This is a genomic window from Streptomyces sp. NPDC127190, assembly GCF_042672505.1.
Taxonomy (GTDB): domain Bacteria; phylum Actinomycetota; class Actinomycetes; order Streptomycetales; family Streptomycetaceae; genus Streptomyces.
Genome location: NZ_JBHXVE010000019.1, coordinates 53,557 through 102,782 on the forward strand (window position 1 = coordinate 53,557; position 49,226 = coordinate 102,782).

At 71.9% G+C, this 49,226-nt stretch carries 57 protein-coding genes (1 of these 57 running past the window's edge); 38 read left to right on the forward strand and 19 right to left on the reverse strand.

Annotation, left to right across the window (positions count from 1 at the left end; translation table 11 throughout):
• A protein-coding gene (locus ACFVIU_RS26580) for a MoaD/ThiS family protein (protein ID WP_385845530.1) crosses the window boundary here: on the forward strand, window positions 1–207 show its 3' portion. Its footprint begins 48 nt before the window's first position; the window shows 207 of its 255 coding nt (coding positions 49–255); its start codon lies off the left edge, out of view; its stop codon occupies window positions 205–207.
• A 4-nt stretch (window positions 208–211) separates the two neighbouring features.
• Entirely contained in the window at window positions 212–1,393 is a 1,182-nt protein-coding gene (locus ACFVIU_RS26585; RefSeq protein WP_385845531.1) for a hypothetical protein, read from the forward strand.
• A gap of 8 nt (window positions 1,394–1,401) precedes the next feature.
• On the opposite strand, the gene ACFVIU_RS26590 is transcribed toward ACFVIU_RS26585, so the two are convergent.
• The gene (locus ACFVIU_RS26590) at window positions 1,402–1,893 is read right to left on the reverse strand and encodes a DUF3515 family protein (protein ID WP_385845532.1); all 492 of its coding nucleotides are present in this window, start codon (window positions 1,891–1,893) and stop codon (window positions 1,402–1,404) included.
• 158 nt (window positions 1,894–2,051) lie between these two features.
• Between ACFVIU_RS26590 and ACFVIU_RS26595 the strand changes: the two genes are divergently transcribed.
• Window positions 2,052–2,624: a TlpA family protein disulfide reductase gene (locus tag ACFVIU_RS26595; RefSeq protein WP_385845533.1), complete on the forward strand. Its 573-nt coding sequence runs from the start codon at window positions 2,052–2,054 to the stop codon at window positions 2,622–2,624.
• A 6-nt stretch (window positions 2,625–2,630) separates the two neighbouring features.
• Here the strand turns inward: ACFVIU_RS26595 and ACFVIU_RS26600 are convergent, their stop codons facing one another.
• The gene (locus tag ACFVIU_RS26600; RefSeq protein WP_385845534.1) at window positions 2,631–3,602 is read right to left on the reverse strand and encodes an ArsR family transcriptional regulator; all 972 of its coding nucleotides are present in this window, start codon (window positions 3,600–3,602) and stop codon (window positions 2,631–2,633) included.
• A 117-nt stretch (window positions 3,603–3,719) separates the two neighbouring features.
• Between ACFVIU_RS26600 and ACFVIU_RS26605 the strand changes: the two genes are divergently transcribed.
• The gene (locus tag ACFVIU_RS26605) at window positions 3,720–4,115 is read left to right on the forward strand and encodes a hypothetical protein (RefSeq protein WP_385845535.1); all 396 of its coding nucleotides are present in this window, start codon (window positions 3,720–3,722) and stop codon (window positions 4,113–4,115) included.
• An 82-nt stretch (window positions 4,116–4,197) separates the two neighbouring features.
• Here ACFVIU_RS26605 and ACFVIU_RS26610 read toward each other — a convergent pair whose 3' ends face one another.
• From ACFVIU_RS26610 to ACFVIU_RS26625, 4 genes are all read right to left on the reverse strand, one after another.
• The gene (locus ACFVIU_RS26610; protein ID WP_385845536.1) at window positions 4,198–4,488 is read right to left on the reverse strand and encodes a DUF1416 domain-containing protein; all 291 of its coding nucleotides are present in this window, start codon (window positions 4,486–4,488) and stop codon (window positions 4,198–4,200) included.
• Window positions 4,489–4,524: 36 nt separating this feature from the next.
• Window positions 4,525–5,370, reverse strand: a complete 846-nt coding sequence (locus tag ACFVIU_RS26615; protein WP_385845537.1) for a sulfurtransferase — start codon at window positions 5,368–5,370, stop codon at window positions 4,525–4,527.
• 145 nt (window positions 5,371–5,515) lie between these two features.
• Window positions 5,516–5,596 carry an Ms5788A family Cys-rich leader peptide gene (locus tag ACFVIU_RS26620; protein WP_350751515.1) on the reverse strand — a complete coding sequence of 27 codons (81 nt, stop codon included), beginning with the start codon at window positions 5,594–5,596 and terminating at the stop codon, window positions 5,516–5,518.
• 202 nt (window positions 5,597–5,798) lie between these two features.
• Complete coding sequence (locus tag ACFVIU_RS26625) at window positions 5,799–6,542, reverse strand: DUF2993 domain-containing protein (protein WP_385845538.1); 744 nt, start codon at window positions 6,540–6,542, stop codon at window positions 5,799–5,801.
• A 132-nt stretch (window positions 6,543–6,674) separates the two neighbouring features.
• Between ACFVIU_RS26625 and ACFVIU_RS26630 the strand changes: the two genes are divergently transcribed.
• A complete protein-coding gene (locus ACFVIU_RS26630) occupies window positions 6,675–6,938 on the forward strand; it encodes a DUF3099 domain-containing protein (protein ID WP_385845539.1) in 264 nt (87 codons plus the stop codon).
• Window positions 6,939–6,942: 4 nt separating this feature from the next.
• Here the strand turns inward: ACFVIU_RS26630 and ACFVIU_RS26635 are convergent, their stop codons facing one another.
• Window positions 6,943–7,305 carry a DsrE family protein gene (locus ACFVIU_RS26635; RefSeq protein ID WP_385845540.1) on the reverse strand — a complete coding sequence of 121 codons (363 nt, stop codon included), beginning with the start codon at window positions 7,303–7,305 and terminating at the stop codon, window positions 6,943–6,945.
• A gap of 220 nt (window positions 7,306–7,525) precedes the next feature.
• Between ACFVIU_RS26635 and ACFVIU_RS26640 the strand changes: the two genes are divergently transcribed.
• Together ACFVIU_RS26640 and ACFVIU_RS26645 are read left to right on the forward strand one after the other, a co-directional pair.
• A complete protein-coding gene (locus ACFVIU_RS26640; protein ID WP_385845541.1) occupies window positions 7,526–8,365 on the forward strand; it encodes a helix-turn-helix domain-containing protein in 840 nt (279 codons plus the stop codon).
• Window positions 8,347–8,607: a DUF397 domain-containing protein gene (locus ACFVIU_RS26645; RefSeq protein WP_385845542.1), complete on the forward strand. Its 261-nt coding sequence runs from the start codon at window positions 8,347–8,349 to the stop codon at window positions 8,605–8,607. The genes ACFVIU_RS26640 and ACFVIU_RS26645 overlap by 19 nt, the downstream gene beginning before the upstream one ends.
• 14 nt (window positions 8,608–8,621) lie before the next feature.
• Here the strand turns inward: ACFVIU_RS26645 and ACFVIU_RS26650 are convergent, their stop codons facing one another.
• Window positions 8,622–9,026 carry a hypothetical protein gene (locus ACFVIU_RS26650; protein ID WP_385845543.1) on the reverse strand — a complete coding sequence of 135 codons (405 nt, stop codon included), beginning with the start codon at window positions 9,024–9,026 and terminating at the stop codon, window positions 8,622–8,624.
• Window positions 9,027–9,374: 348 nt separating this feature from the next.
• On the opposite strand from ACFVIU_RS26650, the gene ACFVIU_RS26655 reads away from it, so the two are divergent.
• The 3 genes from ACFVIU_RS26655 to ACFVIU_RS26665 are packed head-to-tail and all read left to right on the forward strand — an operon-like array spanning window position 9,375 to window position 11,380.
• The gene (locus tag ACFVIU_RS26655) at window positions 9,375–9,950 is read left to right on the forward strand and encodes an FABP family protein (RefSeq protein ID WP_385845544.1); all 576 of its coding nucleotides are present in this window, start codon (window positions 9,375–9,377) and stop codon (window positions 9,948–9,950) included.
• A 16-nt stretch (window positions 9,951–9,966) separates the two neighbouring features.
• Window positions 9,967–10,404, forward strand: a complete 438-nt coding sequence (locus ACFVIU_RS26660) for a Fur family transcriptional regulator (protein WP_385845545.1) — start codon at window positions 9,967–9,969, stop codon at window positions 10,402–10,404.
• 10 nt (window positions 10,405–10,414) lie between these two features.
• Window positions 10,415–11,380 (forward strand): YgfZ/GcvT domain-containing protein, encoded by a 966-nt coding sequence (locus tag ACFVIU_RS26665; protein WP_385845546.1) that lies wholly within the window; start codon window positions 10,415–10,417, stop codon window positions 11,378–11,380.
• 114 nt (window positions 11,381–11,494) lie between these two features.
• On the opposite strand, the gene dtd is transcribed toward ACFVIU_RS26665, so the two are convergent.
• Window positions 11,495–11,920 (reverse strand): D-aminoacyl-tRNA deacylase, encoded by a 426-nt coding sequence (gene dtd / locus ACFVIU_RS26670; protein WP_385845547.1) that lies wholly within the window; start codon window positions 11,918–11,920, stop codon window positions 11,495–11,497.
• Window positions 11,921–12,077: 157 nt separating this feature from the next.
• On the opposite strand from dtd, the gene ACFVIU_RS26675 reads away from it, so the two are divergent.
• From ACFVIU_RS26675 to ACFVIU_RS26705, 7 genes are all read left to right on the forward strand, one after another.
• Window positions 12,078–12,674, forward strand: coding sequence for an aerial mycelium formation protein (locus tag ACFVIU_RS26675; RefSeq protein ID WP_385845548.1), 597 nt, complete (start codon window positions 12,078–12,080; stop codon window positions 12,672–12,674).
• A 394-nt stretch (window positions 12,675–13,068) separates the two neighbouring features.
• On the forward strand, window positions 13,069–13,908 hold the full coding sequence (locus tag ACFVIU_RS26680; RefSeq protein ID WP_385845690.1) for a GntR family transcriptional regulator: 840 nt from the start codon (window positions 13,069–13,071) through the stop codon (window positions 13,906–13,908).
• A gap of 95 nt (window positions 13,909–14,003) precedes the next feature.
• Window positions 14,004–14,888 carry a winged helix-turn-helix domain-containing protein gene (locus ACFVIU_RS26685; protein WP_385845549.1) on the forward strand — a complete coding sequence of 295 codons (885 nt, stop codon included), beginning with the start codon at window positions 14,004–14,006 and terminating at the stop codon, window positions 14,886–14,888.
• Complete coding sequence (locus tag ACFVIU_RS26690) at window positions 14,885–15,610, forward strand: HAD family hydrolase (RefSeq protein WP_385845550.1); 726 nt, start codon at window positions 14,885–14,887, stop codon at window positions 15,608–15,610. The genes ACFVIU_RS26685 and ACFVIU_RS26690 overlap by 4 nt, the downstream gene beginning before the upstream one ends.
• Window positions 15,611–15,747: 137 nt before the next feature.
• A complete protein-coding gene (locus tag ACFVIU_RS26695) occupies window positions 15,748–17,997 on the forward strand; it encodes a phosphotransferase family protein (protein WP_385845551.1) in 2,250 nt (749 codons plus the stop codon).
• Window positions 17,998–18,006: 9 nt separating this feature from the next.
• Window positions 18,007–18,621: a TetR family transcriptional regulator gene (locus ACFVIU_RS26700; protein ID WP_385845552.1), complete on the forward strand. Its 615-nt coding sequence runs from the start codon at window positions 18,007–18,009 to the stop codon at window positions 18,619–18,621.
• 66 nt (window positions 18,622–18,687) lie between these two features.
• Window positions 18,688–20,736 carry a HelD family protein gene (locus ACFVIU_RS26705; protein WP_385845553.1) on the forward strand — a complete coding sequence of 683 codons (2,049 nt, stop codon included), beginning with the start codon at window positions 18,688–18,690 and terminating at the stop codon, window positions 20,734–20,736.
• A gap of 28 nt (window positions 20,737–20,764) precedes the next feature.
• Here the strand turns inward: ACFVIU_RS26705 and ACFVIU_RS26710 are convergent, their stop codons facing one another.
• Window positions 20,765–23,128 carry an ATP-binding cassette domain-containing protein gene (locus ACFVIU_RS26710; protein WP_385845554.1) on the reverse strand — a complete coding sequence of 788 codons (2,364 nt, stop codon included), beginning with the start codon at window positions 23,126–23,128 and terminating at the stop codon, window positions 20,765–20,767.
• Window positions 23,129–23,305: 177 nt separating this feature from the next.
• Here ACFVIU_RS26710 and ACFVIU_RS26715 point away from each other — a divergent pair, with 177 nt between their 5' ends.
• The 3 genes from ACFVIU_RS26715 to ACFVIU_RS26725 all read left to right on the forward strand — a co-directional run bounded on the left by ACFVIU_RS26715 (window position 23,306) and on the right by ACFVIU_RS26725 (window position 24,926).
• On the forward strand, window positions 23,306–23,779 hold the full coding sequence (locus ACFVIU_RS26715; RefSeq protein ID WP_385845555.1) for a helix-turn-helix domain-containing protein: 474 nt from the start codon (window positions 23,306–23,308) through the stop codon (window positions 23,777–23,779).
• Between the two features lie 81 nt (window positions 23,780–23,860).
• The gene (locus tag ACFVIU_RS26720; RefSeq protein ID WP_385845556.1) at window positions 23,861–24,454 is read left to right on the forward strand and encodes a hypothetical protein; all 594 of its coding nucleotides are present in this window, start codon (window positions 23,861–23,863) and stop codon (window positions 24,452–24,454) included.
• A gap of 124 nt (window positions 24,455–24,578) precedes the next feature.
• Complete coding sequence (locus ACFVIU_RS26725) at window positions 24,579–24,926, forward strand: DUF2516 family protein (RefSeq protein WP_385845692.1); 348 nt, start codon at window positions 24,579–24,581, stop codon at window positions 24,924–24,926.
• Window positions 24,927–24,960: 34 nt separating this feature from the next.
• On the opposite strand, the gene ACFVIU_RS26730 is transcribed toward ACFVIU_RS26725, so the two are convergent.
• From ACFVIU_RS26730 to ACFVIU_RS26740, 3 genes are all read right to left on the reverse strand, one after another.
• Window positions 24,961–26,262, reverse strand: a complete 1,302-nt coding sequence (locus ACFVIU_RS26730) for a PP2C family protein-serine/threonine phosphatase (protein WP_385845557.1) — start codon at window positions 26,260–26,262, stop codon at window positions 24,961–24,963.
• Window positions 26,263–26,543: 281 nt separating this feature from the next.
• Window positions 26,544–27,623 carry an NlpC/P60 family protein gene (locus ACFVIU_RS26735; protein WP_385845558.1) on the reverse strand — a complete coding sequence of 360 codons (1,080 nt, stop codon included), beginning with the start codon at window positions 27,621–27,623 and terminating at the stop codon, window positions 26,544–26,546.
• Between the two features lie 208 nt (window positions 27,624–27,831).
• A complete protein-coding gene (locus tag ACFVIU_RS26740) occupies window positions 27,832–28,650 on the reverse strand; it encodes a class I SAM-dependent methyltransferase (protein WP_385845559.1) in 819 nt (272 codons plus the stop codon).
• Between the two features lie 161 nt (window positions 28,651–28,811).
• On the opposite strand from ACFVIU_RS26740, the gene mshA reads away from it, so the two are divergent.
• On the forward strand, window positions 28,812–30,149 hold the full coding sequence (mshA, locus tag ACFVIU_RS26745; RefSeq protein ID WP_385845560.1) for a D-inositol-3-phosphate glycosyltransferase: 1,338 nt from the start codon (window positions 28,812–28,814) through the stop codon (window positions 30,147–30,149).
• Window positions 30,142–30,645 (forward strand): YbjN domain-containing protein, encoded by a 504-nt coding sequence (locus ACFVIU_RS26750; protein WP_385845561.1) that lies wholly within the window; start codon window positions 30,142–30,144, stop codon window positions 30,643–30,645. The genes mshA and ACFVIU_RS26750 overlap by 8 nt, the downstream gene beginning before the upstream one ends.
• Here the strand turns inward: ACFVIU_RS26750 and ACFVIU_RS26755 are convergent.
• Window positions 30,614–31,438 carry an AraC family transcriptional regulator gene (locus ACFVIU_RS26755; RefSeq protein ID WP_385845562.1) on the reverse strand — a complete coding sequence of 275 codons (825 nt, stop codon included), beginning with the start codon at window positions 31,436–31,438 and terminating at the stop codon, window positions 30,614–30,616. The two genes, ACFVIU_RS26750 and ACFVIU_RS26755, sit on opposite strands and share 32 nt — an antisense overlap.
• Before the next feature lie 49 nt (window positions 31,439–31,487).
• On the opposite strand from ACFVIU_RS26755, the gene ACFVIU_RS26760 reads away from it, so the two are divergent.
• Entirely contained in the window at window positions 31,488–31,913 is a 426-nt protein-coding gene (locus tag ACFVIU_RS26760; RefSeq protein ID WP_385845563.1) for a DUF2000 family protein, read from the forward strand.
• A 21-nt stretch (window positions 31,914–31,934) separates the two neighbouring features.
• On the opposite strand, the gene ACFVIU_RS26765 is transcribed toward ACFVIU_RS26760, so the two are convergent.
• Complete coding sequence (locus ACFVIU_RS26765; RefSeq protein WP_385845564.1) at window positions 31,935–32,408, reverse strand: carboxymuconolactone decarboxylase family protein; 474 nt, start codon at window positions 32,406–32,408, stop codon at window positions 31,935–31,937.
• Window positions 32,409–32,549: 141 nt separating this feature from the next.
• Window positions 32,550–33,311 carry a phosphoglyceromutase gene (locus tag ACFVIU_RS26770; RefSeq protein WP_385845565.1) on the reverse strand — a complete coding sequence of 254 codons (762 nt, stop codon included), beginning with the start codon at window positions 33,309–33,311 and terminating at the stop codon, window positions 32,550–32,552.
• A gap of 189 nt (window positions 33,312–33,500) precedes the next feature.
• On the opposite strand from ACFVIU_RS26770, the gene ACFVIU_RS26775 reads away from it, so the two are divergent.
• The 3 genes from ACFVIU_RS26775 to ACFVIU_RS26785 all read left to right on the forward strand — a co-directional run bounded on the left by ACFVIU_RS26775 (window position 33,501) and on the right by ACFVIU_RS26785 (window position 36,599).
• Window positions 33,501–34,757 (forward strand): MDR family MFS transporter, encoded by a 1,257-nt coding sequence (locus tag ACFVIU_RS26775; protein WP_385845566.1) that lies wholly within the window; start codon window positions 33,501–33,503, stop codon window positions 34,755–34,757.
• 88 nt (window positions 34,758–34,845) lie between these two features.
• Complete coding sequence (locus tag ACFVIU_RS26780) at window positions 34,846–35,739, forward strand: AAA family ATPase (RefSeq protein WP_385845568.1); 894 nt, start codon at window positions 34,846–34,848, stop codon at window positions 35,737–35,739.
• 122 nt (window positions 35,740–35,861) lie between these two features.
• Window positions 35,862–36,599, forward strand: a complete 738-nt coding sequence (locus ACFVIU_RS26785; RefSeq protein ID WP_385845569.1) for a VOC family protein — start codon at window positions 35,862–35,864, stop codon at window positions 36,597–36,599.
• Window positions 36,600–36,953: 354 nt separating this feature from the next.
• On the opposite strand, the gene ACFVIU_RS26790 is transcribed toward ACFVIU_RS26785, so the two are convergent.
• Window positions 36,954–37,406: an ATP-binding protein gene (locus ACFVIU_RS26790; protein WP_385845570.1), complete on the reverse strand. Its 453-nt coding sequence runs from the start codon at window positions 37,404–37,406 to the stop codon at window positions 36,954–36,956.
• A gap of 257 nt (window positions 37,407–37,663) precedes the next feature.
• On the opposite strand from ACFVIU_RS26790, the gene ACFVIU_RS26795 reads away from it, so the two are divergent.
• The 10 genes from ACFVIU_RS26795 (at window position 37,664) to ACFVIU_RS26840 (ending at window position 45,641) form a co-directional block, all read left to right on the forward strand.
• Window positions 37,664–38,515 (forward strand): Scr1 family TA system antitoxin-like transcriptional regulator, encoded by an 852-nt coding sequence (locus ACFVIU_RS26795; RefSeq protein ID WP_385845571.1) that lies wholly within the window; start codon window positions 37,664–37,666, stop codon window positions 38,513–38,515.
• A 12-nt stretch (window positions 38,516–38,527) separates the two neighbouring features.
• Entirely contained in the window at window positions 38,528–38,719 is a 192-nt protein-coding gene (locus ACFVIU_RS26800; protein WP_385845572.1) for a DUF397 domain-containing protein, read from the forward strand.
• A 160-nt stretch (window positions 38,720–38,879) separates the two neighbouring features.
• Complete coding sequence (locus tag ACFVIU_RS26805; protein WP_385845574.1) at window positions 38,880–39,125, forward strand: hypothetical protein; 246 nt, start codon at window positions 38,880–38,882, stop codon at window positions 39,123–39,125.
• A complete protein-coding gene (locus ACFVIU_RS26810; RefSeq protein ID WP_385845575.1) occupies window positions 39,122–39,631 on the forward strand; it encodes a DUF6879 family protein in 510 nt (169 codons plus the stop codon). Before ACFVIU_RS26805 ends, ACFVIU_RS26810 begins: the two co-directional genes overlap by 4 nt.
• A 19-nt stretch (window positions 39,632–39,650) precedes the next feature.
• Window positions 39,651–40,502: a helix-turn-helix domain-containing protein gene (locus ACFVIU_RS26815; protein WP_385845576.1), complete on the forward strand. Its 852-nt coding sequence runs from the start codon at window positions 39,651–39,653 to the stop codon at window positions 40,500–40,502.
• A gap of 682 nt (window positions 40,503–41,184) precedes the next feature.
• Window positions 41,185–41,316, forward strand: coding sequence for a hypothetical protein (locus ACFVIU_RS26820; protein ID WP_279616581.1), 132 nt, complete (start codon window positions 41,185–41,187; stop codon window positions 41,314–41,316).
• 173 nt (window positions 41,317–41,489) lie between these two features.
• Entirely contained in the window at window positions 41,490–42,500 is a 1,011-nt protein-coding gene (locus ACFVIU_RS26825; protein ID WP_385845578.1) for a methyltransferase domain-containing protein, read from the forward strand.
• 181 nt (window positions 42,501–42,681) lie between these two features.
• On the forward strand, window positions 42,682–43,614 hold the full coding sequence (locus tag ACFVIU_RS26830; RefSeq protein WP_385845579.1) for a GAF and ANTAR domain-containing protein: 933 nt from the start codon (window positions 42,682–42,684) through the stop codon (window positions 43,612–43,614).
• Window positions 43,614–44,345, forward strand: a complete 732-nt coding sequence (locus tag ACFVIU_RS26835) for a GAF domain-containing protein (protein ID WP_385845581.1) — start codon at window positions 43,614–43,616, stop codon at window positions 44,343–44,345. Before ACFVIU_RS26830 ends, ACFVIU_RS26835 begins: the two co-directional genes overlap by 1 nt.
• Window positions 44,346–44,441: 96 nt before the next feature.
• On the forward strand, window positions 44,442–45,641 hold the full coding sequence (locus tag ACFVIU_RS26840; protein WP_385845582.1) for a GAF domain-containing protein: 1,200 nt from the start codon (window positions 44,442–44,444) through the stop codon (window positions 45,639–45,641).
• Window positions 45,642–45,705: 64 nt separating this feature from the next.
• Here ACFVIU_RS26840 and ACFVIU_RS26845 read toward each other — a convergent pair whose 3' ends face one another.
• A complete protein-coding gene (locus tag ACFVIU_RS26845; RefSeq protein ID WP_385845583.1) occupies window positions 45,706–45,861 on the reverse strand; it encodes a hypothetical protein in 156 nt (51 codons plus the stop codon).
• 396 nt (window positions 45,862–46,257) lie between these two features.
• Window positions 46,258–46,950: a phosphate signaling complex protein PhoU gene (gene phoU / locus ACFVIU_RS26850; RefSeq protein WP_385845585.1), complete on the reverse strand. Its 693-nt coding sequence runs from the start codon at window positions 46,948–46,950 to the stop codon at window positions 46,258–46,260.
• Window positions 46,951–47,164: 214 nt separating this feature from the next.
• Here phoU and ACFVIU_RS26855 point away from each other — a divergent pair, with 214 nt between their 5' ends.
• Window positions 47,165–48,412: a sensor histidine kinase gene (locus ACFVIU_RS26855; protein ID WP_385845586.1), complete on the forward strand. Its 1,248-nt coding sequence runs from the start codon at window positions 47,165–47,167 to the stop codon at window positions 48,410–48,412.
• Entirely contained in the window at window positions 48,409–49,089 is a 681-nt protein-coding gene (locus ACFVIU_RS26860) for a response regulator transcription factor (RefSeq protein ID WP_046419660.1), read from the forward strand. The genes ACFVIU_RS26855 and ACFVIU_RS26860 overlap by 4 nt, the downstream gene beginning before the upstream one ends.
• Window positions 49,090–49,226 lie beyond the last annotated feature (137 nt).

Consider the following 49,226-nt stretch of genomic DNA (forward strand, 5'->3'; position numbering starts at 1 on the left):
CGGGTCGCCGAGGAGCCGTACGAGGCGGAGACGCTCGCCGAAGCGCTCGCCGCCGTACGCGCCCACCACCCCGGCGAACTCACGCGCGTGCTCCAGCGATGCTCCTTCCTCGTCGACGGCGACCCCGTCGGGACCCGCTCGCACGAGTCGGTACGGCTGGCCGAGGGCGGCACGGTCGAGGTGCTCCCGCCGTTCGCAGGAGGGTGAGGCGATGAGCGACCAGCCGTATCAGGGCGGCCCGTACGAGGGCTACGACCCGTACCAGCAGCAGTGGCCGGGATCCCACGCGGCCCCCGGCTCCGGGTACGACCAGCAGCAGCCCGGCTACGACCCCCAGCTCACCCAGCAGTGGCAGGGCGAGACCTGGGACACCCGGACGCACGCCCCGCTCCAGATGCCGGCACAGGCGGCGGAGCCGGCGTACCAGCCGCAGCACCAGCAGTACGACTACGACTACGGCTACCAGCAGCAGCACTACACGGACCCCTACGCCCCGCAGCAGGCCCAGCCGGCCTGGGAACCGCAGCCGCAGCCGGAACCCCCGGCGCGACCGGAACCGGTGGCCGATGTGGCCGATGCCGCCGACGCCGAGGGCGCCCCGACCTACGGCCCCGCCACCCTCGCCGGCAACACCCGGATCAAGGACAACCAGCGGGCGCGCCTGGAGGGCCGTTCGCCGATCATCGAGCCCGGTATGCAGCCGGCGGCGCTCACCGCGGTGCTCGGCCTGCTGCTCGCCGCCGCGGCGCCGGTCGCCTCCTACGCGCTCGTCGCCCCCCTGGTGATCCTCCAGGCGGTGACGGCGGCCGGCTGGTTCCGGCTGAACGGCATGTGGCCGGCCCGGCAGGGCATCGCGCTGGCCTTCCTGGGCGGCCTGGTCGCCGACGCGGCCGTCCTGCTGTCCGGGCGCGGCCACGCCCCCGCCGCGATCCTCGGCACCCTCGGCGTCTGGGTGCTGCTCTGCCTGGTCCTCCAGCTGCGCTCGCACGCGGACCCGGACGAGCGGATGTACGGCCTGATGGCGACCGTCGTCTCGGCGGCCCTCACCGTGGTCGCGACCGGCTACCTCGGCGCCGGGGCGCACGCGGTGTCGGTGGGCGCGGCCTCGGTCGCGGTCGCGGTCCTGGCCCGCGCCCTGCCACTGCCCACCCCGGCCTCGGTGGTGGTCGCGCTGCTCGCCGCGGCCGGCGCGGGCATCGCGGTCGGCGACATGACCGGACTGGGCACGAAGGGCGCCCTGCTCGGCGCGGCGGCGGGCGCCTGCGCCCTGATCGGCCACCGGGTCGCCTCCTACGACTACCCCTCCCGCTTCGTCCACTTCACCGCGGGCGTGGCCCTGCCCCTGTCGGCGGCGGCACCGGTGGTGTGGGTACTGGGCCGGGCGCTGGGCTGAGGCCCGCGTCACTTGTCCAGGCAGTGATCGGCCTGGCGGATCGGGGTGACCAGGTCCGACAGGTCGACCAGGGCCGTGTCGGTTCTGCCGGTGGTGAAGAAGGCGACCTGGGTCGCGGGGGTGCGGCCGTAGGTGACGATCACTTTTCTGGAGGCCGTGGACTGCTTCTCGTCGATCACCCAGTCCACCCCGTTCACCGAGAAGCACGCGTCCTGCCGCGGCTGCGGGGGAGTCACTCCGCAGCGCAGGACGACGTCCCGGTCGCCCCACACCACCACCCCCCGCACCGAGCCGGCCCGGCGGTCCAGGTCCGCGAGGCGGCCGGGGGCCCGGCCGGTGAGGCTCCGGCAGGGCGCCGCACCGGCGAAGGGGCCCGGGGTCAGGCCCGCGTCGGCACGCCGGTCGTGGACGAGGTATGCGGTCGCGCAGGCCGCTGCGGCCAGCAGGGCGAGAGCGGTCAGCGCCAGGACGCTGCGGCGCGGGCGTAAGGACGACGGCACGGCTTTCCCCTCCGGATGTACCGAGTGCTCCGCCTCACCGTAGAGGGCCCGGCGGACCCGCCCCCGACCCGGTCCCGCTCGGCCGACCCGCCCCCGGCCCGGTCCCGCTCGGGGAGCAGAATGATCGGCACGGTCGCCATCGGGAAAAGGGGGAAGCCATGGTCGCCACCGGTGTCCGGCATGTGCTCGTCGCCGTTGCCGCCTGTCTGGTTCTCGCGGGTTGTTCGACGCCCGCGTCTCTCGGGGACACCAGCCCCGGGGATCCTCTGACCTCCACCTTCGCCGAGGGCAAGCGGCCGGCGGCGCCGGATCTGACCGGGCCGGCCCTGGACGGGCACACCGTGCGCCTCTCCGACTACCGGGGGAAGGTCGTGCTGGTCAACGCGTGGGCGTCCTGGTGCGGGCCGTGCCGTGCGGAGGCCGGGGAACTGCGCAGGATCGAGCAGCGGTGGGCGGGCCGCGGTGTTCAGCTCCTCGGGCTGAACCGGGACGACGGGGTCGCCGCCGCGCTCGCCTTCCAGCGCGCGCACGGGCTGTCGTACCCCTCGATCCACGACCCCTCCGGGAGGCAGGCGCTGCGGCTGCCGCGCGGCCTGGTGCCCCAGTCCCTCCCGTACACGCTGGTCGTCGACCCCTCCGGGCACATCGCCGCCTCCCGCCTGGGAGAGGTGACCGAGGAGGAGATGGACAAGGTCATCGCCGCTGTGGCCCCGGGGAGGAGCAGGGCCTAGCCGTGCTCAGGGCCGGTCCGCGCTGCCCGTCAGCAGGGTGCCGAGGGCGGTGCGTTCGTGCCGGACCGCGCGGCCGGCGCGGACCGTGTCGATCAGGCCCGCGGCGCGCAGCGCGGCCGCGTGGGTGGAGGCCGCGCCGGGGCTGATGCCGAGGTGGCCGGCGAGTTCGCTGGTGCTCAGGGGATAGCCGAGGAGGCGCAGGGTCTGCGCCCGGGTGGTGCCGAGGACCGGCGCGAGCACGTCCTCGCCGACGGCCGAGGGCATCAGCGGGATGCCCGGACCGGCCGGGTAGACCACCAGCAGCGGCTCCTGCGCCCGCTCGGCGACCAGCGGCGCACCGGTCCAGTGGAAGGTGGGCAGCAGCACCACACCACGGCCGGCGGGCGCCACCTGCCGCCGGTAGGGCGCGTCGATCTCCCAGGAGCCGTCGGCCAGCCGGGACCCCGGACAGAGCCGGGTCAGCGCGCCGACGACCCCGTGCTCGGCGGTGTTGAGGGCGTACCGGGCGTACTCGGCGGAGTGCAGGGCCGCCACCCGGGGCCAGGACGCGTCGAGTACGGCCCGGTAGGCGTCCTGGAACCCCTGGCAGACCAGTTCCCGGCAACCGGGGTCGCCCTGGGCCAGGTCGCGCACCCAGCGGGGCACCGGCCCCTGCCCCTCCTGCCGCGCCCACGCCCCTTCGAGGCAGACGCGCAGCTGGCCGGCGGGTACGGCCCGCACCGCGTCCAGGGCGCTCGGCAGGTCCGGGCTGACCGGGTCCAGGAGGGCCGGGCCGCGGTACGGCGTGAGCAGGTCCCACAGCGGACGGGTGGAGGCGGGCAGCCGCTGCCGCACCCCGCGCCGCCACCGGCCGAACGTCTGCTCCGAGTCCGGGCGCCGCAGCATCATCAGCGCGAGTTTGAGTTCGACCAGCGGTGCCGGCTGCGGCACGAACCGGATCCGTGCGAGGTCCTCTCCGGACAACTCGATGCGCAGCATGCCCAACCCCCCCGTTGGCAAGCCTTTTGGTCAGCGGAGAAAGGATGGCCCCGCCACCCCTGCCGCGCCAGGCTGAGTTCGCGCCACTCACCGGCGCCTTACCTGGAGGGGCACCACATGAGGATCAGATTCGGGCGCCGGGCGGCGATGGCCGTGACGGCCGCCGCGATGAGCATCGGTGCGATCGTCACGACGGCGGGGAGCGCCTCGGCCTCTGACCCCGTGAAGCTCACCACCAGCAACTGGGTCGGCATCTACAGGAGCCCGAACACGACGAACGGCAAGATCGGCTGGCCCGACCTCGCCCCCGGCGCCTGGATCTACGCCAACTGCTGGACGAGGGGCGAGCAGATCGGCACCTGGGGCAACACCTGGTACCAGGTGAGCGAGGTCGACTACTCAGACGGCGTGGGCTGGCGGTTCGTCGGCGGCACCGCCTACACCTTCGCCGGGTACGTCGACAACAACGCCCACAGCGTCGACCGGGATCCCTTCATCCCGCAGTGCCGCTGACATGCCGGAGGGCCGCACCCCCACTGGCGTCCAACCCAGGGGTGCGGCCCTCCGACCGTCACGGGACCCTTCGACCGGGACCTCAGACCGCGATGGCGACCTCGGCCAGCGCGCCCTGCTCCGCCACGACGACCGTACGGTCGGCCGTGCCGCCGGGGACGAGCGCACGGACGGTCCAGGTGCCCTCCGCGGCGTAGAAGCGGAACTGACCGGTCGCCGAGGTCGGGACCTCGGCGGTGAACTCGCCGGTCGAGTCGAGCAGCCGGACGTAGCCCGTCACCGGCTCGCCGTCGCGGGTCACCTGGCCCTGGATCGTGGTCTCACCGGGCTTGATCGTGGAAGCGTCCGGGCCACCGGCCTTCGCACCGCACATGTCGAACTCCTTGAGGGGTAAAGGTCGTGGCCTGGGTTACTTGTTGGCGCCCAGCTCGATCGGCACGCCGACGAGGGAGCCGTACTCGGTCCAGGAGCCGTCGTAGTTCTTGACGTTCTCGACGCCGAGCAGCTCGTGCAGCACGAACCAGGTCAGGGCCGAGCGCTCACCGATGCGGCAGTAGGCGATCGTGTCCTTGGCGAGGTCGACCTGCTCCTCGGCGTAGAGGGCCTTCAGCTCCTCGTCCGACTTGAAGGTGCCGTCGTCGTTGGCGTTCTTCGACCACGGGATGTTCCGCGCGCTCGGGACGTGGCCCGGGCGCTGCGACTGCTCCTGCGGCAGGTGGGCCGGGGCGAGCAGCTTGCCGGAGAACTCGTCGGGCGAGCGGACGTCGACCAGGTTCTGCGAGCCGATGGCGGCGACGACGTCGTCGCGGAAGGCGCGGATCGAGGTGTCCTGGGCCTTGGCCTTGTAGTCGGTCTTCGGGCGCTCGGGAACCTCGTCGCCGGCGACCAGCTCGCGGGCGTCCAGCTCCCACTTCTTGCGGCCGCCGTCGAGCAGCTTGACGCTCTCGTGGCCGTAGAGCTTGAAGTACCAGTAGGCGTACGACGCGAACCAGTTGTTGTTGCCGCCGTAGAGGATCACCGTGTGGTCGTTGGCGATGCCCTTCTCCGACAGGAGCTTCTCGAAGCCCTCCTGGTCGATGAAGTCACGGCGGACCGGGTCCTGGAGGTCCTTGGTCCAGTCGATGCGGATCGCGTTCTTGATGTGGTTCTTCTCGTAGGCGGACGTGTCCTCGTCCACCTCGACGATGGCGATGGTCGGGTCGTCCAGGTGGTCCTGGAGCCAGTCGGCGTCGACCAGGACGTCGCTGCGGCTCATGCTCTTCTCCTCCGGGGCAGTCGCGGCGGGGCGTGCGAATGTGCGGGGGCGCGGCGCGCCCGTGAGCGGGCGGCGCGCGATCGCCCTTGAGCAGGGCGGTCGCCCTTCGACAGGGCGGGGGTGATGCGGAAGTCGGGACTTTCGCTCAGAAGGGGCGACAGAGCATGGCGGCAACGCGGCACAGGTCCACTGCCCGCCGCTTGGTGAGATCCGCCTGTCGCTTCATGGCCCCGATCGTAGGGACGTCCGGGCGCGCGTGTCACCGGTGTGTCATATCGCGAGACGCGATCGTCCGGATGCCGGGACGCTTGAGCCCGTTCGGGCTCCTCCGCGCCGCATCTTGCACTCGTCCGGGTGACAGCGGGCTACGGAACGGACGACACCGTCTCGCCCCTCGGACAGAAGCCGTCCATCACGGCTTCCGGGTCCTACCCCGCCAGCTTGACGTCCGAACCCTTCACGCTGATCCGTACGCCGTCCTCCGCGGCCTGCACCTTGTCCAGCTTGATGCCGCCGGGCAGCCGGTCGATGGCCTGCTGGAAGTCGGTGATGTTGCGGATGCGGTTCTCGGCGAGGGAGACGGCCGCCAGCTTGGGCAGCGAGTCGGCGTGCACCTCGACCTTGTTGTCCGCCACGGTCACGCTGCTCAGCACGGACACCGTCCGGTTGATCGGCACGGACAGGAAGCTGCCGGTCACCCGCACCGCGACCTTGATCTTCCCGTTGCCGCCGTCGGACAGCCCCACGACCTTCGCCTCGATCCCCGGGGCGACCTCGGTCGGCTGCGACTTGGCCGTCCTCAGCAACTCGGCGTAGGAGACGGTCGCCGTACCGGTCGCGCTGGACGCGGTGGCGGAGCTGTAGTCGCCGGAGAAGGAGACGCCCTTCATGTCCGCCTGGAGGTCGTCGATCCGGATCGTCTTGCCCGCGGTGCCGGTCTGGGCCTCGTAGTTCTTGATCCCCACGTGCACGTCGTCCAGCGAACCGCTCGCGACCTGGGTCAGGAAGGGGAAGCCGTCGATGCTGACGTCCGGGGTGGTGGCCAGGTTCTCCGTCGACTTCAGCTTGTCGGCGGCCTCGCCCTCCGCGAAGTGCACGGCGATCCGGTCCGCGATCACGAACAGCCCGCCCAGGATCACGACGATGATCAGCAGTATTCGCAGGGCGCGCATGTGGTGTTTCCCCCGGGGTCGGCGTTGGTCGTCGGCGCTGTGGACGCGTACGCCACGGTAACTCCGTCGGCCCGTCGCACGCCGTGATTGTCGATCAGTTGTGACAGCCCCGTCCCGGCCTACCCTGGACCTATGTACGCGCGACGGCGCCACATCTACTTCGCCATGATGGGCACGTGCATCGGGCTCTTCGTCCTGGCCTGGGCGGTCGTACGGCTCTGGTCGATCCCGGCGGCCGTCGGCATGTGCGTGTTCGCCATGGTCATCCCGCCCGTGGCCGCGATGATCGCCAACCGCCGGGGCCCGGAGGACCGCTGGTGGGACGACCCCTCCGGCGATCCCCAGTCCGACGAGTGGTGGGACGAGCTGGACGGCAAGAAGCGCCCCCGGCAGTGAGCGGTCAGTAGACGAGCGCCTGCACGCCGTCCCCGAGCGCCTCCTGTACGAAGACCTGCGCGCCGGCGATCCGTACGCCCTCGATGACGTCCTTCTCCGTGATCTCGCGCCGCGCGGCGCACTGCGTGCACAGGGTGATCTGCCCGGCCGCCAGGATCGCCTCGATCAGATCCGGCAGCGGCGCCGCGTGCGGCAGCTCGAACTCGGCGGCCCGCCCCGGCAGCGCGAACCAGGACGACTCCCCGGTCAGCCACAGCGACACCTCGACCCCACTGGCCACGGCCACAGCGGCGACGGTGAAGGCCTGCGAGCAGCGTTCGGGGGCGTCCGCCCCGGCCGTCACCTTGATCACGAGCTTCTTGGTCATACGGGCAGCGTAGCCGCGAGGGGGCAGGGTGGCCGGATCCGTTCCCAGCTGTTTTGCGCCTTTCCTCATCATCTATACGGAATGCGCCAGTTGCACTACTCTGCGTGTTCCTGGGTCGGTACGAGGATGGCCCGGCGCGGAGGCGGATACGGGCGGAACGGGCGCTCCTTCCATGGCGGGCGGCCCACATTCCACAAATTCCACAAGCAGGGAGGGCGCGGTGCCGCAGCGGAGGGCGATCACGGGTCGCAGTCAGGAACCGAGGGTGCGGTTCGCGGAGGAGCTGCGGTTACTGCGGGCCGAGCGGGGGGTGAGTCTGCGGGCGCTGGCGGAGGTGCTGGGGTGGGACGCGTCGCTCCTCGGCAAGATGGAACACGGCCACACGCTGGGCGGCCCCGAGGTGGTGCAGGCGCTGGACCAGTACTACGGCACGGGGGACAAGTTGCTCACGCTGTGGGAGTTGGCGGTGGCGGATCCCATGCAGTTCAGGGAGCGATATCGGCGGTACATGGTGTTGGAGGCCGAGGCCCTGAGTATGTGGCAGTACTCGTCGAGCATCGTCCCTGGACTGCTGCAAACCCCCGCCTACGCAGCCGAGTTGCTGACACAGGGTGGATTGAGGGGCGCAGAGCTGGAGAAGCAGGTCACGGCTCGCATGGGGCGCCGCGAGCCGCTGCTGGCGGATGGCGGACCGCATTTCCGGGCGATCCTGTCCGAGGCGGTGCTGCGCACGCCGTTGCGTGAACCGAGCGAGTCGCAGGCGCAATTGAGCCATCTTCTCGCGATGGGGGAGCGCCCCAACGTCACCATTCAGGTGCTGCCATGGCTGAAGGGCCTGCACGGGCTGACGGACACCGACACGATGTTCCTGCACAGCGCCGGGCGGACCGTTGCCTGGGTCGAGACGGGTTACTCGGGTGAGCTGATCCAGGAAAGTACTGCCGTCGACCAGCTCCAGCTCCGATACGATCGGGTACGCGATTTGGCCCTATCTCCGGACGAATCGCGGGAGTTCATCGAACGGATGCTGGAGGAAGCGCCATGCGAGCCATCGATCTGAGCACCGTCACCTGGCGCAAGAGCAGCTACAGCAACCAGGACGGCGGCAACTGCGTCGAAGTCGCCGACTGGCGCAAGAGCAGCTACAGCAACCAGGACGGCGGCGCCTGCCTCGAAGTCTCCGGCGATCTCCTCCACACCGCCGTCCGTGACAGCAAAGACACCACCCGCACCCCCCTGCTGATCGGCGCTGGCGCCTGGGCCGCCTTTGTGGGCGGGGTCAAGCAGGAGGGTGCGCTGTAGCTCACGGCGGAGCCTCACGCGTCCAGGGCGGCGGTGATCTTCGCGGTCATCGCGGTGAGCGCCGGGCCGGGCTCGCCCTTGTGGGCCTTGGTGCCCGCCTCGACGGCGACGAGGATGGTGCTGCGGAAGTTGTCCGCCTCGGCCGGGTCCTGCTTCTTCAGGACGTGCATGGTGGTGGTGAGGGCGGGCAGGACGTGGTCGGCGATCTCAGCGGCGGACTTGCCGCCCAGGTCCTTGATCTTTCCCTTCTCGGCGAGGACGTGACCGACCTGGCCGGTGGCGGCCATGAGGGCGAGGACGCCGTGGGTGGCGACCCTGTGCGGGGAGCCGGCGGCGTCGGCGGCGGCCAGGAGTGCGATGGCGCCGTGGGCGGCGGTGCGGAGGGTGTCCTTGTCCTGGGCGGTGAGGGCGAGAGACATGGTGTGGGCTCCTTCAGTGGGTTTCTTTCCTGCGGTCTTGCTGACAGGAAGAAGACTGCGCCCGGCCGGTTTCACCACGGCTTCACGACGCCCTCAGCGCGCTTTCAGCCCTGAGGGCGCCCCCGGGCCCCTGGTCGGCCCACCTCGCAGGGAGAGGCCGGGCCCGGCCGCGTAAGCTGGGATCCGGCCTCTGTGTACCTACGCTCACCCCGCTCAAGGAGCACCCGTGGAGACTTTCTTCGAAGCACTGCTGATCCTGGTCTGCGTCGGCGTGCTCGCCTTCGCCGGTCTGACCGTGAAGAAGCTGTACCAGGGCCAGCGCTGAACCACCGCTAGGAATCGCCTCTCATGATCGAGATCCCGTCCGACCTGCACAAGGACCTCGTCCCGCTCGCCTTCCTGCTCGGCAACTGGGCCGGCGCGGGCGTGCACGACTTCCCCGGGTCCGAGAAGTGCAACTTCGGCCAGGAAGTCACCTTCAGCCACGACGGCCGGGACTTCCTGGAGTACCAGTCCCACACCTGGGTCCTGGACAACGACGGCAACAAGGTCCGCCCGCTGGAGTCGGAGCACGGCTTCTGGCGGATCGACGCCGACCGCAAGGTCGAGGTCACGATGACCCGCGACGACGGTGTCATCGAGATCTGGTACGGCGAGATGGCCCCGAAGAAGCCGCAGATCGACCTGGTCACGGACGCCGTCGCCCGGACGCCCGCCGCGCAGCCGTACACCGGCGGCAAGCGGCTGTACGGGTACGTCAAGAGCGACCTCATGTGGGTCGGCGAGAAGCAGACCCCCGAGGTCGAGCTGCGCCCGTACATGTCGGCGCACCTGAAGAAGGTCGTCACGCCGGAGGACGTCGAGCGCTGGGCGAAGGCCCTGCCCGACGACATGCCCGACGACGGCATCGCTTTCTTCCGTTAGTCCTAGACTTGCCGGTGTGGTGAGCACCGACTGGAAGAGCGACCTCAGGCAGCGCGGCTACCGGCTGACGCCGCAGCGCCAGCTTGTCCTCGAAGCCGTGGACACCCTTGAGCACGCGACCCCCGACGACATCCTCGCGGAAGTGAGGAAGACGGCGTCGGGGGTCAACATTTCCACCGTCTACCGCACGCTGGAGCTGCTGGAGGAGCTGGGCCTGGTCAGCCATGCCCACCTCGGCCACGGTGCGCCCACCTACCACCTGGCCGACCGCCACCACCACCTGCACCTGGTGTGCCGGGACTGCGAGAACGTCATCGAGGCCGATGTCGCCGTCGCCGCCGAGTTCACCGCCAAGCTGCGCGCGCAGTTCGGTTTCGACACCGACATGAAGCACTTCGCGATCTTCGGCCGCTGCCAGGACTGTTCCCTGAAGGGTTCAAGTACCGCGTCGTAGGCTTGCGTACATGAAGAGCCCCCTGCTGTCCCTGCCCGGCGCCGTCTCAGCCGAGGGTGTGGACGAAGGCGTCGCCGCCCACTACGGCGACCTGTTCCGCGAGCAGCGCGCCCTCGCCGAGGGCAACGGTTTCGTCGACCTGTCCCACCGCGGGGTCGTCACCGTCACCGGCGAGGACCGCCTGAGCTGGCTGCACCTGCTGCTCACCCAGCACGTCAGCGAGCTGCCCGCCGGCCAGGCCACCGAGGCGCTGATCCTCTCCGCCCACGGGCACATCGAACACGCCCTGTACCTGGTCGACGACGGTACGACCGTCTGGGCGCACGTCGAGCCCGGCACCCAGGACGCGCTGCTGGCGTACCTGGAGTCGATGAAGTTCTTCTACCGGGTCGAGGTCGCCGACCGCACCGCCGACTTCGCGGTGGTCCACCTGCCCGCCGGGTCCATCGCCGAGGTGCCGGAGGGTGTCGTCGTACGCGAGACGCCGTACGGCCGTGATCTCTTCCTGCCCCGTGCCGAGCTGGAGTCCTTCGCCGCCACGCACGGGCCCGCCGCCGGGATCCTCGCCCACGAGGCGCTGCGGGTCGAGCAGCACCGGCCCCGGCTCGGCTTCGAGACCGACCACCGGACCATCCCGCACGAGCTGGGCTGGATCGGTACGGCGGTGCATCTCCAGAAGGGCTGCTACCGGGGGCAGGAGACGGTCGCCCGGGTGCAGAACCTGGGCAAGCCGCCGCGCCGGCTCGTCTTCCTCCACCTCGACGGCAGCGAGGTGCACCTCCCGGCGGCGGGTACCGAGATCCGGCTCGCGGAGGAGGGCCCCGACGGCCGCAAGATCGGCTTCGTGACGACCTCCGTCCGCCACCACGAGCTGGGCCCGGTGGCCCTGGCCCTGATCAAGCGCAACATCCCCACCAACGCGCAGCTCCTCGCCGGAGACACAGCGGCGGCACAAGAGGTCGTGGTTTCGCCGTAGTGGCGCCCTGGCTGCGGGCAGTCGTGCCGCTGGGGCGGCACGGGTGGGCGCAGGCGGCACCCGGCCAGCGCCGGTGAGCGAAACCCACCCCCGGCCAGCTTCAGCCGACCTCGGCTAGATCTCCAGCAGCACCGTGAACGGGCCGTCGTTCGTCAGGGAGACCCGCATCTTCGCGCCGAAGCGGCCCGTCTCCACCGTCGCGCCCAGCGCTCTCAGCTGGGCCACCACCTCGTCCACCAGGGGTTCGGCGACGTCGCCGGGCGCCGCCGCGTTCCAGGTCGGGCGGCGCCCCTTGCGGGCGTCGCCGTACAGCGTGAACTGGCTGATGACCAGCAGCGGCGCCGAGACGTCACTGCACGACTTCTCGTCCTGGAGCATCCGGATCGACCACAGCTTGCGAGCCAGCTGTGCCGCCTTCTCCTTGGTGTCCTCGTGGGTCACGCCGACCAGGACGCACAGGCCCTCGCCCTCGATCGCGCCCACCGTCTCGCCGTCCACGACGACGCTCGCGCCGTCCACTCTCTGCACCACCGCACGCATGCGGACCATCATGCCGGGTGCCCGGCGGGCGTTCGCCGGGGGCCCATTATGGATCTCTTGACGCTGGTCTGGGCCGTTCGGGGGCACTCGGTCACGTAGTGCCCGGTTGGGGTGGCACCATGCTGTGCACCACCGGTCGAGGGGACGGTCAGAAGCAATGAGCACACCGAGCACCAGGGGGCGGCTGGGCCCGCAGGGCACGAGCTTCCGGCCGCCCGCCCCGCGAGGCGACGGCCCGGCCGAGCCCGCGCTGCCGGAGCCGCCCGAACCGGCCCGGCTGAGCCTGCCCGAACTGCGCGCGCTGCGCCGCGACGCCCAGCGGGACGAGGCCGACCTCAGCTATGTGCGGCGGCTGCTCCAGGGCCGGATCGACATCCTGCGCGCGGAGCTGGCCCGGCGCGGGCGGGCGGCCGTACCGGCGCCGAAGGACGCGTCCGTGGTGGAGCGGCTGCCGGAGATCCTCACCGACGCCCCGGCCCGGCAGCGCTCCTCGGCCCGCCATGTCACCCTCGGCACCCCGCACAACGAGGAGATCCGGGGGCTGGCCGCGGAGATGCTCGCCGAGGTCGAGCTGAGCGATCTCACCGCGCGGACCGATCTGGAGCTGACCGCGGCGATGGGGCGGCTGGTGCGATACGAGCAGGAGGTGTCCCGGCGGCGGCAGCGGTTGCAGCGGACGACCGACGAGTGCAGCGGGGAGATCGCCCGGCGGTACCGGGAGGGCGAGGCGCAGGTCGACGACCTGCTGAGCTGAGAAAGGGCGCCGCCCTCGAGGCCGACGCCCTGTTCCGCTGTATCCGTAGCGTGCTGTTCAGTTGTGGCTGTGCGCGTCGTGTTCAGTTGTGGCTGTGCGGTGATGCCCTGTGCAGTTGTGGCTGTGCGGTCTGTTCGGTTGTGGCTGTGCGCTTCGGTGGCCGTCCCCTGTCCGGGTTCCCGGCTCCCCTCCGGAGGGGGAACCCGGTCGGCCAACCACTGGGAAGCTCGACCATGTCGGTTGAGTTGGCTGCCAACTCCACTGTACTTATCTCCGCGAATACCCGACTCATAACCAGCCTTCGGTGAACTGCCCTAAGTTGGCGGGAAGTTGTACCGTTCTCTCTGTGGACCCGGAGCAGAGGTCACAGCAGACCCGGCCGTCCCCCCGTCGGATAGCCGATGAACTGCGCCACCGGATCCGGTCCGGTGTGCTGCGGCCGGGACAGCGCATGCCCACCCAGGCCGAGCTGGCCGGCGAGTTCGGCGTCGAGCGGGGTGCCATACGGCAGGCGTTGCGCATCCTCCAGTCGGAGCGGCTGCTCACCAATGTTTCCAAGGGCAGCCCCGCCACCGTGGCTCCGGTGCCGGGGGCCGGGCCGGTCGTGGACGCGGCCGCGCTGGCGCCACAGCCGACCTTGGCGGCCCTCGCGCCCCGGATGGCGGCGGCCTTCGCCGTGCCGCACGTCCGGATCGACGCGCTCTGTCTCACCTCCGTCTCGCTCACCCTTGCGATCGGAGAGCCGCTCCGGTTGATCCATGCGGGGGAGCTGAAACCGGCCAAGATCGAGGTCCGGGTGCTGCTGCCGAGCCGGGACATCGCCCTGGCCTTCCCGGCGCCGGTGGCCGCCGACGACGGCGGTCTGCTGCACCGGCGCTGGCTGGCCCAGCGCAACGCCCAGGGCCTGGTGTTGCGGGAGAACCTGCTGGCGCTGCGCACCACGCACGGCATCGACGTGCGGGTCTCCTTCCGTGCGCTGCCGTTCACCCCGCCGGTCAAGCTGTATCTGCTCAACGACTCCGAGGCGCTGTTCGCGTACTACACGCTCCGGCGCCACGAGCGGGAGATCGAGGACGAGCGGGTGGAGCTGTACGACGCCGACGGCACCCGGTCGGTGCTGTTCCCGTTCGAGGAGCCGGCCGGGCAGCGGGACGCGGTGTTCGTGGCCCAGTCGCGGCTGTGGTTCGAGGCGCTGTGGGGCACGATCAGCTCGGATCTGGTGCTCGCGTCCTGACGGAGTGAACCAACTCGGGCCCACTTGGTCGACGTTGCCGGTGTTCACGAACAACTTCCCGACAACTGCCCTCAGATGGAGCAGAGTTGTAGCGTTTGGTTGTGACCCACGACCACACGGCAGTGAACGGCAGCAGAAGGCGCACGCCCGAGGAGATCGCCGGCGCCCTGCGCGAGCGCATCCGCAGCGGTGTCCTCCGTCCGGGTGAACGGCTGCCGACCCAGGCCGAGCTGGCCGAGGAGTTCGGCGTGGAGCGCGGCGCGGTCCGCCAGGCGCTGCGCGCACTCCAGCAGGACGGGCTGCTCAGCGGGGTCACCAAGGGCAGCCCGCCGCGGATCGCCGCGCCGCCGGCCGCCCGGGAGGAGCCGCAGCCCACCATGGTGGCCCTCGCACCCCGGCTGACCGAGGCCTTCGCGGCCCCGCAGGTGCGTATCGACGCCGTGTGCCTCACCGCGCAGAGCCTGATCCCCGCGCTCGGTGAGCCGCTGCGCCTGATCCACGAGGGCCGGCTGCATCCGGAGCGGATCGACGCCCGGGTGCTGCTGCCGTCCCGGGACATCAACCTGGCCTTCCCGGTCTCGGTCGACGCGGGCAGCGCCGAGGACGACGCCGTGCACCAGCGCTGGCTGGCCATGCGCAACGCCCAGGGGCAGGTGCTCCAGTACAACCTCCAGGCGCTGCGCGCCACCCACGACATCGACGTGCACGTCACCTTCCGGGCGCTGCCGTTCACCCCGCCGGTGAAGCTGTATCTGCTCAACGGGTCCGAAGCGCTGTTCGGCTACTACAAGATCGAGCGCCGTGCGGAGCCGACCGACGGCGGCACGCTGGAGATGTACGACGCGCTCGGCTCGGAGTCGCTGCTGTTCTCCTTCGAGCGTCGGGCCGGGCAGCGGGACGCGGCGTTCGTGGAGCAGTCGCAGAACTGGTTCGACGCCCTCTGGGAAACCATCACCACGGACCTGACACTCTCCTCGTGACTTCTGATGTGCAGGAGATAGAGAAGCTTCGTGGACTGATCACCTCTGCCCGTTTCGTGCTGTGGGACTTCGACGGGCCGATCTGCCGGCTGTTCGCCCGGCACAAGGCGGAACGGATCGCCGCCGACCTGGTGGCCTGGCTGGAGCGGCAGGGGCTGCGCGGGCTGCTCAGCGAGGCCGAGCGCCGGACGCTGGACCCGCAGGTCGTGCTGCGCGCGGTGGGCCGCCGGCGGCCGGGCAGCGACCTGGTCACCGGACTGGAGGAGCGGCTCACCCAGGAGGAGCTGAGGGCCGCCGCCTCCGCGCTGCCCACCGCCTACGCCGACCCGCTCATCCGCACCTGGACGGCGGTCGGCGCCCGGCTGGCCGTCACCACCAACAACTCCGCCCGGGTGGTCCGCAGCTACCTCGAGGGCCGCGGCCTGGCCGGCTGTTTCGCCCCGCACCTGTACGGCCGTACCGAGCAGCTGCACCACCTGAAGCCGGACCCGCACTGCCTCGTCCGGGCGCTGAACGCGATGGGCGCCGCCCCCGAGGCCGCGCTGATGATCGGGGACGCGACGACCGACCTGTTCGCGGCCCGGAAGGCGGAGGTGCCCTTCCTCGGCTACGCGCGCGACGAGGCGAAGGAGGAGGACCTGCGGTCGGCGGGCGCCGAGCACGTCGTACGGTCGCTGGAGCCGCTGCTGACGGTGCTCCGGAGCGGGCGCGCGGTCGGCTAGCATGCGGACACACCCGACACAGCCGACACAGCCGGCAGGTGCGAGTCACCGCTCGGAGCCCCGGATACGGCCCTGTGTCCGGCACCACTCCTTGCCGGGCTGACCTTCTTTTTCGCGCGATCGACCCGGAGCAGCCAGTGGGCGCACCGTCCGTCCCCCGTGCCGCGGCCGGGGCCCCCCGCGGCGACCGGACGGCTGCCGCCGTCCGGGAGTTCGTGGCCCACGCCCTGGCCGGGGGCGGGGTGCGCGGCGGGCTCCACCACCGCAACCACGTGGTCCCGCTCACCGAGCCGGCGGCCGGGCTGCTGGGGCGGTCCGCCGGCACCCGGGTGATGGTGCGGGTGCCGCGCGCGGACGTGCCGCCGGTGGTGATCCGGACCTGGCCGGCCGAACCGGAGATCCTGCGGGCGGTCGGCCGGGTGCTGCCCCGGGTGCCGGAGTGCCTGGCCGCGGGCGAGGGCTACGCCGTCCACAGCTTCGTGGACGGGGACGTGCTGGCCGAGGTCTGCCCGCCCGGCGAACCCGTCCCCGGCCCGCTGCTCCGGGACCTCGCCGGGCTGCTCGCCGCCCTCACGCAGGTGCGCGGCGGCGCGCTGCCGCCCCGGCCGGCCGACTGGCCCCGCCACCACACCGACTCCCAGGGCTTTCTGCGCACCCTCGCGCACCTCGCCGACCAGCAGATCCGGCGGCCCAACTGGCGCCGCTACGGCGGCCTGTTCACCGCGCTCGGCGTGCCCGAGGACGCCCTGACCCGGTTCGCCGACCGGGTCCCGGCGCTGACCCGGCGGCCGTACGGCCTGTTCCACGGCGATCTGCACCGCGGCAACCTGGTGCTGCCGTACGACGGCGGTCCGCCGCTCGCCGTGGACTGGGAACTGGCCGGGTACGGCGACCCGTTGCACGACCTCGCCGTCCACCTGGTGCGCATGCGCTACCCCGACCACCAGTGGACCGAGGTGACCGACGCCTGGGCGGACGCGGTGCGCCGGGTGCGGCCCGCGGCCGCGGCCGGGCTGGGCAGGGATCTGCGCCACTACGTCGCGTTCGAGCACGCGCAGTCCCTCTACGCCGACGTCGTCCGGGCCGTACGGTCGCTGGAGGACTCCGCGGACGCGTTCGACCAGGCCCGCGTGGAACGGGCGACCACAACCGTGCGGACCGCCCTGCGCCGCGCCGCCGAGCCGCTGGGCCTCGGCCGGGTGCCCGAGGCCGGCGAGATCGAGCGGATCCTGTTCCGGCGGGGCGCCTCGGCCGCCGTCCGCAGGCCGATCAGCCGGGCGGCCCGGGCCCTCGGCTGGACCCCGGACGGACGCGTCCCCGAACACCCCCGCTTCCCGCACCCGGCCGTCGCCGACGCGCTGTTCCTGGAGGGCGCCGCCCCCGCCGACCGGGTCTTCAAGGGCGCCGCGCACCTCAACACCGTGCTGCGGGTGCCCGGCACCGGCTTCCCCGTCGTCGTCCGCCGCGAGCTGACCGTACGGCTGCGCCGGGAGCGGGGCTTCCTCAGCGAACACGCCGTGCTGCGGGCGATCGAGCGGTCCGGGGTGGAGGTGGCCGCGCCCCGGGTGCTGGCGCTGGGCACGAGCCACGCCGTGCGGCCCGGCCACCGCTACCGCGGCGACCGGTTCGCCGTGCACACCTACGAGGGCGCCCGCGACCTCGGCCGGCGGCCGCGGCACCCGGTCGACGGGCTGCTGCCGCACGAGGCCGACTGCCTGGTCGACCAGCTGGCCGCGCTGACCGGGGTCGACCACGCGCAGATCGACCCGGTGGCCGGCCGGCCCGGCTGCTCCTTCTACGGCTGGCTCAGCGAGCAGCTGGTGGCGCTGGTCGCGGGCCTGCCGAAGGAGTCCCAGCAGCTGGCCCGGCTGCTCGGCCTGCCCGACGCGCCCCGGCTGCGCGAGATCCTCGCCCGGCACCGGGTCACCGAGCGCGACCCGGCCCTGCTGCACGGCGACCTCAACCCGTGGAACCTGGTCCGCCGCGACGACGGTCCGGCGCTCACCCTCATCGACTGGGAGATGGCCCTGGTCGGCGACCCGCTGTACGAGCTGGTCCGGCACATGCACCTCACCCCGACCCGGCCGGAGATCCGGGACCGGATGTTCCGCCGCTGGGAGGCCCGGCTGCCGGAGCGGTTCACCCGCCAGTGGCGGGAGGACTGGCGGGTGTACCGCTGGATCGAGATCGTCCGCTCCGCCTATGTCGACCTGGACCGGCTGGTCACCGGGGTGAGTCTGGACGCGCCGAACGTGCGCCGCGCGCTGGACTCGTACGCCATGACGCTGGCCGCGGCGACCGCCTCGCTCGGCCTGTCCGCCCGCAGGCGCGGCGGCCCCGGTCCGGCCTGGACCGTGGGCCCCGCCCGCCCCACCGGCACTGCGTAGGCTCGCCCCATGGCTGAGATGGGTCTGCGGGAGCGCAAGAAGCAGCGGATGTACCAGGAGGTGTCGGACACCGCCGTACGGCTGTTCCTGGAGCGGGGCTTCGACGCCGTGTCGGTGGCCGAGGTCGCGGCCGCGGCCGGAATCTCCAAGCCGACCCTCTTCCGGTACTTCCCGGCCAAGGAGGACCTGGTCCTGCACCGGATCGCCGACCACGAGACGGAGGCGGCGCGGGTGGTCTCCGGAGCGGCCGACCCGGTGGACGCGCTGCTCCGGCACTTCCTCGCCGGGCTGGAGCGGCGCGACCCGGTCACGGGCCTGAACGACCACCCCGACGTGCTCGCCTTCCACGCCCTGCTCTACGGCACTCCGGCCCTGGTGGCGCGGGCGCACCGGCACCTGCGGCGGCAGGAGGAGGCCCTTGCGGAGGCCCTCGGCGGGGGGCTGGACGCCCGGCTGGCGGCGGGACAGATCGTCGCCGTGCAGCGGATCCTCGCGGAGGAGAACTGGCGGCGGATCGCGGCGGGGGAGCAGGTGGCGGAGGTGGCGCCGGATGCGGTCACGGCTGCGGAGCGGGCGTTCGGGCGGCTGAAGCGGGGGCTGCCGGAGTGGGGGTCTGCGCGCTGAGACAGAGTTTTGCTGAGACTCGGTTAAAAATGTAACTCGGTAACACTATGGCGGTAGGCTGGCGCCATGACGGCACTCGACCCCACCCCCGGCCCCGCCCTCACCGACACCCTGCACACCGAGCGCGCCCACCACGACGCCTGCCGCGCCGCTCTCGCCGCGATGGTCGAGGGCGCCGCCGAACAGGTCGTCTCCGGCGAGGACGTCTCCGCCTCCGGCGCCGACGCCGAGGTGCTCGGCTACCAGTTGCGCAGCCGGGCCAAGGCGATGCGCGAACTGCCGCCCGGCCCGCTCTTCTTCGGCCGCCTGGACTTCGCCGCCGACGACCCCGCGCACGGCGGGCAGAGCTACCACGTCGGGCGGCTGCGCATCACCGAGGACCCGGCCGCCCCACCCCTCGTGATCGACTGGCGGGCCCCCGTCTCCCGCGCCTTCTACCAGGCCAGTGCCCGTCATCCACAGGGTGTGGACGTCCGCCGCCGGTTCGGCTGGGCGCCCGGCACCCGGGGCGACTCCGCCGACCTCACCGGCCTGGAGGACGAGCACCTGGGCCGGGGCGAGTCCCGGGCCAGCGACATCGTCGCCCACGAGATCGAACGGCCGCGCGTCGGACCGATGCGGGACATCGCCGCCACCATCCAGCCCGACCAGGACGACCTCGTCCGGGCCGCCCTCACCGACTCCGTCTGCGTCCAGGGCGCCCCCGGCACCGGCAAGACCGCCGTCGGCCTGCACCGCGCCGCCTACCTGCTCTACACCCACCGCAAGCGGCTGGACCGGGCCGGGCTGCTCGTCCTCGGCCCCAACCGCACCTTCCTGACCTACATCGCCCAGGTGCTGCCCGCCCTCGGCGAGACCGACCGGGCCGTCCGGCAGTCCACCCTCCTGGAGGAGATCGCCTCCCACCCGGCCACCGGCACCGACCCCGGGGAGACGGCCGCGCTCAAGCACGACCCCCGCATGGCCGAGGTGCTGCGCCGCGCGCTGTACGCGCGGGTGACCCCCGACGGCGTGACCGACCTGGTGGTGCCCGACGGCAGCTACCGCTGGCGGGTGCCCGCCGGCCGGCTCGCCGCGATCGTCGCCGAGGTCCGCGCGGAGGAACCGCCGTACGCCGTCGGCCGCGAGCGGGTGCGCACCCGGGTGGTGGCGCTCCTGCGCGAGCAGGCCGAGCGGCGCTCCGGGGTACGGCCCGCCGCCTGGGTGCGCCGCATGGAACACGCGCGGCCGCTCACCGCCCACCTGGACGCGGTCTGGCCGAAGGTCCGCCCCGAGGAGGTCCTCGCCGGGCTCCTCGGCGACGCCCAGGCCCTGGCCCGGGCGGCCGGGGGCCTGCTGGACCCCGCCGAGCAGGCCGCCCTGCTCTGGCCGCGCCCGCCGCGCTCCTTCAAGTCGGCCCGCTGGTCGGCCGCCGACCTGGTCCTCCTGGACGAACTCGGCGGGCTGATCGAACATCCCGAGGGGTACGGCCACATCGTCGTCGACGAGGCGCAGGACCTGTCGCCCATGGAGTGCCGGGCCATCGCCCGCCGGGCCGCCTTCGGCTCCCTGACCGTCCTCGGCGACCTCGCCCAGGGCACCACCCCCTGGGCCGCCCGCGACTGGTCCGTCCAGCTGCGCCACCTCGGCAAGCCGGACGCGGCGGTGGTCCCGCTCACCACCGGCTTCCGGGTGCCGGCGGCGGTCCTCGCCCTCGCCAACCGGCTGCTGCCCCGGCTGGGGGTGGCCGTCCCGGCGGCCCACTCCCTGCGCGCGGACGGGGAGTTGCGCGTCCGCGCGACCGACGACCTCCTCGCGACGACGGTCACCGCCGTCACCGAGGCCCTCGCCCACGAGGGGTCCGTCGGGGTCGTCACCGCGGACGCGGACCTGGACCGGGTCCGGCGGGCCCTCGCCGCGGCAGGCCTCTCCCCGGCCGGACCGGACCGCCTCGGCGCCCGGCTGACGGTCGTACCGGCGAGCATGGTGAAGGGACTTGAGTACGACCATGTGGTCGCCGTGGAACCGGCGGCGGTCGCGGAGGCCGAGGAGCGGGGCGCGCACCGGCTGTACGTGGTGCTGACCCGGGCGGTGTCGAGGCTGGACGTGGTGCACGAACGGCCGCTGCCGTTCTGAGCGGGCGGCGCCGTTCTGAGCGGGCGCGTTACCGGACGTACTCCGCCAGGTGCTCCGCCGTCAGCGTGGACCGTGCGGCGATCAGGTCCGCCGGGGTGCCTTCGAAGACCACGCGGCCGCCGTCGTGGCCCGCGCCGGGGCCGAGGTCGATGATCCAGTCGGCGTGGGCCATGACCGCCTGGTGGTGCTCGACGACGATCACCGACGTGCCGGAGTCGACCAACCGGTCCAGCAGGCCCAGGAGTTGCTCGACGTCCGCGAGGTGCAGGCCGGTCGTCGGCTCGTCCAGGACGTAGATCCCGCCCTTCTCGCCCATGTGCGTCGCCAGCTTCAGCCGCTGCCGCTCACCGCCGGAGAGCGTGGTGAGCGGCTGGCCCAGGGTCAGGTAGCCGAGACCCACGTCGGCCAGCCGGCCGAGGATCCGGTGCGCGGCCGGGGTGCGCGCCTCACCGGTGCCGAAGAACTCCTCCGCCTCGGACACCGGCATCTGGAGCACCTCGCTGATGTTCCGCCCCGCGAGCTCGTACTCCAGCACCGACGCCTCGAACCGCCGCCCCTCGCACTCCTCGCAGGTGGTGGCGACCCCGGCCATCATCGCCAGGTCGGTGTAGACGACCCCGGCGCCGTTGCAGGTGGGGCAGGCGCCCTCGGAGTTGGCGCTGAACAGGGCCGGCTTGACGCCGTTGGCCTTGGCGAACGCCTTGCGGATCGGGTCGAGCAGCCCGGTGTACGTCGCCGGGTTGCTGCGCCGGGAGCCGCGGATCGGCGCCTGGTCCACCGAGACCACCCCCGCGCCGGCCGGGATCGACCCGTGCACCAGCGAACTCTTGCCGGACCCGGCGACGCCGGTGACGACGGTCAGCACACCGAGCGGGATGTCGACGTCGACGTCCTGGAGGTTGTGCGTGCTCGCCCCGCGGATCTCCAGCGCGCCGGTGGCCTTGCGCACGGTCGCCTTCACCTTCGCCCGGTCGTCCAGATGGCGCCCGGTGAGGGTGCCGCCCGCGCGCAGCCCGGCCACGGTCCCCTCGAAGCAGATGGTGCCGCCCGCCGCGCCGGCGCCGGGGCCGAGGTCGACGACATGGTCGGCGATGGCGATCACCTCGGGCTTGTGTTCCACCACGAGCACGGTGTTGCCCTTGTCCCGCAGGCGCAGCAGCAGCTTGTTCATCCGCTGGATGTCGTGCGGGTGCAGACCGGCGGTGGGCTCGTCGAAGACGTAGGTGACATCGGTGAGCGAGGAGCCGAGATGCCGGACCATCTTCACCCGCTGCGCCTCACCGCCCGACAGGGTGCCCGCGGGCCGGTCCAGCGAGAGATAGCCGAGGCCGATCTCCACGAACGAGTCGAGGGTGTGCCGCAGCGAGTCGAGCAGCGGCGCGACCGACGGCTCGTCCAGGCCGCCGACCCAGGCGGCCAGGTCGCTGATCTGCATCGCGCACGCGTCGGCGATGCTGATCCCCCGGATCTTGGACGACCGGGCCGTCTCGCTGAGCCGGGTGCCCGCGCAGTCGGGGCAGGTGGTGAAGGTGACCGCCCGGTCCACGAACTCCCGGATGTGCGGCTGCATCCCCTCCCGGTCCTTGGCGAGCATCGACTTCTGGATCCGGGGGATCAGCCCCTCGTACGTCATGTTGATGCCCGCGATCTTCATCCGGGTCGGCTCGCGGTGCAGGAAGTCGGCCAGTTCCCGCTGGGTGAAGTCGCGGATCGGCTTGTCCGGGTCGTACAGCCCGGACTCGACGTAGAGCCGGTAGTTCCAGCCGCCGGACTTGTAGCCGGGGATGGTGAGCGCGCCCTCGTTCAGGGACCTGGAGTCGTCGTAGAGCTGGGTGAGGTCGATGTCGGTGACCGTGCCCCGGCCCTCGCAGCGCGGGCACATCCCGCCGAGGATGCTGAAGCTGCGCCGCTCCTTGACGGTCCGGCCGGCCCGCTCCACGGTGACCGCGCCCGCGCCGCTGATCGAGGCGACGTTGAAGGAGAACGCCTTGGGCGAGCCGATGTGCGGGGTGCCGAGCCGGCTGAAGAGGATGCGCAGCATCGCGCCCGCGTCGGTGGCGGTGCCGACCGTGGAGCGCGGGTCGGCGCCCATCCGCTGCTGGTCCACGATGATCGCGGTGGTCAGCCCGTCCAGCACGTCGACGTCGGGCCGGGCGAGCGTGGGCATGAAGCCCTGCACGAAGGCGCTGTACGTCTCGTTGATCAGCCGCTGCGACTCGGCGGCGATGGTGTCGAACACCAGCGAGCTCTTGCCCGAGCCGGACACCCCGGTGAACACCGTCAGCCGGCGCTTGGGGATCTCGACGCTGACGTCCTTGAGGTTGTTCTCCCGGGCGCCGTGCACCCGGATCAGGTCGTGGCGGTCGGCGGCGTGCGCTGCGGTGGCGTCCATGCCGGCCAACCTAGCGGCGCGCGGTGCCGGGCGCTTCTCCGTTCCTGACCGATCCGTTCACGGGAGGGCCGCCGTTCACGGGAGAGCCGCCGTTCACGGGAGGGTCGCAACACGAGCGCGACACTCTTGCAAGCAGGGTGCTTGCAATTGTTAGCGACGGTGCGGCAAGGTGGGGGCATGGCATCGCTGAACGTCGGCAATCTCGGTGAGTACCTGCGCGAGCAGCGGCGGACCGCCCAGCTCTCGCTGCGGCAGCTCGCCGATGCCGCCGGGGTGTCCAATCCGTATCTGAGCCAGATCGAGCGCGGGCTGCGCAAGCCCAGCGCGGAGGTGCTCCAGCAGGTCGCCAAGGCCCTGCGCATCTCCGCCGAGACGTTGTACGTCCGCGCCGGCATCCTCGACGCCGAGCGGGACCGGGAAGAGGTGGAGACCCGGGCGGTCATCCTCGCCGATCCCTCGCTGAACGAGCGGCAGAAGCAGGTGCTGCTCCAGATCTACGAGTCGTTCCGCAAGGAGAACGGATTCGGGGTCGGCGAGCCCGCCGCGGACGGGGACGGCATGGCGGACGCGGAGCGGGAACCCGACGGCACCGGCACACCCCGTGCCGAGGGCGACGATGCCGATGCGAGTCCGCGGCGGACGGCCGGATAAGAGCCGGACCAGGGCTCCGGACGCACCACCGCGGACCACACCCACCTCAGCCGAACGCGAATCCGGGAGGACCAGATCACGATGGCCATCACCGACGACCTGCGCAAGACCCTCAGCGACCCGACTCCGCTCTACTTCGCCGCCGGCACCGCCGACCTCGCCCTCCAGCAGGCCAAGAAGGTGCCCGCGCTGGTCGAGCAGCTGCGCACCGAGGCCCCGGCCCGTATCGACAAGGTGCGCAACACCGACCCGAAGGCCGTGCAGGAGAAGGCCGCGGCGCGGGCCAAGGAGGCGCAGGAGACGCTCCAGACCAAGGTGAACGAGTTCTTCGGCCTCATCGACGGGGACCTGAAGAAGCTGGGCGAGCAGGCCCAGGACTTCGCGCTGCGCGGGGTCGGCATCGCCGCCGAGTACGCGGTGAAGGCGCGCGAGACCTACGAGAAGGTCGCCGAGCGCGGCGAGCAGACCGTGAAGACCTGGCGCGGCGAGGCCGCCGAGGAGATCGAGGAGCTGGCGATCGCCGTCGAGGGCAAGCCCGAGCCGGTCGAGGTCCGGGAGGAGCACCCGGCGGCCGACGCCTCCGCCGAGGCCGGCGCGGAGAAGCCCGCGGCGAAGAAGACCCCGGCCGCCCGCAAGGCCACCCCCGCGAAGAAGACGACCCCGCCGGCCAAGTGAGACCGACCGTCGTGGCAGGGCCGGGCCGGGCACCTTTGGGGTGTCCGGCCCGTTCTATGGGTACGGTGGCGTACGGACCGGCACACCGGTTCGTGGCGGAAGAGGACGGCGGGTGGTGGGCAGCATGCTGATGTTGGGCTTCGCGGGGTTCCTGGGGATCCTGAAGATCATCCTCATGGCGCTGGCGGCGTTCGGCCTCGCCGATGCCGCGTTCCGCCGCGAGGACGCCTTCCGTGCCGCCGACAAGCAGAACAAGGTCTTCTGGCTGATCATCCTCGGCATCGCGCTGATCGTCAGCTACCTGTTCTCGATCCTGTCGATCCTGCCGATCGCGGGCGTGGTCGCCAGCATCGTCTACATCGTCGACGTCCGCCCCGCCCTCAAGCAGGTCTCCGGCGGCGGCCGAGGCTGGGGCCGCGGCCGCGGCAGCAGCAGCGACGGCCCGTACGGCCCGTGGAACGGCGGGCGCTAGCCCCTTCCAGGCCTGCCCCCTGCTCGCGAGATCCTTACGGCGCCCGGTCCAGGAGGACCACGGCGACGTCGTCGGTCAGTTCGCCGCCGTTGAGGTCCCGCACCTCGTGGACCGCGGCGCGCAGCAGCTCCTCGCCGCGCAGGCCCTCGCCCAGCTGCCGGCGGATCAGCTCCACCATGCCGTCCTGGCCGAGCCGCTCGCCGCCGGCCCCGACCCGGCCCTCGATCAGCCCGTCGGTGTAGAGCATCAGGCTCCACTCGGCCCCCAGCTCCACCTGCATCCGCGGCCAGCGGGCGCCGGGCAGCAGGCCGAGGGCGGGGCCGTTGTTGTCGTAGGGGAGCAACGTGGCCGGGCGGCCGGGCCGGGCGAGCAGCGGGGCCGGGTGACCGGCCAGGCACAGGCCCGCGCTGCGTCCGTCGGGCGCGATGTCCACGGTGCACAACGTCGCGAAGATCTCCTCGTCCGAGCGCTCGTGCTCCAGCACCTCCTGGAGCGTGCCCAGCAGCTCGTCCCCGCTCAGCCCGGCCAGGGTCAGCGCCCGCCAGGCGATGCGCAGCTCCACGCCGAGCGCGGCCTCGTCCGGGCCGTGCCCGCACACATCGCCGATCATGGCGTGCACGGTGCCGTCGGGGGTGCGGACCGCGTCGTAGAAGTCGCCGCCGAGCAGTGCCCGGGAGCGGCCCGGGCGGTAGCGGGCGGCGAAGCGCAGCGAGGAGCCCTCCAGCAGCGGGGTGGGCAGCAGACCGCGTTCCAGCCGTCGGTTCTCCTGGGCGCGCAGCCGGCCCTCGGCGAGGCGTCGCTCGGCCGTGTCGGATCGCTTCCGCTCCACGGCGTAGCGGATGGCGCGGCTGAGCAGCCGGCCGTCCAGTTCGTCCCGGAAGAGGTAGTCCTGGGCGCCGACGCGCACGGCCTCGGCGCCGCGCTCGGCGTCCGCGGAGGCGGTCAGCGCGAGCACGGCGTGCCGGGGCGCGAGCCGCAGCACGTGCTTGAGCACGGCCAGCTCGTCCTCGGTGCCGCTGTTGCCGGGCGCCGGGAGCGCGAGGTCCAGCAGGATGCAGTGGACGTCGTCGGTGAGCAGCCGCTCGGCCTCGGTGAGGTTGCGGGCCGTGCGGACCCGGATCGGCTTGCCGGCCGAGTCCAGCAGGTCGGGCACGATCGGCGAACCGGCCGGATCGTCCTCGATCAGCAGCAGGGTGAGAGTGGCGCCGGTGCCGCCGGTGGCGGTGGCGTCGCGGTGGGCCTCTTCCTTGAGGGGGCCGCCGACTGCGGAGGCGGCCTCAGCCTGACCACTCTCCACGGCCGGGATCGCTCTCTGCCGCGGTACGGGTACGGGCATTGTCTTGGATTCCTTCCCTCCCCCCGAGGGCACGGCGGCGTCGAGGGGTCTCGAGCCACCGACGGGTGACCATAGCGGGTGTCTCCACCCCGATGGAATGGTGTGAGCCGCGTCGCCTTGGCGCGGGCAGCCGTCATATGCCGCGTTCCGTAGCGCAGTTGGACACCGCGGCGGACCGTCCGGGATGACGAAGCTCACGTCCTGGGCGGGTTTGTGCGGGCGTTGGCCGTGGAGTGGGTCACATGACCTGTGTCACGGGGCAGATGGTGATCCGCCCCGGCTCAGGCGTCCGGCCGTACGACGCCCAGGATCGGCATGGAACCGGCGCCCGCGATCGTCACCGTGCGCCCCGGGCGGGGGGCCTGGATGATCGCGCCGTCGCCGATGTAGAGGGCGACATGGCTGGCGTCGGAGAAGTAGATGATGAGGTCGCCGGGGCGCATGTCCTTGATGTCGATGTGCTTGAGCTGCCGCCACTGCTCCTGCGAGGTGCGCGGGATGGGGTGGCCGGCGGCGGCCCAGGCCTGGGAGGTCAGGCCCGAGCAGTCGTAGGCGCGCGGGCCCTCGGCGCCCCACACGTACGGCTTGCCGATCTGGGCGCCGGCGAAGGCGACGGCCTTCTCGCCCTGTGCGGAGGCCTTGCCGTGGATCTTCTTGAGGATGCCGGTGTCCAGCCAGGCGGTCTGCGCCTTCTGCGCGGCCTGCGCCTCCAGCTGGGCCAGCCGGTCCTTCTCCTTCTGCTGGAGCTGCGACTCCAGCTTCTTGGCGTCGGCGATCCGGCGCTGGATGCGCTTCTTGGCGGCGGCCTTGGCCTCGCGGTCGGCGTCCAGCTTCTTCCACTCGGCCGCGGCGGCGTCGGCGTACCCCTGCAAGGTCTTCTGGGTGCCGGTGAGTTCACCGATCAGGTGGTTCGCCGCCTGCTGTCCCTGGAGGACCAGTCCGGCGCCGTCCAGGACCTGTGCCGGGTCGTCGCTGAGCAGGAACTCGGCGGTGGGGGACACTCCGCCGGTGCGGTACTGCTCGCGGGCCGCGGCGCCCGCCTGGTTCTTCAGCTTGGCCAGCCGCTGCTGCCCCTGGTCGATCTTCTTCGCCAGCGCGACGATCGCGGCGGACTGCTTCTTCGCCTTCTCCTCGGCGGCGTTGTAGGCGTCGGTGGCGACGGCCGCGTCGTGGTACAGCTTGTCGAGCGTGGCGCGGACCTGTTCGAGGCCGGAGTCCGTGGCGGTGGAGGGGGCCGGGCTCGGCGTGCTGCTCGGCGTCGGCACCGGAGCCGCGAAGGCCGTACCGGGTGCCGCCAGGACGGTCACCGCGCAGACCACGGTCAGAGCGGCCGTGAGCAGACCGCGCTTCCCCGAACCCATACCTCGCCCCCAACTGATTTACCGTCAGTAACTTGTGGCTTGTCTGGGGGATCGTGCCACGACTGACCGCAAATCGACAGGGGGCGTGGGTGATCTCGGCTGGGTGGTGCCGGTACTGGTCCGGAACCCGGCGGGGTGATCTCGGCGGCGGGGCGGTGGTGCCGGTCCGGAACCCGGTGGGGTGATCTCGGCGGCTGGGGCGGTGATCTCAGTGGCGGGGCGCCAACGCCTCCCACGTCACCGTCACTTCGCCCTGGCGCCAGCGGGTCGGGCGGTCCGTCACCGGCCAGTCCGTGGTGAGGGCGCGGATCGTGCGGAGCCAGCGCTGGCGGGCGCCGTAGGAGGCGTAGGGGGCGGCGGCGGCCCAGGCGCGGTCGAAGTCGCGCAGGAAGGCGTGCACCGGTTCGCCCGGCACGTTCCGGTGGATCAGCGCCTTCGGCAGCCGCTCGGCGAGGTCCGAGGGTCGCTCCAGGGAGCCCAGCCGGGTCGCGAAGGTGACGGTCCGGGGCCCCTCCGGGCCGAGTGCGACCCAGACGTGCCGCCGCCCGATCTCGTCGCACGTGCCCTCGACCAGCAGCCCGCCACGCGAGCCCGCGCCCGCCGGGGCGAGCCGCGCGCACAGCCGCTCCCAGACCGCGGCGACCTGGTCCTCGTCGTACTGCCGCAGCACATTGGCGGCCCGGATGAGCAGCGGCCGGCCGGGCACCGGCACCTCGAAGCCGCCGTGCCGGAAGGCCAGCCCCTCCCGCTCGTACGGCCGTGCCGCGGCGACCCGATCCGGCTCGATCTCGATGCCGACCACGCGCGCGCGGGGGGCGACGGTACGCAGCCGGCCGAGCAGCTCCACGGCGGTCCAGGGCGCGGCGCCGTAGCCGAGGTCGACGGCCAGCGGATCGGCGGCGCGGCGCAGCTCGGCGCCGTGCTCGGCCGCGATCCAGCGGTCCATGCGGCGCAGCCGGTTGGGGTTGGTGGTCCCGCGGGTCACCGTTCCCACGACGGGGGTGCGGGTCGCTGCGCGGGCTTTCATGCGTACGAGGGTAAGGGCCGCCGGGGCGGCAGCGCGGCTCGGGTAATGATTGGGTAAAGCCGATTGATCGGGGAAGGGCGGGCCCGCATCCGCTGTTGCATCCCCTGGAGGGCGCGGTCGGTCCTCTGTGTCGGCATGTCCGCAGCAAGGAGGATCGCCACGTGAGCCAGTACGTCAGCAGGCTCGGGCGCCGCTCCCCGGCGGCCGCCCCCCGTCTGCGACTGCTTCGCAGGCCCCGCCGGGTCGCCATGCTCTCCGTGCACACCTCCCCGCTCCACCAGCCCGGCACGGGCGACGCCGGCGGCATGAACGTCTACATCGTGGAGCTGGCCCAGCGGCTGGCCGCGATCAACATCGAGGTCGAGATCTTCACCCGGGCCACCGCGGGCGGCCTGCCCCCCTCCGTCGAACTCTCCCCCGGCGTGCTGGTCCGGCATGTCGACGCGGGCCCCTACGAGGGGCTGGCCAAGGAGGACCTCCCGGCCCAGCTGTGCGCCTTCACGCACGGCGTGATGCAGGCCTGGGCCGGCCACCGCCCCGGCTACTACGACCTGGTCCACTCCCACTACTGGCTCTCCGGCCACGTCGGCTGGCTCGCCGCCCAGCGCTGGGGCGTCCCGCTCGTGCACGCCATGCACACCATGGCCAAGGTCAAGAACGCCAACCTGGCCGACGGCGACACCCCCGAGCCGGCCGCCCGGGTCATCGGCGAGACCCAGATCGTGGCCGCCGCCGACCGGCTGATCGCCAACACGGACGAGGAGGCCGAGGAACTGGTACGGCACTACTCCGCGGACCCCTCGAAGGTCGCCGTCGTCCACCCCGGCGTGAACCTCGACCGCTTCCGCCCCGCCGACGGCCGCGCCGCCGCCCGCGCCCGCCTCGACCTGCCCCAGGACGCCCTGATCCCGCTCTTCGCCGGCCGCATACAACCCCTGAAGGCCCCGGACGTACTGCTGCGCGCGGTCGCCGTGCTGCTGGACCAGCGCCCCGAGCTGCGCCGCCGTATCGTCGTCCCGGTCGTCGGCGGACCGAGCGGCAGCGGCCTCGCCAAGCCGGAGGGGCTCCAGAAGCTCGCCGCCCGGCTGGGCATCGCCGACGTCGTACGGTTCCGCCCGCCGGTCGGCCAGGAGCAGCTCGCCGACTGGTTCCGGGCCGCGTCCGTGCTGGTCATGCCGTCGTACAGCGAGTCCTTCGGGCTGGTCGCGATCGAGGCGCAGGCGACCGGCACCCCGGTGCTCGCGGCCTCCGTCGGCGGACTGCCGGTCGCCGTGCGCGACGGCGCCACCGGCTTCCTCGTCCAGGGCCACGACCCCGCCGACTACGCGCGCGTGCTGGGCCGGTTCGCCGACGACCCGGCCCTGTCCACCGTCATGGGCGAGGCCGCCGCCCGGCACGCCGAGTCCTTCGGCTGGGACACCGCGGCCGCCGCCACCGCCGACGTCTACACGGCCGCGACCCACTCCCACCGCCGTCGCGTACGCTCCCACCATGGGTGATGCGCAGAAGGCGGCCGGACAGGTGCTGGAGGAGGTCTTCGGGGAGGCCGGACTCGACTGGGAGAGCCCCGAACCCGGCACCTACGTGGTCAAGCTGCCCGGCACCCACAAACTCTCCACCACCGTCTCCTTCCTGGTGGGCCGCCACTCCCTCTCCCTGAACGCCTTCGTCATCCGCCACCCCGACGAGAACGAGCCGGCCGTGCACCGCTGGCTCCTGGAGCGCAACCTCCGGCTCTACGGCGTGAGTTACGCCGTCGACCAGCTGGGCGACGTCTACCTCACCGCCCGCATGGCCCTCTCCGCCGTCACCCCCGAGGAGATCGACCGCCTCCTCGGCCAGGTCCTGGAGGCGGCCGACGGCGCCTTCAACACCCTCCTGGAACTGGGCTTCGCCTCCGCCATCCGCAAGGAGTACGCGTGGCGGGTCTCCCGCGGGGAGTCCACCCGGAACCTGGAAGCCTTCAGCCACCTGCTGGAACGCCCGGCGGACTGACCCCGCCGCGGCCGTACCGGCCCGGGGTCACCCCGACCAGGCGCTTGAAGTGCCGGGTCAGATGGGCCTGGTCGTAGAACCCGGTGGCGGCGGCCACCGCGCCCGGCGACGTCCCGGCCAGCAGCAGCCGGCGGGCCCGCCCGACCCGCCGTGACATCAGGTACTGGTGCGGGGCGATGCCGTACGCGCCGCTGAACGCCCGCACCAGATGGGCCGGATGGGCGTGCAGCAGCCGGGCGGCCTCCTCCAGCGGGACGCCGTCCACCACCCGGGCGTCCAGCAACTCCCGCAGCCGGCACGCGAGTCCGGCGTCACGGCGAGGGTGCGGCACCTCGGGCCGCCCCCGCAGATGGTCCCGCAGCCGCTCCCCGACCAGGCTCAGCCGGCTCTCCGCCTCCAGCTCCTCACCGGGCCGGGCGAGCGCGGTGTGCAGCTGTCCCACCCGGCGCCGCAGCAGCGGGTCCCGCAGCTCGGGACCGTCCACGGCGGCCCCGATCAGCTCCTCGCCCAGCGTGCTGGTGTCCAGGTAGACGACCCGCTTGCGGAAACCGCCCGGGGTGGCGGGGGAGCCGTTGTGCGGCACGTGCGGGGGCAGCAGGGTGACGGTGTCGTGCGGGGTGCCGTGCTCGTGCCGGTCGAGGTCGTACCGTACGGCGCCGTCGTCCACGATGAGCAGCGTCCAGGCGTCGTGGACGTGCATGGGATAGGCGTACTCGGTGAAGCGGGCGTGGAAGACCTCGGTGACGCCCGGGACCCGGGGACGCCACGCGCTGACTTCCTGCCCGGCGGCCACGCAAAGAACGTACAAGACGACGCGGCGAGCCGCCCGGCAGTCTCACTCCATGACCACGCAACCCGTTCGTTTCGACACGAAGATCGCCGTACTGCTGCGCGAGGACCTGGAGCCCTGGCAGCGGCTGAACGTCACCGCGTTCCTGGTGAGCGGCCTGGGCAGCCAGGTCCCCGAAGTGATCGGGGAGCCGTACCAGGACGCGGACGGCGTGGGGTACCTGCCGATGTTCCGGCAGCCCGTGCTGGTCCTGGAGGGCACCAAGGAAGTACTGACGGCGGCGCACGGCAGGGCGCTGAGCCGTGCGCTGCCCCGCGCCGTCTTCACCGCGGACCTCTTCACGACGGGCAACGACGACGACAACCGGGCGGCCGTCCGCGCGGTCCCGACGGCCGACCTGGACCTGGTCGGGCTCGCGGTGTACGGCCCCAGGAACGGCGTCGACAAGATCCTCAAGGGCGCACATCTGCACCCCTGAGCCCCGCGGGGAGGGGCCCGGTCAGCCGTGCATCCCCGGCCGGTAGCCGCCGGCGGGCAGCCGGACCAGCACATTGACGCGGTTGTAGGTGTTGATCAGCGCGATCAGCCCGACCAGCCCGGCGAGCTGCTCCCCGTCGTAGTGCTTGGCGGCGTTGTCCCACACCTCGTCGCTGACCCCGCCGGCCGCGTCGGCGATCCGGGTGCCCTCCTCGGCCAGCTCCAGCGCGGCCCGCTCCGCGTCCGTGAACACGGTGGCCTCCCGCCAGGCGGCGACCAGGAACAGCCGGGTCGGGTCCTCCCCGGCGGCCAGGGCGTCCTTGGTGTGCATGTCGGTGCAGTACCCGCACCCGTTGATCTGACTGGCCCGAAACTTCACCAACTCCTGCGTCGCCTCCGGCACCCCGGCCTCCGCGAGCGCCTTCCCGGCGGAGTTGAGGTGCTTGAGGAACGTCCCGAGGACGGGGCTGGCGAAGAGATCGATACGAGCGTCCACTGGTGTCTCCTCCGGTGTCGTGATGCGACGTCCACCGCCGCCTACACCTCTACGACGGCCGGACCGGAGGGAATGTGACACCGGACATGGGAAACCCCCTACCGCGACAGAGCCGCAGGCAGGGGGCTTGCTCGTGGGCGGTTACTTCTTCTTGCCCTGGTTCTTGACCGCTTCGATCGCCGCCGCGGCCGCCTCGGGGTCGAGGTAGGTGCCGCCCGGGGTGACCGGCTTGAAGTCGGCGTCCAGCTCGTAGGAGAGCGGGATGCCCGTCGGGATGTTCAGGCCCGCGATGTCGGCGTCGGAGATGCCGTCCAGGTGCTTGACCAGGGCGCGCAGGCTGTTGCCGTGGGCGGCGATCAGGACCGTGCGGCCGGTCAGGAGGTCCGGGACGATCGCGTCGTACCAGTACGGGAGCATGCGGACGACGACGTCCTTCAGGCACTCCGTGCGGGGGCGCAGCTCCGGCGGGATCGTGGCGTAGCGGGCGTCGTGCGCCTGGGAGAACTCGGAGTCGTCCGACAGCGGCGGGGGCGGGGTGTCGTAGGAGCGGCGCCAGAGCATGAACTGCTCCTCGCCGAACTCGGCCAGCGTCGCCGCCTTGTCCTTGCCCTGGAGGGCGCCGTAGTGGCGCTCGTTCAGGCGCCAGCTGCGGTGGACCGGGATCCAGTGGCGGTCGGCGGCCTCCAGCGCGAGCTGGGCGGTGCGGATCGCGCGCTTCTGGAGGGACGTGTGGACCACGTCGGGCAGCAGGTCGGCGGCCTTCAGGAGCTCGCCACCGCGGACTGCCTCCTTCTCGCCCTTCTCGTTCAGGTTGACGTCCACCCAGCCGGTGAACAGGTTCTTCGCGTTCCACTCGCTCTCGCCGTGGCGGAGGAGGATCAGCTTGTACGGTGCGTCGGCCATGGGAAAGAGCCTAATCCACGCGTTCGGGACCCCGCCCGGCCCGGCCGAGGGGTGGACAGCCGGCCGGACAGTTGACGGGGTCTGTTAATCCAGTGGTCGCCCCGGCTCCCGCCTCGGTAAGTTGTGCTCGCCGCATGAGCCGCTTACAACGCCCATACCGGGGCGTTGCACACACTGGGGGTCCCGTTGATGTCCGCCGCCCGTCTCAGACGTGCCGCCAGGGAGTCCGTCGCCGGCCTCCCCCGTGAGTTCTGGTGGCTGTGGACCAGCACCCTCGTCAACCGGCTCGGCGCGTTCGTGGCCACCTTCATGGCCCTGTACCTCACCATCGACCGGGGCTACTCGGCGTCGTACGCCGGTCTCGTCGCCTCGCTGCACGGGCTGGGCGGCGTCGTCTCCGCCCTCGGCGGCGGCGTGATGGCCGACCGGCTCGGCCGGCGGCCCACCCTGCTCATCGCCCAGTCGGCGACGGCCGCCTCCGTCGCGCTGCTCGGCTTCATGACCGACCCCGTCGCCATCGCCGGCGTCGCCTTCCTCGTCGGCATGGCCTCCAACGCCTCCCGGCCGGCCGTGCAGGCGATGATGGCCGACATCGTGCGCCCCGAGGACCGCGTCCGCGCCTTCTCCCTGAACTACTGGGCCATCAACCTCGGCTTCGCCGTCTCCTCCGCGGCCGCCGGCTTCATCGCCGAGTACAGCTATCTCGCCGGGTTCCTGATCGAGGCCGGGATGACGGCCCTGTGCGCGCTCGTCGTCTTCCTCAGGGTCCCCGAGTCGCGGCCCACCGCCCAGGCGAAGGACACGGGCGGCGACGGCGTCAGCCTCGGCACCGTGCTGCGCGACGGGCGCTACATGGCCGTCGTCGGGCTGTCCTTCCTCGTCGCGCTGATCTTCCAGCAGGGTTCCGTCGGCCTGCCGGTGGCCATGGGCCGGGCCGGGTTCTCGCCCGCCGACTACGGCCTCGCCATCGCCGTCAACGGCATCCTGATCGTCGCCCTCCAGATCCCCGTCACCCGGTTCATCGAGCACCGCGACCCGCGCACCCTGCTCGTCCTCTCCTCCGTCCTCGCCGGCTACGGCTTCGGCCTCACCGCCTTCGCCGGGTCCGTCGGCGTCTTCATGCTCACCGTCTGCGTGTGGACCCTCGCCGAGATCGTCAACGCCCCGACCCAGACCGGCCTCGTGGTCCGGCTCTCGCCGGTGCACGGCCGCGGCCGCTACCAGGGCATGTACACCCTGTCCTGGTCCGTGGCCTCCCTGGTCGCACCGCTGATGTCCGGCGCGGTGATCGACCGGCTGGGCGCGGGGTGGCTGTGGGGGATGTGCGCGGCCATCGGGACGGTGACGGGGCTGGGTTACGGCGTGCTGATGCGGGGGCTGCCGGCTGAACGGCCGACGGCGCCTGCGCAGGACCGGCAGCCACGCACGTCCGAGCAGGCCGCCTGATCCGACGCCCGGTAGCTCCCTAGTGCGAGCGCCGGGCGGGGGCAGCGGTGTCATCGCGGGCCGCTGCCGCACCCGGCAGGATGGGCTCGTGCCGAAGGACCCCCCGGAATCGATGCAGCACCACCTGCGCCGGCGTCTGAACCGCCACGCCCGCGCACGCTGGCCCCACGTGGACGCCATCACGGTCCGCTTCCGCACAGGATTCGCCTACGTGGCAGCCGAGTTGCCCGGCGGAAAGAGCCTGCCGCTGTGCCGACTGCGCTTCACCGGCGTGCCGCACACCTGGGGCTTCGCCCTCTATCTGGCCGGCAACGACAGCTACCGGGACAGCCTCCTGCCCAGCGGACTGCCGGCCGGCTCCCCGGAGGAAGCCCTCGACTGCGCAGCCGAGCTCTACCTCAACGCTCTCGACCTCAACGCTCTCGCGCCCGCCATCCGGGTTCCGGCAGGACTCGTCGTCCTTGTCGGCCCACCGGCCTCGGGCAAGACCAGCTTCGTTCGGGCACTGATCGCACGCGGGCAGATCGACGCGGAAGCCGTGGTGTCCAGCGACGAGATCCGCGCGGAGCTTTTCGGCACCTCACCCGCACCAGCGGAATCCGACGCGGCGGACGCACGGATCTTCGAGGAACGTGACCGCAGGGTCGTCGCCAGGCTCGCCGCCGGACACAGCGCAATCGCCGAGTCGACGAATGTCACGCCGCAGGCACGCGCACGGCTCATCGCCATCGCCAGGCGCTTCAACGCCCCGGTGACCATGCTGCGCTTCACCCCGGACGTCACCGACCTCCTTCAGCAGTACACCGAGCGAGGCCGCAAGGACCTCACCGCCGCGGACGTCCGTGCCTACGCCGCCGTCATGGCCCGGGAGGCCGGTGCCGACCAGCTTCGCTCCGAGGGCGCAACCAGCGTCCACGATGTCCCCGGACGCCGCCAAGCGACCACGCCCAGCGAAGCCGCCGCACGCTTCTCCTTCGCCTGACACGACCGACGTGGTCCTGTGCAGCTTCTGGAGGTAGCTGAATCGAACGGCGTTGGGTCGGACAGAACGAGCCCGGAAAATCGGCCCGGCCGTACGCCCCGCCGACTTCTAGGATCCTCGGCATGGCAACGCGACTCGTGCAGATCAACATGAAGGCCCGGGACGACTCCGCGCTCGGCCGGTTCTGGGCGGAGGCACTCGGGTGGGGTGTCGACAGCGAGGGGCCCGGCGTGACCAACCTCGAACCGGTGGGCTTCGCCTACCCCGACCCCGCGGCCGTCTGCATCGACCTCATCGCCCGCCCGGAACCCAAGACGGCCAAGAACCGCGTGCACCTCGATCTGGCCACCACCTCGGCCGCCCATCAGGCCGAGGTGGTCGCGCGCCTGAAGGATCTCGGCGCGACGCCCGCCGATGTCGGCCAGGGAGACGTCCCCTGGACGGTCCTGGCCGACCCGGAAGGCAACGAGTTCTGCGTGCTGGAGCCCCGTCCGGTCTACCGGGACACCGGTCCGATCGCCGCCGTGGTGGTCGACTGCGCCGACCCGCGGCGGATGGCCCGGTTCTGGGGCGAGGCGATGGACTGGACGGTGCACGAGGTCACCGACGACCACGCGACCCTGCGCTCCGCCAAGGGCGTCGGCCCCTACCTGGAGTTCCTCCGCACCCCCGACACCAAGAGCGGGTGGAACCGCGTCCATCTCGACATCGCCCCCTACCCCGGTGACGAGATGACCGAAGAAGCGGCCCGCTTGTGCGCCCTGGGCGCCACCTACCCCGACATCGACCGGTCCGCGATCCACTGGACGGTCCTGGCCGACCCGGAAGGCAACGAGTTCTGCCTCCTCACCCCTCGCTGACAGCGGGCGCTCTTGTGCTCAGTGCGCCCTAAGCGGCCGCGGATATCGGAAGGGGCCCTTCTCTCCCGTCGGCCGTGCCTCCTCGAAGGCGCGCTGCCCGGTGGGTGCCGCCGCGGTCGGATCTCGGCCCGGTCCGGGCGTGGCGTCCGCCGAGGGGTGGTGCGAGGATCTTCACCCGGATCGGGTGACGGTGGCAGTAGCAGACGTACGAGTACCCCGGTCGATCGGTCGGGGCCGGGGCTACGGCGCTACGGAAACCGGGCATGCTCCAGTAGATCGCCAGCAGTGAGAGCAGGGCGAGTGCAATGGCCAGGACGGTCAGGACGATGGTCATGCGGTCGACGCCCAGGCCGGTCACCGGGCCGTCTCCGCTCGCTCATGGAGTTCGAACCACACAGCTTTCGACCGCGGGTGTCGGCCGCCGAAGAGCGTGATTCCCCAGCGATGTGCATGCGCCTCGACGAGGGCGAGGCCACGCCCGTGTTCGAACTCCGGGTGCCAGGGCTTGGATGCGGGCAGGGCGCACGGTTCGTTGTCGTGCACGTGGACGACCACGTGATCACTGCTCATCGAGATCTCGATGGCGATCCGCGGTGACCGGGTGTGCCGGACGGCGTTCGTGACCACCTCGGAGATGCAGAGGGTTCCCGGCGCGAGAAACCCGGGGTGCTGCGAGCCGACCAGCGTCGCGAAGAAGTCGCGCGCAATCTTCGGCGCCCGCAGGGTGTGGGGGGTGCTGAGTCTGTAGCTCTCCGCGCGAGGACCGAGGAGCGGTACGGGGGGTGGTAAGGCGGAAGCGTGCGACATCGTCGTCTCCCAACACAGTGCGGTCGCTCTTCGCACAGCGCGCCACCGTGGCCCGTCCGTCCTCCGGAGGCGCCCGCGTACAGGCGTGCAGACGGCTGCGCTGCGGATTTACTGGCGTGCTACGCGACGTTGCTGACGAAGGTACCGGATGCGTCTCACATGTTGTACGGAAGCGGCTAAACAGTTGGGCCGAGCGCGGTCGAGGTGGATCCTTCAGGGGATGGGGGTCAGACTGAGACGCGACAGGAGGGGAGTCGATGCCACCGAGGAAGGCGCCGACCGCACGGCAGCGCCGATTGGGTGCCGAGCTGCGGAAGATCCGGGAGCATGCGGGTCTCACGCTGGCTGATGCAGCAGTCCAGTTGGGCACCGACCGGACCAGCATCAGCAACGTCGAGTCCGGGCGGTTCGGCGTGAGCGGCGAACGCGTTCGTACCTGGACCACTCATTACGGCTGCTCTGACGCCGCCTACGTCGAAGCGTTGGCCGCCATCGCCGAGGAGCGGAACAAGGGTTGGTGGGAGGACTACCGCGGCGAACTGTCCGCCGGCGCTCTCGACCTGGCCGAGCTGGAGCACCACGCCATTGCGCTGCGTGCCGTGCAGATCATGCATATGCCGGGGCTGCTCCAAGCGGAGGACTACGCGCGGGCCGTGTTCGCCGAGGCGGTGCCGCCCCTGAGCGACGTGGTCCTGCGCCGCCGTCTCTCACATCGGCTGCGGCGCCGTGACGTGCTCGACCGTCCGCATCCGCCGCGATGCACGTTCCTGATCCACGAGGCCGCCCTCCGCATGCAGTTCGGGGGTCGCAAAGTCGCCCGTGCCCAGCTCGACCACCTCCTCAAGGAATCCGACCGGGACAACGTCACCGTGCGCGTGGTCCCCTTCGCCATAGGCGGTTTTCCGAACGCCGGAAGTTCGACGCTCTACGTCTACGGTCCGGTTCCGCAGCTCGACACCGTCCAGACGGACACCCCGCACGGTCCTGCGTTCCTTGACGCGGAGACGCGCCTTGCCAACTACCGGGCTGTTCTGGACCGAACCGAGGAGAGGTCGCTCGACCCGGTCAGGTCACGCGACTTCATCTATGACATAGCACGACAAGTGTGAAGGCGGGGAACCGTGGAGATCCAGTGGCAAAAATCCTCCTTCTCGACCGATTCAGAGGGCAACTGCCTGGAGGTCGCGGAGCAAGGCGACATGATCCTGGTACGAGAGAGTGACGAGCCTGGCTTGATCATCAGGACCAGCCGAGCGAAGCTCGCGGCATTCCTGGAAGGCGCCAAGGCGGGGGAGTTCGACCGCTTCGTGTAACAGGGTCGCCATCTGCGCCCGTCCCTGTCCTGCCGCCGGGGCGGGCGCAATGACGTGGTCCGCGAGAGGTCCCCGCCTCCAAGCGCCCTTGACGCCGCATCGGGCCTGCGATTCGGTTGGCGTGCAAGTGGACGCAACCGGCTTGGTTCGGGAGGGCACCATGACGCTACGGTTCCTGGGGATCTATCCCAACACCCCCAACGACGGGTCACCGACCATCTGGGTCGAGGAGGAGACGGGCGACCTGATCATCCAGTCCTGGAAGGCCGACGCCGCCACCGTCAAGCAGGCTCAGGAGGTCGGGTCCGTCCCCGGTCACACCACCGACGTCCCGGAGCACGAGACCGTGATCCGGCTTCCCGCCAACATGCTCCAGTTCATTCCGCGCTCGGAGGCAAAGCAGTGACGTCAGCAGTGCGCCAGGGGTTCGCCACTGCCCAGCACTCCGCGGTCCACTTGGAGATGCGCGACAGTTACATGACCGACGACCCGGTGTTCGTCGCCTGGAAGCAGGGACATCCGTTCGACCCGGCCGAGGAGTACCGCTCGTGGTCCGACCTGATGCGACAGGTGACCGGCCGAGGCGTGGTCGTTCGCCGCGCTCGCATCGTGTCCGAGCCTGTCAGCGACTACATCAGGTGGGAGCACTCCCTCACCGGCCCGCACAACATCGCGGCCGGTGAACAAGTCCGGTGGCTTCCCCGGCGCCGGACCACGGACCTCGCACTACCAGGCGTCGATTTCTGGCTGTTCGACGGAACGACGGTTGTCTTCAACCACTTCACCGGTGACGGCCAATGGGCAGAACCAGGCATGGAGACGGTCACTGAGCCGGCCGTGGCCAAGCTGTGCTCGACTGCCTTCGAGTCGGTGTGGGAGCGTGCCGTCCCGCACGAGCAGTACGTCATCTGACCGACCGGACACCACCCGTATGCCCAGCTCCCCGTCCTCCAGTGCGCAAGCGGCCCGCAAGGCCGTGGCCGAGCGACTCCGGGAGCTGATGCTGGACGCTGGACTCCAAGGACGGGAGCTGGCCGCCCTCTGTGGCTGGCACCCGTCCAAGACCAGCCGCATCATCAACGCCACCACGGCGCCGGCGGACGGAGACATCCGGGCATGGTGCCGGGCATGCGGAGCCGATGAGCAAGCCGACGACCTGATCGCGAAATCCCGCGCTGCCGACTCCATGTACACGGAGTGGCGTCGCATGGAGCGCACCGGGCTGCGCGCCGCCCAGGAAGCCGTCCGGCCAATCTACGAGCGGACGCAGCGGTTCCGCGTCTACTCCTCCTGGCTGCTTCCCGGCCTGCTCCAGACCCGCGCCTACACCACCGCGATCCTGTCGGCCATCCGCGACCGCCGTGGCCTGGTGGGCGACGTGGACTCGGCCGTGGACGAGCGCATGGCTCGTCAGCACGTCCTCGTCGAAGGGAACCACCGGTTCGCCTTCCTGATCGAGGAGAGTGTGCTGCGCAACGGTCTCGGAGGACCGGATGTCATGCGCGAACAGCTCGAACATCTGCTGACCACCGACCGTCGCCCCAACATCAGCATCGGCATCGTCCCCATGCAGCCGGTACGGGAGAAGGCGTGGCCGGTCGAAGGATTCTGGATCTACGACATGGCGCAGGTCAGCGTTGAACTGGTCTCCGGCTACCTGACCATCACGCAGCCCAGCGAGATCGCCATGTACGGGCGTGCATTCACCGAACTGGGCGGCATCGCTGTGCATGGCGCGAAAGCCCGTCAACTGATCAAAGACGCCGTTGGCGCTCTGGGGTGAAGACGTAGAAGTCCGTGCAATCGGCTGGAGCCCAACTCGGCTGTGCTTCTAGCGTTTTGGACACAGCACCTCGGGCTGGCGGATCACCGGGCGATTCCGGTCGAGACCTGCACTGCTGACCGCGGCAGCCCTGCCCTGCTCCCCCCTGCAGCCTCGGGGCCGCCATGTCCCGTCTACCCCCGGAGATCCGTATGTCGCTGCGTGCTGCCCTGCTTCGGAGGTCCGCGTCCGGCTCCGTTGCCGTCGACCGCGCGGGCATCACCCGGGCCGTCTATGTGACAGATGGCCACGGTCCCCTGAGCCGTGCCGTACGACGTCCGTCCCTGCTGAGGCGCCTTCCCGGAGGGCTTCGTCGTCTGCTGACCGCGCGAGGGCTGTAGGCGACGACCGCGTTTCTCCCCCACAACTCCCACCCGTGGCTGCGCCGGGTCATCACCGATCCGGCGTCTTCAAGCACCCGGCCGGGGCGCTGCTCGTTCACACCACCACGTCCCGGTCGGGTACGACCGAAGGAAGGGACCCCGCTTCATGGGAAAACAGCCTCAACCGCCGCCGCCGGAACCTCCGAAGCCGTCCGGTCCACGGCCGGCGGACCGGACTCTCAGCCGTACCTGATCAGCAGCAAGATGCGATCTGAGAACTTCCGCACCACCAACTGGACATGACGACAAGGAGGACCGCAATGGGATGGGGAACCGGCAAGGGCGGATCTGGCGGCGACGGCAAGCACGCCGGCGGCAAGGACCCGGGGACGTCGAAGCCGTCCTCGGACACCAGCCAGCCGAAGCCCGACCCGAAGCACAAGAAGGGCTGACCTTCGGCATGTGCGCCATGAGCACCGAGGAGCAGGCCGCTGCCCGTGGCCTGCTCCGCGCCGTCTCGGAAGGACTCGGCCCCCTTGGGCCCGAGCTGGAGGCAGCCTTTCAGCGCGCCCCGCGACACGCGTTTCTGCCCCGCCTGGTGTGGCTGGACGGTGAAGGCGATTGGATGCCCTGCGACCGTGCGCTGGATCCCGCGCGCTGGCTGGCGGCCGCCTACGCCGACGCTCCGGTCGTCACCCAGGTCAACGACGGCCGGGTCCCCGAAGGCGGGGAGGTGTGGCCGTCATCGTCCGCGTCGGCCCCGTCGATCGTGTTCCGCATGCTCCGGATGCTCGACCTGCACCCTGCGCACAGGGTCCTGGAGATCGGCACCGGTACGGGTTGGAATGCTGGTCTTCTCGCTGCCCTGGTCGGGGAGGAGAACGTGACGACCGTGGACGTGGACCCGGCGCTCACCGCGGCGGCGGCACGCTCGCTGAAGGCCCTCACTCTCCAGCCGGAGGTGAAAGCGGCGGACGGCGCAGGCGGGTTCCTGCCGTCGGCACCGTACGACAGGGTCATCGCCACGTGCTCCGTGCGCCGCCTGCCCTACGCGTGGGTGGAGCAGACCCGGCCCGGTGGGCTCGTCCTCACTCCCTGGGAAACGCCGTGGCTCTGCTACGGGCTGCTGCGCCTGCACGTGGGCGGCGATGGGATCGCCTCGGGCCGCTTCTCCCCGCACTCCGCTTTCATGCTGATGCGCGGACAGCGCACGGACCTGCGGATCTACCGCGACGTGGTGCGGGACGAACACCAGCCGGTCGAGTCGAGGTCGGGACTGGACCCGTCGCTCGTCGCCGGGCAGGACACCGCAGCACAGTTCGCCGTCGGTCTGCGGCTGCCGGACGTATGGCACGCCTGGCACGAGCGGCCGGACGTGCCGGGTGTCGTGGTCCGCCTGTGGCTGGCGACCACGGATACCGCGTCGTGGGCCGCCGTCGACTGGGACGGCGTCCGCGGCACCGACCGGTACACCGTCTGGCAGTACGGTCCCCGCCGCCTCTGGGACGAGGTGGAGGCGTCGTATGCGTGGTGGGTGGAGCGAGGGCGCCCCACAGCCGAGCGGTTCGGGCTCACGATCACGCCCGAGGGGCAGCGGGCATGGTTGGACGACCCCGGTCGGTCCTGGACTGCGTGAGCGTGATCAGTTGAAAGGTGAATGGAGTCCCGGTGTGCCGATCGGACCAGCCAGGGAACCCGTTCTCTGTGACCGGGGAACCCGTCGGCTGGCCGACAGCCCCACGGCCCCGAATCCCGTCCCGGGGCCGATACTGATGGATCATGTCTGCTGAGAGCGCGTCACGACGGGGGTGTTGACCATGCCGCCGGAGGAGCCCGAGTCGCAGGCCGGAGGCGCTGGGCCGTCCGACGCCCGGGCGCGGCTGCGGGTCACCGAGACGCTGGCCGCCGCGGCGCGCGGAGCCCTGGGTCCGGAGCAGGTTCCGGGCGCGCTGTGCGCGGCCTGCGTGGGGCTGCTGCCCGTCACCGGCGCCTCCGTGTCGATCTCGGGCGGCAAGGGCGTACGCCTCACCTGGTGCGCCAGCGACGGGACCGCCGCACGCCTGGCCGAGCTTCAGTACACCATCGGCGACGGCCCCTGCCAGAGCGCGCTCGACCAGGGCGCCCCGGTCCTCGCCGCCGACCTCACCGACGGCCCCGACGCCGGCCGCTGGCCGATCTTCGCGCAGGAGGCCGTGGGCCTCGGCGTCCGTGCCGTGTTCTCCCTGCCGCTCGGTGTCAGCGGCGCGGCCATCGGCACCCTCGACCTGTACAGCCACCGGGTGGGCGGCCTGGGCGAGTCGGACCTGCGGATCGCGGCGTGGGTGCGGGACGCGGTCACCTACGCGCTGATGGGTCTCCAGACCGCCGCCCCCGACCTCACCGCGGAGGCGGCGGACGACGGTGTGGCCACCTGGGTGGCCGCGTCCGAGGCCGACCACACCGAGGTCTACCAGGCGGTCGGCATGGTGATGGTGCAGCTCGACGTGGACCCCGAGCAGGCGCTGGACCTGCTGCGGGCCCATGCGTACGCCGAGAGCCGCACGGTCAGCCAGGTGGCCCGGGACGTCCTCGCCCGCAGACTCCGCTTCCAACCGGAGCCGCTGGGCCCGGGCGGCGACGGCGGGGGCGCGGACACGGGTGCGCAGGGGAGCGGTGGAGAATCCGCCGTGGACGGGGTGCGGGATCCGGACGACGGCCCGCAGGACCCCGACGACGACCGCGGTGACGAGGGAAGGGACGGTGCACGGTGATGATCCGTGAACAACAGCTCGCCGAAGCACTCGTCGGGCTGGCCGACTTCCTGGCCGACGACGTCGACCCGGTCGTCCTGGGCGAACGGCTGGCACGGCACTGCATCCAGCTGACCGGTGCCGACGCCGCCGGGATGATGGTGCTCTCCGCCCGGGGCGGCCTGCGCCCGCTGGCCGTCACCGAGGAGGAGGCCGCCCTCCTGGAGCTCTTCCAGCTCCAGGCCGACGAGGGCCCCTGCCTGGACTGCTTCCACGAGGGGCGGCGCATCGACGCCCCGGCGCTGGCGGACAGCAGCGACCGGTGGCCCCAGGTCGCCCCGTTCGCCCTGCGCCAGGGCTACCGCTCCCTGCACGCCCTGCCGCTGCGCGTCCACGGTCAGCCCATCGGCGCGGTGAACCTCCTGCTCCGCACGCCCGGCGGGCTGCCCCCGCTGGACCTGGAGCTGGGCCAGGCACTCGCCGACGTGACGTCCGTGGCCCTGGTCAACTGGACCCCCCGACCGCTGCGCCCCACCGACGTCGCCACCCGGGTGCAGGCCGCCCTCGCCAAGGCGGCCGTCGACGTGGCCACCGGCATGCTCGCCGCGGCCGGCGACCTCACCCTGCCCGCCGCCCGAACCGCCCTGACCGCCTACGCCGACCGCCACCACCGGCGCGTGGTGGACATCGCCCGCACCCTGGTCGACCGCACGCTGAGCCCGAGGGACCTGCTGGCCGGGGCAGGGGCCTGACGGCCCACTTCCTGGTGAACGTCCCGCGGCTACGCTGGCAGGTGGGCCGCCCCGGGGACCCGATGATGCCCGGGACTCACAGGCAGGGGGCCCGCCATGTCGTCGTACTTCACCTGCCGGACCCTGGTGGATCTGGCCCTTCCGGGCCTGCCGACGGGCAGGCTGACCGTGCTCGCCCTGTGCGGCGACGACGACGCCGGTGCCGAACTGGACGCGGCACTCTCGGCCACCGGCCCCACCCAGCTGGTCCTCGATCTGAGCAGTCTGCGCCGGCTGTCCCCGGCGGGCGCCGCGCTGCTGCACCGCTTCACCGCCCCGCCCGGCCGGCGCCTGTTCCTGGCCGGCTGCACCGCCGGGGTCACGGCCGTACTCGACCGGGCCCGGCCGCTCGATGCCGCCGGGCCCGAGCTGTACCCGACCGTCCCGGACGCCCTCGGCGCGGTCATCGGGGCGGCCGCCGCCGCGGGGCCGGTGGCGATCGGTCCGCAGCTGCGGCCGCGCGCCCTGGAGCTGCGGCACACCCTGGCCGCCCGTGCCCTCGTCGCCCAAGCGCAGGGGCTGCTCATGGAGCGGTACGGCCTGCCGGATGCGCAGGTAGCGGACGCGCTGCTGCGCGCGGTCGGCCGGGCGCACGGGCTCGCACCGGCGGGGCTGGCGGTGGCCCTCGTACACGCACCGCCGCCGCGCCCCGGCGAGCCGTGGTTCCCCGGCGGCCGGCGGAGCGACCCACCCCCGGTCGGCTTCCTCCCACCCAACCGGTCGGCACCAGCGCATGTGCCCACGCCTGCGTCCGTGCCGCCGCTTTCCCGCTTTCTCGCCGCGCTGCGGGACGCCGCCTGCGCCATCGCCCACACCGACATGGCGAACGTGCAGCTCATCGACGCCGGTGACAACACCCTCCGGCTGGAGTCCCACTGCGGTTTCCCCGCCGAGTTCGTGCGCTTCTTCGCGGTGATCGACGACACCGGTACGGCCTGCGGCCAGGCCGCGCGCAAGAGGCAACGGGTCGTCATCGAGGACGTCGCCACCGCGCCGGTCTACGACGAGGCCAGCCGCGCCGTCATGCTCGCCGCGCACAGCCGCTCGCTCCAGTGCACGCCCATCCCGGGCCCCGCCGGCCGGCCGCAGGGCGCCTTCTCCACCCATCACCACCAGCCGGGGCACACCTACACCGAGGCGGAACTCGGCGCGCTGGACACCGTCGCCCGGGAGGCCGGGGCGTGGCTGGACTGGTACCGGGAGACCACTGTCCAGGAGGCGCTGGCGGATCTGCACCGGCGAGCCGCAACGCACTGACAACAGAAAAGGCCGGTGTGAATCGAGTTCACGCCCGATCCACACCGGCCACAGTCGACCGTGCTCAGCCGCACTGGCAGGGGCTGCCCGACTGGCACCCGCAGCCGCATCCGGAGCCGCAGCCGCACGCGCCGAACAGCGGCAGGCTCCTGATCTCGGCGGGCTGCTCGGTGTCGCGCTCCTGCGTGGGATCGGGCGTGGTGCTGGGGGATTCGGCCATGGGTCCCTCCTGGACGCTGGGGCAGGGATGCCCTCGTCCATTGCATGCCCGTTCCGCCGGGCGCATCAACGGCGCACGGAGGCGCCCCCGCGCCCCCGCCCGCCGCCGGACCGCACCCCACCGAGCCGCATCCCACCAGACCGGCACCGGCCGGACCGCACCCCGCCGGACCGCACCCACCAGACCGGCACCGGCCGGACCGCACCCCACCGAGCCGCATCCCGCCGGACCGCACCCCGCCGGACCGCATCCCACCAGACCGGCACCGGCCGGACCGCACCCCACCGAGCCGCATCCCGCCGGACCGCACCCGGCCGGACCGCACCCCACCGAGCCGCATCCCACCAGACCGGCACCGGCCGGACCGCACCCCGCCGGACCGCACCCGGCCCGGGATCACGCCCCCTCGGGGCCCGCCACCGGCTGGATGGTGTCCTGCTGGAGCTCGTCCGCGTGCTCACCGGTGACCAGGTAGACGACGCGCTTGGCGACGGCCACGGCGTGGTCGGCGTACCGCTCGTAGTAGCGGCCGAGCAGCGTGACGTCGACGGCCGTCTCGATGCCGTGCTTCCAGCGCTCGTCGATCAGGTGCTGGAAGAGGGTGCGGTGCAGCAGGTCCATCTCGTCGTCGTCCTGCTCCAGCTGGAGCGCGAGGTCGACGTCCTTCGTGACGATCACCTCGGCCGCCTTCGCCATCAGGCGCTGCGCGAGCTGGCCCATCTCCAGGATGGTGGCGTGCAGGTCGTGCGGGATGGTGCGCTGCGGGAAGCGCAGCCGGGCCAGCTTCGCCACGTGCTGGGCGAGGTCGCCGGCCCGCTCCAGGTCGGCCGACATGCGCAGGGAGGTGACGACGATCCGCAGGTCCGTCGCCACGGGCTGCTGCCGCGCCAGCAGGGCTATCGCCCGGGCCTCCAGCTCGTGCTGGAGCTCGTCGACCTTCTGGTCCGCCTCGATCACGCTCTCGGCCAGCTTCAGGTCGGCGTCGAGAATGGCGGTCGTGGCGCGCCCGATCGCCGACCCGACCAGCCGGGCCATCTCCACCAGGCTGTCGCCGATCGAGTCCAGTTCCTCGTGGTACGCGTCCCGCATCAGGCTTTCCCTCTCGTACGTGTGCTCAGGGGTTCCGGGTGACCCCCGACGGTCCCCACCTTTCCCAACGCTCCCACGTTCTGCCCCGTACGCGTCCGTTTCCGCCACCCCGAATGAACCAGGACCGGCCCCCAGGTGAACTCTGGGCGACGAGTGTTCGAGGTCGCACTGCGACGGCTGTGGTCATGTCGTACGCCATGCCTAACCTGGAGGCATGGACGTGAACGCGGCGGTCGCCGCAGCGGCAGCGATCGCCGGGGTACTGACCGGTGTCATCGCCATGCTGGCGTTCCGCTGGAGCGAACGCGACCAGAAGCGACCGACCAGGACTTCCTTGCACACTGACCCCGTACTCCCGCCCGGCGTGGACACCGTGCTGTCCGTGCTCCGCTCCTCCGCCGTCGTGCTCGACGAGGCCGACGCCGTCGTCAAGGCCAGCTCCGCCGCCTACGCCCTCGGGCTGGTCCGCGGCGGCAAGCTCTCGGTGGAGCCGATGCTCCAGATGGCCCGCGACACCCGCAGAGACGGCGAGATACGCCAGGTCGAACTGGATCTGCCCCGGCGCGGCACCGGGCGCGGCGAGGCCCTCGCGGTCTCCGCGCGCGTGGCCCCGCTCGGCTCCCGCCTGGTCCTGCTGCTGGTCGAGGACCTGACGGAGGCCCGCCGGATCGAGGCGGTGCGCCGCGACTTCGTGGCCAACGTCAGCCATGAGCTGAAGACCCCGGTGGGCGCGCTCTCCCTGCTCTCCGAGGCCGTGATGGACGCCTCCGACGACCCCGAGGCCGTACAGCGCTTCGCGGGCCGGATGCAGATCGAGGCGACCCGGCTGACCAACCTGGTCCAGGAGCTGATCGACCTCTCCCGGGTGCAGAACGACGACCCGCTGGAGGACGCCGAGCCCGTCGGCGTGGACGAGCTGGTCGCCGAGGCGATGGACCGCTGCCGCCACCAGGCGGGCGCCAAGCAGATCACCATGGCCGCCGGCGGCACGGCCGACCTGCGCGTCTGGGGCAACCGCGGCCAGCTGGCCGCCGCCCTCGGCAACCTGGTCGAGAACGCCGTCAACTACTCCCCGGCCCGCACCCGCGTCGGCATCGCCGCCCGCAGGGTGGCCGCGCCCGGCGGCGACCTGATCGAGATCGCCGTGACCGACCAGGGCATCGGCATCTCCGACAAGGACAAGGAGCGCATCTTCGAGCGCTTCTACCGCGTCGACCCGGCCCGCTCCCGGGCCACCGGCGGCACCGGCCTGGGGCTCGCCATCGTCAAGCACGTGGTCGCCTCGCACGGCGGGGAGGTCACGGTCTGGAGCGCGGAGGGCCAGGGCTCCACCTTCACGCTTCGGCTGCCGGAGGCGGCCGCGGCCCGCGACCGCGCCCAGCAGCACCCCGACCTCGATGACGAGGCGGGCACCGATCCATCCCCGTACGAACCGCTTCCCGCCCCGGAGGTCCTTCCGTGACCCGAGTGCTCGTCGTCGAGGACGAGGAGTCCTTCTCCGACGCCCTGTCGTACATGCTGCGCAAGGAGGGCTTCGAGGTCGCCGTGGCCGCGACCGGCCCCGACGGACTCGACGAGTTCGAGCGCAACGGCGCCGACCTCGTCCTCCTCGACCTGATGCTGCCGGGGCTGCCCGGCACGGAGGTGTGCCGGCAGCTGCGCGGCCGCTCCAACGTCCCCGTGATCATGGTGACGGCCAAGGACAGCGAGATCGACAAGGTCGTCGGCCTGGAGATAGGAGCCGACGACTACGTCACCAAGCCCTTCTCCTCCCGTGAGCTGGTGGCCCGTATCCGTGCCGTGCTGCGCCGCCGCGGCGAGCCGGAGGAGGTCACCCCGGCCGCGCTGGAGGCGGGCCCGGTCCGGATGGACGTCGACCGCCATGTGGTGACGGTGGCGGGCGCCAAGGTCGACCTCCCCCTGAAGGAGTTCGACCTGCTGGAGATGCTGCTGCGCAACGCCGGCCGGGTGCTGACCCGGATGCAGCTCATCGACCGGGTGTGGGGCGCCGACTACGTGGGCGACACCAAGACGCTCGACGTCCACGTCAAGCGCCTCCGCGCCAAGATCGAGCCGGACCCGGGGGCGCCGAGGTACCTGGTGACGGTCCGCGGCCTGGGCTACAAGTTCGAGCCGTAAAGAGCCCTAAGAGGGTAGTAAGCGTACGAAGAGGGGGGCGGCCCCCGGCCGCGGGGGGGCCCGGGGGGGAGCGCGGGTTCGCCCAGCGGCGCGGGGGGGGGGGCGGCGCGCAGCCAGAGGGCGCCCGGGTCCAGCGC

Coding starts and splice junctions, on each gene's coding strand:
- ACFVIU_RS26585 (WP_385845531.1), top strand. CDS start 212: ATGAGCGACCAGCCGTATCAGGGCGGCCCGTACGAGGGCTACGACCCG.
- ACFVIU_RS26595 (WP_385845533.1), top strand. CDS start 2,052: ATGGTCGCCACCGGTGTCCGGCATGTGCTCGTCGCCGTTGCCGCCTGT.
- ACFVIU_RS26600 (WP_385845534.1), bottom strand. CDS start 3,602: ATGCTGCGCATCGAGTTGTCCGGAGAGGACCTCGCACGGATCCGGTTC.
- ACFVIU_RS26605 (WP_385845535.1), top strand. CDS start 3,720: ATGAGGATCAGATTCGGGCGCCGGGCGGCGATGGCCGTGACGGCCGCC.
- ACFVIU_RS26610 (WP_385845536.1), bottom strand. CDS start 4,488: ATGTGCGGTGCGAAGGCCGGTGGCCCGGACGCTTCCACGATCAAGCCC.
- ACFVIU_RS26615 (WP_385845537.1), bottom strand. CDS start 5,370: ATGAGCCGCAGCGACGTCCTGGTCGACGCCGACTGGCTCCAGGACCAC.
- ACFVIU_RS26620 (WP_350751515.1), bottom strand. CDS start 5,596: ATGAAGCGACAGGCGGATCTCACCAAGCGGCGGGCAGTGGACCTGTGC.
- ACFVIU_RS26625 (WP_385845538.1), bottom strand. CDS start 6,542: ATGCGCGCCCTGCGAATACTGCTGATCATCGTCGTGATCCTGGGCGGG.
- ACFVIU_RS26630 (WP_385845539.1), top strand. CDS start 6,675: ATGTACGCGCGACGGCGCCACATCTACTTCGCCATGATGGGCACGTGC.
- ACFVIU_RS26635 (WP_385845540.1), bottom strand. CDS start 7,305: ATGACCAAGAAGCTCGTGATCAAGGTGACGGCCGGGGCGGACGCCCCC.
- ACFVIU_RS26645 (WP_385845542.1), top strand. CDS start 8,347: ATGCGAGCCATCGATCTGAGCACCGTCACCTGGCGCAAGAGCAGCTAC.
- ACFVIU_RS26650 (WP_385845543.1), bottom strand. CDS start 9,026: ATGTCTCTCGCCCTCACCGCCCAGGACAAGGACACCCTCCGCACCGCC.
- ACFVIU_RS26655 (WP_385845544.1), top strand. CDS start 9,375: ATGATCGAGATCCCGTCCGACCTGCACAAGGACCTCGTCCCGCTCGCC.
- ACFVIU_RS26665 (WP_385845546.1), top strand. CDS start 10,415: ATGAAGAGCCCCCTGCTGTCCCTGCCCGGCGCCGTCTCAGCCGAGGGT.
- dtd (WP_385845547.1), bottom strand. CDS start 11,920: ATGCGTGCGGTGGTGCAGAGAGTGGACGGCGCGAGCGTCGTCGTGGAC.
- ACFVIU_RS26675 (WP_385845548.1), top strand. CDS start 12,078: ATGAGCACACCGAGCACCAGGGGGCGGCTGGGCCCGCAGGGCACGAGC.
- ACFVIU_RS26700 (WP_385845552.1), top strand. CDS start 18,007: ATGGCTGAGATGGGTCTGCGGGAGCGCAAGAAGCAGCGGATGTACCAG.
- ACFVIU_RS26705 (WP_385845553.1), top strand. CDS start 18,688: ATGACGGCACTCGACCCCACCCCCGGCCCCGCCCTCACCGACACCCTG.
- ACFVIU_RS26710 (WP_385845554.1), bottom strand. CDS start 23,128: ATGGACGCCACCGCAGCGCACGCCGCCGACCGCCACGACCTGATCCGG.
- ACFVIU_RS26715 (WP_385845555.1), top strand. CDS start 23,306: ATGGCATCGCTGAACGTCGGCAATCTCGGTGAGTACCTGCGCGAGCAG.
- ACFVIU_RS26720 (WP_385845556.1), top strand. CDS start 23,861: ATGGCCATCACCGACGACCTGCGCAAGACCCTCAGCGACCCGACTCCG.
- ACFVIU_RS26725 (WP_385845692.1), top strand. CDS start 24,579: ATGCTGATGTTGGGCTTCGCGGGGTTCCTGGGGATCCTGAAGATCATC.
- ACFVIU_RS26730 (WP_385845557.1), bottom strand. CDS start 26,262: ATGCCCGTACCCGTACCGCGGCAGAGAGCGATCCCGGCCGTGGAGAGT.
- ACFVIU_RS26735 (WP_385845558.1), bottom strand. CDS start 27,623: ATGGGTTCGGGGAAGCGCGGTCTGCTCACGGCCGCTCTGACCGTGGTC.
- ACFVIU_RS26740 (WP_385845559.1), bottom strand. CDS start 28,650: ATGAAAGCCCGCGCAGCGACCCGCACCCCCGTCGTGGGAACGGTGACC.
- ACFVIU_RS26750 (WP_385845561.1), top strand. CDS start 30,142: ATGGGTGATGCGCAGAAGGCGGCCGGACAGGTGCTGGAGGAGGTCTTC.
- ACFVIU_RS26760 (WP_385845563.1), top strand. CDS start 31,488: ATGACCACGCAACCCGTTCGTTTCGACACGAAGATCGCCGTACTGCTG.
- ACFVIU_RS26770 (WP_385845565.1), bottom strand. CDS start 33,311: ATGGCCGACGCACCGTACAAGCTGATCCTCCTCCGCCACGGCGAGAGC.
- ACFVIU_RS26775 (WP_385845566.1), top strand. CDS start 33,501: ATGTCCGCCGCCCGTCTCAGACGTGCCGCCAGGGAGTCCGTCGCCGGC.
- ACFVIU_RS26785 (WP_385845569.1), top strand. CDS start 35,862: ATGGCAACGCGACTCGTGCAGATCAACATGAAGGCCCGGGACGACTCC.
- ACFVIU_RS26790 (WP_385845570.1), bottom strand. CDS start 37,406: ATGTCGCACGCTTCCGCCTTACCACCCCCCGTACCGCTCCTCGGTCCT.
- ACFVIU_RS26795 (WP_385845571.1), top strand. CDS start 37,664: ATGCCACCGAGGAAGGCGCCGACCGCACGGCAGCGCCGATTGGGTGCC.
- ACFVIU_RS26805 (WP_385845574.1), top strand. CDS start 38,880: ATGACGCTACGGTTCCTGGGGATCTATCCCAACACCCCCAACGACGGG.
- ACFVIU_RS26815 (WP_385845576.1), top strand. CDS start 39,651: ATGCCCAGCTCCCCGTCCTCCAGTGCGCAAGCGGCCCGCAAGGCCGTG.
- ACFVIU_RS26820 (WP_279616581.1), top strand. CDS start 41,185: ATGGGATGGGGAACCGGCAAGGGCGGATCTGGCGGCGACGGCAAGCAC.
- ACFVIU_RS26825 (WP_385845578.1), top strand. CDS start 41,490: ATGCCCTGCGACCGTGCGCTGGATCCCGCGCGCTGGCTGGCGGCCGCC.
- ACFVIU_RS26830 (WP_385845579.1), top strand. CDS start 42,682: ATGCCGCCGGAGGAGCCCGAGTCGCAGGCCGGAGGCGCTGGGCCGTCC.
- ACFVIU_RS26835 (WP_385845581.1), top strand. CDS start 43,614: ATGATCCGTGAACAACAGCTCGCCGAAGCACTCGTCGGGCTGGCCGAC.
- ACFVIU_RS26840 (WP_385845582.1), top strand. CDS start 44,442: ATGTCGTCGTACTTCACCTGCCGGACCCTGGTGGATCTGGCCCTTCCG.
- ACFVIU_RS26845 (WP_385845583.1), bottom strand. CDS start 45,861: ATGGCCGAATCCCCCAGCACCACGCCCGATCCCACGCAGGAGCGCGAC.
- phoU (WP_385845585.1), bottom strand. CDS start 46,950: ATGCGGGACGCGTACCACGAGGAACTGGACTCGATCGGCGACAGCCTG.
- ACFVIU_RS26855 (WP_385845586.1), top strand. CDS start 47,165: ATGGACGTGAACGCGGCGGTCGCCGCAGCGGCAGCGATCGCCGGGGTA.